The organism is Streptomyces sp. A0642, from assembly GCF_004795105.1.
Taxonomy (GTDB): Bacteria; Actinomycetota; Actinomycetes; order Streptomycetales; family Streptomycetaceae; genus Streptomyces.
Genome location: NZ_SSBL01000026.1, coordinates 1 through 57,671, shown reverse-complemented (window position 1 = coordinate 57,671; position 57,671 = coordinate 1). Strand labels below are relative to the sequence as shown.

Sequence of the window (57,671 nt, the reverse complement as noted above, 5' to 3'; positions counted from 1 at the left end):
TGCGCGTGCGCCTCGCCCAGCGAGCCGCCGAAGACCCTGAAGTCATGCGCGTACGCGAACACCGTACGGCCGTGCACCAGGCCCCACCCGGTGATCACCCCGTCCCCGCCCGGCCGCCGGTGCTCCAGGCCGAATCCCGTGGACCGGTGCCGCCGCAGCGACTCCACCTCCTGGAACGTACCCGCGTCGAAGAGCAGTTCCAGTCGCTCCGGAGCGGTCAACTTCCCACGCGCGTGCTGCTGTTCCGTCGAGCGGGGGCCCATCCCCTCGTGCGCCGCGGCCTTCAGCTCCGCCGCCTGAGCCACCAGCGAGCGCAGATCCGGCCGGGGCTTCGCCGAGTCGTCACCACCGCTGTTCGCCGGGGCGTCCTGAATCACTGTCATGGTCCCACCCATCCAAGGCTCGACGGGGCGCGGTGGCTGCTCGCACCGGCGCCGGAATCCTGACAACCGTCCCTCATTGAAGGCCCGGTGCGATCCCCGTGCCCTCCCCTAAGTTGCCCGGCACCGGCCCTAGGGGGGGTGCCCGCCCCGCGCCCGCGCGCAGGCCGCCGCCCCGGCACCGCCCCCCGGCCTGCCCGCCTCCACCGAGGACCCTTAGGGGCTCCGCACGCCCTCACCCGATGGAAGCGAAGTCCCTTGACGCCGCCCGGCCGACGGGGCGCCGAGCGGCCGTGACAGGGGGGCGTCAATGGAATTGGGACCCGCGAACCTTAGGGGTTTTGGCGGCGGCGGGCAGACCCCAGCCTGGATCCCGACCGGTTCGGACACGAAGCGCCCGACGGGCTGATCGCTCCGGAACGACGTGCTGAAGGGCAGGACACCATGAGACACGACTTCCGCACCGGCGGTGCGCTGGTCTTCCCCGGCATGAGCCCCACGCGCTTCCAGGACTCGGCCAAGTTCATGCTGATCAACCCGGTGGCCCGCCGCCTCGTGGCCGAGGCCGACGACGCGCTCGGCTACTCGCTCGTCGACCGCTACCGCGACACCGAGGGCGACTACAGCGAGTACGCGCAGGTCGCCTTCCTCGTCAACTGCCTGGCCCTCGCCACCTGGGCGCAGGACCGGTTCGACCCGCAGCCCGCCCTCTGCGTCGGACCCAGCTTCGGCGGCAAGACCGCGGCGGCCCACACCGGCGTCCTGGACTTCGCCGACGCGGTCCGCCTGACCGCCGGCTGGGCCAGGCTCCTGGAGTCCTGGTTCGCCGAGAACCACCGCGACGTCGTCACGCACTCCTTCACCCGCGTCCCGCGCCCCGAACTGGACCGGGTGCTCGCCGAACTCGACGAGCGCGGCGAGTGGTACGAGATCGCCTGCCACGTCGACGAGGACTTCTACATGGTGTCGCTGCGCGAGTCCGTGCTGGAGTGGCTCGGCAAGCGGCTGCGTTCGGTCGGCGGACTGCCGCTCTACACGATGCGCCCGCCGATGCACGCGAGCGTCTTCGCCCCTCTGCGGCGGCGGGCCGAGGAGGAACTCTTCGCCCCGCTGACCTTCCACGATCCCCGGATCCCGGTCGTCGCCGACCAGGACGGCACCCTGCTGACCACCGGCGAGCAGGTCCGCACCATGCTGCTGGACGGCTTCGTCCGTCCGGTCCGATGGCCCGCCGTCGTCGACGCGCTGCGCCGCCATGGCGTCGGCAAGCTCTACGTCGCCGGCCCGGACAGCCTCTTCGGCCGGGTTCCGGTCACCACCGGGAACTTCGACGTCGTCGCGGTGGACCCGAGGACGGCGCTCCAGCCCGTCCGCCGGAGCCTCGCCGCCTGAGCGGTGCCCGGCAGACCGGGAACCGGCACACCTCCGGTGGGACGCGCCCAGGCCGGCGCCGCGACCCAGCCACCTCCACCAGGACCGGCCGCGGACTTTTCGAGCGAGAGGTACACCATGACCCTTCTGAACAGGACCGACCTGGGATTCGCCTATCTGCAGCTGACCGGGTCGGCCTGGCAGGAGCCGGTGCGGTACACGCTGGAGGAGCGCCTGGCGGCGCTGGCCGAGAACGACTGCGTCTCGATGGGCATGAGCGTCGAGGAGCTGGAGGCGTTCCTGGCGGACCACTCGGCGGACAAGCTGCGCGGCCTGCTCTCCGAGTACGGCATCCGGCTGCACGAGCTGGAGGTCCTGTTCGGCTGGAACGCCGGACCGGCGGAGAGCGGAGCCGCCCTGGAGTCGGAGACCCGCCTGTTCGAACTCGCCGTCCTGGCCGGCATTCCCACCGTCAAGTCCTGCGCGGTGTACCCGCCCGGCGTCGAGATGCCGCCCACCGAGGTCCTCGTCGAGCGCTTCGGCGCGATGTGCGACCGTGCCGCCGCACGCGGCCTGGGCATCTCGCTGGAGGCCATGGCCGTGATGCCCGGCTTCACCTACCAGGTCGCCTCCGACATCATCGTCGCCGCCGACCGCCCGAACGCCGGTCTGCTCATCGACATGTGGCACCTGTTCCGCGACCCGACGGGCCTCGCCTCGATCGACCAGCTCACGGGCTCGCAGATCGCGGCGGTGGAGTTCGGGGACGCCCCGCGCACCCCGTCCCCCGATGTCATGAACGAGGTCCTCAGCGGCCGGCTGCTGCCCGGCGACGGCGACTGCGACATCACCGGGCTGCTGCGCACCCTGGACGCCAAGGGCGTCGACGTCACCCCGTCCGTGGAGGTCCTCTCCGCCGAGCTGCGGGCCCTGCCGCTCAGCGAGAACATCGCCCGCACCGCCGCCGCCGTGCGCGCCTCCCTCGAGAAGGCCCGTGGCTGAGAGCGCCGCCACCCCCTACCCACCGAGCGCAGAGACCTCTGGAGAAGGAACCATGTCCGATCTCGTCGACGCGTGTCCGCACGCCCAGCCCCGCCCCTTCCCCCTGGAGCGCACCGGCTGCCCCCTCGACCCCGCACCGGAGTACGCGGTACTGCGGGAGACCGAGCCGGTCTCCCGGGTCAAGCTCAAGTTCAACGGCCGCGAGGCCTGGCTCCTCACCCGCTACGAGGACGTCCGGCAGATGCTGGTCGACCCGCGGTTCAGCTCCAACATGGCCGACCCCGGCTACCCCCTCCAGTTCCACTTCCCCATGGAACTGCTCGGCAAGGTCAAGCCCGCTCTGCTCCACATGGATCCGCCGGAACACACCGCGCACCGCATGATGCTGATGCCGGAACTCAGCGTGAAGCGCGTCGAGGCGATGCGGCCGCGCACCCAGGAGATCGTCGACGAGTGCATCGACGCGATGCTGGCCCAGGGCGGCCCGGTGGACCTGGTCACCATGCTGTCCATGCCCGTCCCCTCCATCGGCATGTGTGAGCTGACCGGGGTTCCGCACGAGTCGCGCGACCTGTTCCACCGCTGGGTCACCCTCCTCGTCACCCAGGGCAGCGCCGAGGAGCACGCCTCGGCCAACGCCGAGGTCGAGGTGCTGCTGTACGAGCTGATCGCCGAGCGGCAGAAGAATCCCGGCGACGACCTGATCAGCAGTCTGCTCCAGCGCAACGGGGAGAAGAACGAGCTGGAGCCGGCCGACATCAGCGCCCTCGTACGGGCCATGATCGCGGCCGGTCACGAGAGCACGGTCAACGGCATCTCCATCGGTGCGCTCGTCCTCCTCCAGCACCCCGAGCAGGCCGACTGGCTCCGCGCGCACCCGGAACTCTCGGGTCAGGCCGTCGACGAACTGTCGCGCTACTCCAGCATCTCCGACCACGGCACCGTGCGCGTGGCCCTGGAGGACGCCGAGATCGGCGGCCAGCTGATCCGCAAGGGCGAGGGCGTCATCTGCTCGCTCTCCGCCTCCAACCACGACCCGGCGGTCTTCAAGGACCCCAACACCCTGGACCTGACCCGCCGCGAGGCACGCCACAACGTCGCGTTCGGCTTCGGACGCCACCAGTGCGCGGGTCAGATGCTCGTCCGCATGCAGCTGGAGGTCGTCTTCACGACCCTGCTGCGGCGCATCCCCGGACTGCGTCTCGCCGCGGCCCTGGACGAACTGCCCTTCAAGGCCAACGCCCTCATCGACGGCGTCCACGAGCTTCCGGTGACCTGGTAAAGGAGTTTTCCCATGCGTGTGATCGTCGACAAAGAACGCTGTGTCGCCGCCGGTTCCTGTGTGATCACCTCGCCGGCCGTCTTCGACCAGAACGACGAGGACGGCAAGGTGGTGCTGCTGATCGAGACGCCGGACGAGAAGCTGCGCGACGAAGTCCTGGAGTCCGTCAACGTCTGCCCGGTCGGGGCGCTGAGCGTCGCCGACTGAGGCGTCGGCCGCCTCCCCGGAAGCCGGGGCACGGGCCCGCCCCCTCCGGGCCCGTGCCCCGGCTGTTCCGCCCCCACGACCCTCGAAGAGCCCCGGCCCCCGTCGCGCGACGGCGCGGCCCGCTCGCCACCCACTCCGGAAAGCGACGTTGGAACCGTGGAGAATCCGAACACCACTTACGCGCCGACGGCGCACGGGAGCGGCGGGACGGTCCATTCCCTGCTCGACGACGCGACCGCGGACACCCCGGACGCGCCATGCCTGCACGATGCCGCCGGCGAGGTGACGTACCGGCGGATGGCCGAGCTCAGCCACGGCTTCGCCGCCTGGCTCACCGGGCAGGGCGCGGCGCGCGGTGACCGGCTGGTCGTGCAGCTCCCCAGCCGGCGCGAGCTGGTGGCCATGGTCTACGGGGCCTCGCGCGTCGGCGTGATCCTGGTGCCGCTCAACCCGGCGATGAAGGAGTACCACCTCCGATCCGTCATCGCGGACGCCGAACCCTCGTTGATCATCGGCGACGGCCCCACCACCGACGTCCTCGGCCGGGCGGCCGCCCTCCCCGTGCACGACCTCGCGGCGATCTGGCCCGACGTCGAGGAGGCCGCGGGACGCCCCGCGCCCGCGCCCCTCGACATCAGCACCGACGACATCGCGTTCCTCGTCTACACCTCCGGCAGCACCGCCGCCCCCAAGGCGGTCGTCTGCCCGCACGCGCAGGTCACCTTCGCCTCCCGGGCCATCCAGGAGGTGCTGGGCTACCGGCCGGACGACGTCGTCTTCTGCCGCTTCCCCATCTCCTGGGACTACGGCCTCTACAAGGTGCTGCTCGCCTGCCTGGGACGCTCCCAACTGGTCCTGGACGGCGGCGAGTCCGACCTCGTCCTGCTGCGGCGGATGCGCGAGACCGGGGCCACCGTGGTACCCATCGTGCCCTCGCTGGCCACGATGATCGGCACCCTCGCCCGGCGTGACACCCAGGACCCGCCCCCGGTCAGGATGTTCACCAACACCGGCGCGGCCCTGCCCGATCACGCGGTGACCGCGCTGCGCGAGGCGTTCCCCGGCGTACAGGTGGTCCGCCAGTTCGGTCAGACGGAGTGCAAGCGCGTCTCGATCATGCCGCCGGACCAGGAGTACGAGCGCCCCCGGTCGGTGGGCCTGCCCCTGCCCGGCACCCGTGTCCTGATCCTCGACGCCGAGGGCCGGTCCCTCCCCCCCGGGGAGACCGGCGAGATCGTGGCGGTGGGCCCGCACGTCATGCCCGGCTACTGGCGCCGCCCCGAACTCTCGGCGCGCACCTTCCGTCCCGACCCGGAGACCGGGGCGCTGCGGCTGCACACCGGCGACTACGGCCGGCTCGACGAGGACGGCTACCTCTACTTCGAGGGCCGCCGCGACGACATGTTCAAGCGCAAGGGCATCCGGATGAGCACGGTGGAGATCGAGGCCGCCGCCATGGACATCCCCGGAGTGCGCACCGCCACGGCGCTGCCGCCCACCGACACCCGCGACCTGGTCATCTTCGCCGAGACCGAGCTCGCGCCCCACACCGTCCTGAAGGAACTGGCCGAGCGCCTGGAGTCGGCCAAGGTGCCCGCGCTGTGCCGCGTCCTGGACGAACTGCCGCTGAGCCTGCACGGGAAGAACGCCCGGCAGGTACTGACCGAGATGATCGACGGGGAAGGCCGATGAGCCGCTACCAGGCACTGGCCGAACGCTTCGGCACTCCGCTGTACGTCTACGACCTCGACGAGGTCGACGCGGCGAGGCAGCAGCTGTTCGCCTCACTGCCCGAGGAGTTCACCCTCTTCTACGCCCTCAAGGCCAACCCCCACCCGGACCTGGTCCGGGCGCTGCGCGAGGGCGAAGGCCGTCACTGCCGGCCCGAGATCAGCTCCACCGGCGAGCTGGAGTCGGCCCTGGCCGCCGGCTTCCGCGGCGAGGACTGCCTCTACACCGGCCCGGGCAAGACGCCGGGCGAGCTGGCAGAGGCGATGCGCCTGGGCGTGCGCGTCTTCTCCACCGACTCGGTCTCCGACGTCCGCCACGTGGGCGAGGCCGCCCTGGCCAACGGGGTGACCGCCGACTGCCTGCTGCGCGTCAACAGCGCGACCGCCAGCGCCACCAGCAGCATCCGGATGACGGGCACCCCCTCGCAGTTCGGCTTCGACAGCGAGACCCTGGGCGGTGTCCTCCCCGAGCTGCGCACGGTCGAGGGCGTCCGCATCACCGGGATGCACTTCTTCCCGCTGAGCAACGCCAAGGACGAGGACAGCCTCGTCGGCGAGTTCCGGCACACCATCGAGCTGGCCGCCCGCCTCCAGCACGAACTCGGCCTCCCGCTGCGGTTCCTCGACATCGGCGGCGGGTTCACCGTGCCGTACGCCGTCCCGGGCTCCCGGGGCACGTACCCGAAACTGCGCGGCGAGCTCGCGGCCGCGCTGGACACCCACTTCCCGCGGTGGCGGACCGAGGGCCCCGCGCTCGCCTGCGAGTCGGGCCGCTACCTCGTCGGGGCGAGCGGGGCGCTGGTCGCCTCGGTCAGCAACGTCAAGGTCAGCCGGGGCCGCAAGTTCGTCATCCTCGACGCGGGCATCAACACCTTCGGCGGCATGTCGGGCCTCGGACGGCTGCTGCCCGTGGCCGTCGGGACCGACTCCGGTGAGTGCGTCGAATCCGCCAGCCTGGTCGGCCCGTTGTGCACCCCTGGGGACATACTCGGCCGCGAGATAGACCTTCCCGCGCTGGCCCCGGGCGACCTGGTGACGATCCCCAACGCCGGTGCCTACGGGCCGACCGCCAGCCTGCTGATGTTCCTGGGCCGTCCCGCCCCCACCGAGGTGGTCGTGCGGGGGGACGAGGTGCTGTCCGTCTCCCGGATCGAGCACAGCCGCGCGTACGCGGCGCTGGACGGAACGGCCGCGCACACGGCCGGGGGAGAGGCCGAGTGAGCGCCGGCCTGACGCGCGGCGCCACGAACACCGCCCGCCCGACGGGTGCCCGGCGCGGCACCGTCGTCGTGACGACCGTGGCCTCCGACTCGCACACCTGGAACCTCGTCTACCTCCAGATGCTCATCGAGGAACTGGGTTACGAGGTGATCAACCTCGGCCCGTGCGTCCCGGACCAGGTCCTCGTCGACGCCTGCCGGGAGACCGCCCCCGACCTGGTGGTGATCAGCAGCGTCAACGGGCACGGCCACCAGGACGGGCTGCGCGTCATCGGCGCACTGCGTGCCTGCGGGGAGCTGACCTCGACCCCCGTCGTCATCGGGGGCAAGCTCGGCGTCGCCGGGCAGCAGAGCGAAGCGGCGATCGGCGAGCTGAGGTCCGCCGGCTTCGACGCCGTCTTCGACGACTCCAGCACCACCCCGCGGGAGTTCAGCCGGTTCGTCGGAGCGCTGTCCCCGGCCGCGCGTGCTCTGGAACGAACCGAGGTCGGGGCGTGAGACCGGGCGCGCACCCGCTCCGGCGGGCGGCCGAGGGCGCGCGCCCGGTGGACTTCGGAGCCTTCGTCCGGGCCACGAGCCACGCCGGAGAGCTGGTGGTCCAGCCCCGCATGGGGTTCAGCGACCCCGTCACCATGCGCGCGGGGCTGGCCGCCACCCGCGCGGCCGACGCCACGACGGTCGGCACCGTCACCCTCGACAGCTACACCAGGGTCGGTGAACTGGGCTCCGTGGAGAGTGCGTTGCGGGCCGGGGCCGACCTCAACGGATACCCCATCGTCACCTACGACCGGGCCGTGACCGCACAGGTCCTCGCGGGCATCAGGGACGAGTCGTTCCCGGTCCAGGTCCGGCACGGATCGGCCGTCCCCGGAGACATCTTCGCCGCCCTGCGCCGGACGCTGATCAACGCCACGGAGGGCGGCCCCGTCTCCTACTGCCTCCCCTACGGACGCACCCCGCTGGACGAATCCGTACGGAACTGGGTCCGCTGTACCGAGGATTTCGCACAACTGCGGGAATCGGGAGTGGAACCGCACCTGGAGACGTTCGGCGGCTGCATGCTCGGGCAATTGTGCCCGCCGAGCCAACTGGTGGCGATCAGTGTGCTCGAAGCGCTCTTCTTCTGCCAGCACGGAATACGCAGTGTGTCGCTCAGTTATGCCCAGCAGACCCACCCGGGGCAGGACAGGGAAGCGGTCGCCGCTCTGCGACGGCTGTGCGGGGAATTGCTGCCGACACCCAACTGGCACGTGGTCATCTACGCCTACATGGGCGTCTACCCGACCACGGACGAGGGCGCCTACCTGCTCCTCGACGAGGCCACGCGTCTCGCCGTCGACTCCGGTTCGGAACGGCTCATCGTGAAGACGGTGGCGGAGTCCCGCCGGATCCCGACCGTCGCGGAGAACGTCGCCGCCCTCGAGGCGGCGGCCCTGACCGCGAGGACCGCGCCGCCCGGTGACCCGGCCCCCGCCGCGTCCGACACGCAGACGTACCGGGAGGCCAGAGCCCTGATCGAAGGCGTGCTCGAACTCTCCCCTGACATCGGGCACGCCTTCGAGCTCGCCTTCCGGCAGGGGGCCCTGGACATCCCCTACTGCCTGCACCCGGACAACCACGGCCGGGCCCGCGGCTACATCGACGGCGACGGCCGCCTGCGGTGGGCCGGCATCGGCCGGCTGCCGCTGGCCGGGCTCGTCGGCCCGCCCCGGACCCGGCAGGCCACCTCGTCGCGACTCATCGCCGACCTCTCCTACGTACAAAGGGCGTTCGACCGGCTCGCGATGGAATCCGGCGGTATCCGGAACCCGGAACGCGCGGATATCGCGGCCGCCGAATCCCGTTCCGTCTCCGGTGGCGAATCGCGGGAGCGGCCGAGGACTTAGGGGGGCTCTAGGGGCTGTGCGCGGCCCTTCGCCTTCATAGCGTGACCCGCAGTGGTGCGGTTCCCTGGTGAATTCCGTCCGGTCACGGGCGACAATTGTGTGGAGTGCAGATGACTGAGTCGGAAAACTTCGTCTCTGGCACCGACGGTGTGCCGGACGGGGGCACGGAGCGGCAGGCCGCACTCGTGCGTGAGCTGGAATCCCTCCCCACCTCGGAGCAGACCCGGGTGCTGCTGGACCTGGTACGCGAGAACACCCTGGCCGTACTGCGGCAGACGCGGCCGGACGCGCGGACCGCGGACCCGGCACGCGCCTTCCGCGAGCTGGGACTCGACTCCGTGGCACTCGTGGCCCTGCACGCCCGGCTGATCGCCGCCACCGGCCTCCCGCTGCCCCCTACCGTCGCCTTCGAGCACCCCTCACCGGCCGCTCTCGCCGCCCACCTGCGCACCGAGGCCCTGGGTCTGCCCGACCTGCCCGATCCGGTCGTCGCGCCGGGCGTCGCCACCGACGACCCGATCGCGATCGTCGGCATCGGCTGCCGCTACCCCGGAGACGTGTCGTCCCCCGAGGACCTGTGGCGGCTGGTCGCGGACGGCACCCACGTCCGCGACGAGTTTCCCGGCGACCGCGGCTGGAACCTCGAGCGCCTCTTCGACGACGACCCCACGACCCCCGGCACCACCTACGCCCGCCACGGCGGATTCCTGTCCGGCGCCGCCGAGTTCGACGCCGACTTCTTCTCCATCAGCCCGCGTGAAGCGCTCGCCATGGACCCCCAGCAGCGCCTCGTGCTGGAGACCGTGTGGGAGGCCGTGGAACGGGCCGGGATCGACGCGCGGACCCTGCGCTCCAGCCGGACCGGCGTCTTCGTCGCCGCCGAGCCGCAGGAGTACGCGATGCGCCTGCACGAGGCGCCGGACGGACTGGACGGGTACCTGCTCAGCGGGAACGCGCCCAGCGTGGTCTCCGGGCGGGTCGCCTACACGCTCGGCCTGGAGGGCCCGGCGCTGACCGTCGACACCGCCTGCTCGGGTTCGCTGGTCGGCCTCCACCTCGCCGTCCAGTCGCTCCGGCGCGGCGAGTGCACCCTCGCCCTGGCCGGCGGGGTCGCCGTCATGGGCAGCCCCGGCGTGTTCACCGCGTTCAGCAGGCAGCGCGGTCTCGCGCCCGACGGCACGGTCAAGGCATTCGCCGCCGCGGCCGACGGCACCGCGTTCGCCGAGGGGGCCGGCGTCTTCGTCCTGGAACGCCTGTCCGACGCGCGGGCCAACAACCACCCCGTCCTCGCCGTCGTGCGCGGTACGGCCATCAACCAGGACGGCGCGTCCAACGGTCTGACCGCCCCGAGCGGCCGCGCCCAGCGCCAGGTCATCCGCCAGGCACTCGCCGACGCCCGGCTCACCGCAGGCGAGGTCGACGCCATCGAGGCGCACGGCACCGGCACCACGCTCGGTGACCCCATCGAGGCCCGGGCGCTGCTCGCCACCTACGGGCAGGAGCGCGCCGGGGGACCGGCCTGGCTCGGCTCGGTGAAGTCCAACATCGGCCACACGCAGGCGGCCGCGGGCTCGGCCGGACTCATCAAGATGATCATGGCGATGCGTCACGGTCTGCTGCCCGCGACGCTGCACGTGGACGCCCCCTCGCCCAACGTCGACTGGTCGGCGGGGGACGTACGCCTGCTGACCGAGCCCGTGCCGTGGGCGCCGGGCGAGCGCCCCCGCAGGGCCGCCGTCTCCTCCTTCGGGGTCAGTGGCACCAACGCCCACATCGTCGTGGAGGAACCGCCCGCCGAGACCGCGCGGAGCGAAGCCGGGAGCGACAGTGCCCCGGCCGAGGACGCCCGGCCCCTCCCGGTGACCCTCTCCGCGAAGAGCGGGGCCGCCCTGCGCGACCAGGCCCGACGCCTGCTGGCACACGTCGAGGACACTCCGGACGCCCGGCCGCTCGACCTCGCCCACTCCCTGGCGACCACCCGTGCCCTGCTGCCCCACCGCGCGGTCGTGCTCGCCGACGACCGACCGGGCCTCCTCGACGGGCTGCGCGCCGTGGCCGACGGCCGCGACGCCCCGGCCGTGTTCGGCTCGGTCACCGAAGAGGGCGGCACGGCCTTCCTGTTCACCGGTCAGGGCAGCCAGCGCCTCGCCATGGGACGCAGGCTGTACGACGCCTACCCGGTCTACGCCAAGGCCCTCGACAACGCCATCGGCTACCTCGACCTCCAGCTCGACCGCTCCCTGTGGGAGGTCCTGTTCGCCGACGAGAACAGCCCCGACGCGGCCCTGCTGGACCGCACCATGTACGCGCAGGCGGCGCTGTTCGCCGTCGAGGTCGCCCTGTTCAGGCTCCTGGAGTCCTGGGGCGTCCACCCGGATCACGTGGCCGGGCACTCCATCGGCGAGCTGACCGCCGCACACGTCGCGGGGGTGCTCTCGCTCGACGACGCCGCCACGCTCGTCGCCGCGCGCGGCCGGCTGATGCAGGCCCTGCCCGAGGGCGGCGCCATGATCGCCGTGGAGGCCGACGAGGAGACGCTGCACCCGCTGCTCGCGCACTGCCGCGACACGGTCAGCATCGCCGCCGTCAACGGCCCCCGCTCGCTCGTCCTCTCCGGTGACGAAGCGACGGTCACCGAACTCGCCGGACGGCTGGAGTCCGACGGCCACCGCACCAAACGGCTCCGGGTCAGCCACGCGTTCCACTCACCCCTGATGGCACCCATGATCGAGGAGTTCCGGCAGATCGCCCGGATCCTCACCTACAAGGCGCCGAAGCTCCCCGTCGTCTCCGCCCTCACCGGCAGACCGGCCACCGCCGAGGAACTCACCGACCCCGAGCACTGGGTGCGGCACATCTGCGCGCCCGTGCGCTTCCACGACGCCCTCACCTCCCTCACGGACCGCGGCGTCACCACCTTCCTGGAGCTCGGGCCCGACCCGGTGCTCTGCGCCATGGGCCGCGCGAGCACCGGCCCGTCCGCGGTGTTCGCCCCGGTCATGCGGCGCGGGCAGGACGAGCCGCACCAGTTGCTCGCCGCCCTGGCCGTCGCCCACACGCGCGGCACCCCCGTCGACTGGCACGCCTTCTTCGCCGGCTCCGGCGCGCGACGCGTCGAGCTGCCCACCTATGCCTTCCAGCGCGAGCGGTACTGGCTCAGCGCCCCCGACGCCGCCCAGGACGCCACCGCGCTCGGCCAGATGGCAGCCGACCACCCGCTGCTGGGGGCGGTGGTGGGCCTCGCGGACACCGGCGGGGCCGTCCTCACCGGACGGGTCTCCCTGCGCTCACACCCCTGGCTCGCCGACCACGTGATCGCCGGCCACGTCCTGCTGCCCGGCACGGCGTTCGTGGACCTCGCGGTCCGGGCGGGTGAACAGACCGGCTGCGACCGCCTCGACGAACTGGTCATGGCGGCCCCGCTGACCCTGCCCACCACGGGCGGCGTCGCCCTCCAGATCGTCGTCGACGCCCCCGACGCCACCGGCCGGCGCGCCATCGCCTTCTACTCACGCGACGAGGACGCCCCCGCCGACGCCCCGTGGACCCGGCACGCCACCGGCCGCCTCGCCCCCCGGGACACCTCCGGGCCGCGGACAGCGGACTTCGCGGCGGGCGCCTGGCCGCCTCCGGGCGCCGAGTCCGTCGACCTCACCGGTCTCTACGAAGCCCTGGCCGGACAGGGCTACGGATACGGCCCCGCCTTCCACGGCCTGCGAGCGGTCTGGAAGGCGGGGGAGGGCGAGGTGTTCGCCGAGGTGCGGCTGCCCGCGACAGCGGGCGACCAGCCCTCCGCCTACGGGATCCACCCCGCGCTCCTCGACGCGGTCCTGCACGCCACGGACTTCGCCACCGCGAGCGGCACGGACACCCCGGACGACCGCGTCCTCCTGCCCTTCGCCTGGACCGGCGTCACCCTGCACGCCGCCGGCGCCACCACGCTGCGGGTACGCGTCACCGCCACCGGCACCGACGAGGTCGCCCTCGAACTGGCCGATGCCACCGGAGCCCCGGTGGCCTCCGTCGACTCCTTCCTCGTCCGCCCCCTCGCGACCGGCGGACTCGCCGCCACCGCCCACCCCGACGCCCTCCACCACGTCCGGTGGACACCGCTGCCGGCCCCCGCCGCCGCCCGGCCGAACCCCGACGCCGCCCTCCACACCTGCCCCGTGGCCGCAGGACCCGATGTCGCCGCCGACGTCCGTACCGCCCTCGGCGCCACGCTGACGGCCGTACAGGACTGGCTCGCGGACGAGCGGTCCGCCACCGCCCGGCTGACCGTACTCACCCGGGGCGCGGTCGCCGCCGCCGCGGGGGAGCCGGCCGCGCTCGCCCAGGCGCCCGTCTGGGGCCTCGTGCGCTCGGCCCAGTCCGAACACCCCGGACGCTTCCTCCTCCTCGACACCGACGGTTCCCTCGGCACGGATGAACTGCTGCGCCTCACGTCGGACACGGACGAACCCGAAATCGCCCTCCGCGAAGGCGTCCTGTACGTCCCCCGGCTGACCCGCACCACGCAGACACCGCACACCGCCACCCCCTGGCGCGCCGACGGCACCGTCCTGATCACCGGCGGCACCGGCGGGGTCGGGGCCACCGTCGCCCGGCACCTGGTCACCGCACACGGCGTACGCGGACTGCTGCTCACCGGCCGCCGGGGCGCGGAGGCCCCCGGCGCCGAGGAGCTCCGCGCCGAGCTGACCGCACTCGGCGCCGAGGTCGTGATCGCCGCCTGCGACGCCGCCGACCGCGACGCGATGGCCGAGGCCCTGACCGGGGTACCGGAGGGGCTCCCGCTGAGCGCCGTGGTCCACGCGGCGGGGGTGCTCGACGACGCACTGGTCGACTCCCTCGACGACGCCCGCCTGGACACCGTCCTGCGGCCCAAGGCCGACGGCGCCTGGAACCTGCACGAACTCACCCGCGACATGGACCTCTCGGCGTTCGTCCTCTTCTCGTCCACCGCCACCGTGCTGGACGGTGCGGGACAGGGGAACTACGCCGCCGCCAACGTCTTCCTCGACGCTCTCGCCACTCACCGCGCCGCCCTCGGCCTCCCCGCGACCTCCCTCGCCTGGGGGCTGTGGACCGGAACCGGCGGCATGGGCGGCAGCCTCGACGAAGCCGCGCTGCGGCGCATCGAACGCCTCGGCCTCCAGCCCCTGTCCGTCACGGAGAACCTCGCCCTGCTGGACCGTGCGATCACCACCGAGGGCCACCCCGCCGTCGTCCCCGTGCGACTGAACCTGCGCACGCTCCACACCCGCGGCGGCGATGTCCCGGCCCTCCTGCGCGCCCTGGTCCGACCGCAGCGCCGCGCCGTGGGCGGCGGAGGGGTCAGCGTCGAGCAGTCCCTCGCGCGCAGCCTGGCCGGTCTGACCCGCTCCGAGCGCGGTGAAGCCCTCCTCGACCTCGTCCGTACCCAGGTGGCCGCCGTCCTCGGCCACGACGGCCCCGAACGCGTCGTCACCACAAGGGCGTTCAACGAGATGGGCTTCGACTCCCTGGCAGCCGTCGAACTCCGCAACCGGCTGGGATCCGCCACCGGACTGCCCCTGACGGCCACCCTCGTCTTCGACTACCCGTCGCCCGGAGCCCTCGCCGACCACCTGGCCTCCCGGCTCGGCGGCGACGCGGAACTCCTGGCCGGCCGCCGGGCCGCTCCGACCGCCGGCACGGCGTCGGACGACGACCCCATCGCCATCGTCTCCATGGCCTGCCGCTACCCCGGCGGCGTGACGTCGCCCGAGGATCTGTGGCAGCTCGTCGAGGAGGGGCGCGACGTCGTCTCGGCGTTCCCCACCGACCGCGGCTGGGCCGGCGACATCCACGACACCCAGCCGGGCGCAACGGGCAAGAGCCTCACCGACCAGGGCGGATTCCTCTACGAGGCAGCCGACTTCGACGCCGAGTTCTTCGGAATCAGCCCCCGCGAGGCCCAGGCCATGGACCCCCAGCAGCGGCTGCTGCTGGAGATCGCCTGGGAGACCGTGGAACGCGCGGGCATCGACCCGCACTCCCTGCGCGGCAGCGACACCGGGGTCTTCGCCGGTGTGATGTACCACGACTGGGGTCTGCGGCTCGGCCCGCTGCCCGAGCACGTCGCCGGCTACCACGGCAACGGCAGCCTCGCCAGCGTGGTGTCCGGACGGGTCGCGTACACCCTCGGCATCGAGGGCCCCGCCGTCACCGTCGACACCGCCTGCTCGTCCTCCCTCGTCGCGCTGCACTGGGCCGCCCAGGCCCTGCGCCGCGGCGAGTGCGGCCTCGCCCTCGCGGGCGGCGTCACCGTCATGTCCACCCCCGACACGTTCGTCGACATGAGCAGGCAGCGCGGCCTGGCCACCGACGGGCGGTGCAAGTCGTTCGGCAGCGGTGCCGACGGAACCGGCTGGGGCGAGGGCGTCGGCATGCTCCTGCTGGAGCGGCTCTCCGACGCGGAACGCAACGGTCACCGGGTGCTCGGCATCGTCCGGGGCTCCGCGGTCAACTCCGACGGGGCCTCCAACGGCCTCACGGCGCCCAACGGCCCCGCTCAACAGCGGGTGATACGCAAGGCGTTGAGCGTAGCGGGCCTCAGCCCGGCCGACGTCGACGCCGTCGAGGGCCATGGCACCGGCACCGTACTCGGCGACCCCATCGAGGCCCAGGCGCTGCTGGAGACCTACGGCCAGGAGCGCCCCTCGGACGGCAGCCCGCTGCTGCTCGGCTCCATCAAGTCCAACATGGGTCACACCCAGGCGGCGGCCGGGGTGGCGGGCATCATCAAGATGGTGCAGGCGATGCGCCACGGCACCCTGCCCGCGACCCTGCACGCCGACGAGCCGTCGTCCCAGGTGGACTGGGACTCCGGCGCGGTGGCCCTCCTGACCGGGCCCACCGCCTGGCCGGCGCAGGACCGTCCGCGTCGTGCCGGGGTGTCGTCGTTCGGCATCAGCGGCACCAACGCCCACGTGATCATCGAGGAGCCCCCCGCCCCCGCACCGCAGGACGCGTCCGAGCCGGCCGGTCCGGCCTCCGGCCTGCTCGCCTGGCCGCTCTCCGCGAAGACCCCGGACGCGCTGAGCGCCCAGGCGACGCGTCTCCTCGGCCACCTCGCGACCCTCCCCGACGAGGCCGTCGCCGCGACGGGGCACGCCCTCGCGACGACCCGCGCCGCGTTGGACCACCGGGCTGTGGCGCTCGGTGCCGACCGCACGGAACTCGGCGCGTCCTTGGAGGCGTTGGCCTCCGGTGCGGGGTCGGTACGGGACGCGGTCAGCGACGGCAAGCTCGCTTTCCTCTTCACGGGTCAGGGTGCGCAGCGGCTCGGTATGGGCCGGGAGCTGTATGAGGCGTTCCCGGTGTTCGCCGAAGCCTTTGATGCGGTGCTTGCGGAGCTGGATGGCCGCCTGGGCCGTTCGTTGCGTGAGGTGGTGTGGGGCGAGGACGCCGGTCTGCTGAACGGGACGATGTTCGCTCAGGCCGGGTTGTTCGCGGTGGAGACTGCCCTGTTCCGGTTGGTGGAGTCGTGGGGAGTGCGTCCGGACTTCCTGGTCGGTCATTCCGTGGGTGAGATCGCGGCCGCGCATGTGGCGGGGGTGTTGTCCCTTGCTGATGCTGCTGAGTTGGTGGTGGCGCGTGGTCGGTTGATGCAGGGGTTGCCGGCGGGTGGGTCGATGGTGGCGGTGGAGGCGACGGAGGCCGAGGTCCTTCCGCTGCTGAACGCTGCGGTGGGGATCGCGGCGGTCAACGGTCCGCGGTCGGTCGTGGTCTCGGGTACGGAGTCGGCAGTTCGTGAGCTGGTCGCGGTGTTCGAGGCGCAGGACCGCCGTACGAGTGTGCTCCGGGTGTCGCATGCGTTCCATTCGCCGTTGATGGAGCCGATGTTGGAGGAGTTCGGGGCGGTGGTGGCGGGGTTGTCGTTCGGCTCCCCGTCGATTCCTGTGGTGTCGGGTGTGTCCGGGGATCTGGCCGAGGGCTGGGGTTCGGCGGCGTACTGGGTGCGGCATGTGCGGGAAGCGGTGCGGTTCGCGGACGCGGTCCGGTTCCTGGAGGACCGGGGCGTCACCTCGTACATCGAGATCGGCCCCGACGCCGTGCTCAGCGGCATGGGCCAGGACTGTGTCCGGGAAGCGGACGGGGCGGGGTTCGTCCCGACGCTGCGCCGGGACCGCCCCGAGGCCCGCGAACTCCTGGCTGCCGTCGGCAGGGCCCACGCGCGGGGCGCCACCGTCGCCTGGGACGCCTTCTTCGGTCTCCGAGGCATCGGACGGGGCCCGGACCTGCCCACCTACGCCTTCCAGCACCAGCGCTACTGGCTGGACCTGGCAGCCGCCCCCGGCGACCTCGATGCGGCCGGTCTCGAAGCGGTCGGCCATCCCCTGCTCAGCGCGGCGGTGGCGACACCGGACGACGGCGGGGTCGTCCTCACCGGGCGGCTCGCGATCAGCACCCAGCCCTGGCTCGCGGATCACGGGGTGCTGGGCGGCGTGCTGCTCCCCGGCACCGCGTTCGTCGAGCTGGCGGTCCGGGCCGGCGACCACGTCGGCTGCGGCCGGATCGAGGAACTGCTCCTCGAAGCGCCGCTCACCCTGCCTGCCAGGGGAGGGGTGGCCCTGCGCGTGGTCGTCGGCGCTCCGGACCCCTCCGGCGCCTGCACGGTCGGCATCCACTCGCGCGGATCCTCGGACCCCGACGCCCCATGGACCCGGCATGCCCACGGCACGCTGACCCGCGAAGCACCCGCACCCGCCTTCGACCTCACCCAGTGGCCGCCGCCCGGGGCCGCCCCGGTCGACGTCACGTCCGCCTACGAGCGGCTGCGTGAGCGCGGCTACGCCTACGGCCCGGCCTTCCAGGGCCTGCGTGCGGCATGGCGGCGCGGCGACGACGTGTTCGCCGAGGTCGCCCTCGACGGTCCCGCCCGCGACGAGGCGGCGGCCTTCGGCCTCCACCCCGCACTCCTGGACGCCGCCATGCACGCCGATCTGCTGACGGACGCGGCCGACGACGCGGCCACCCTGCTGCCCTTCTCGTGGAACGGCGTCACCCTGCACGCCGCCGGAACCCCCTCGCTCCGCGTCCACATCCAGCGGGTACGAGGCGACGAGGTGTCCGCCATCATGGTCGCCGACGAGAACGGCGCACCGGTGGCCACCGTGGATTCGCTCGTCTCCCGTCCCGTCACCCCGGAGCAGATCGCGGCGGCCTCCGGCACTCCGTCCGCTTCGCTCCACCGGATCGTCTGGCAGCGGACGGAGCCGGTCAGCGCTGACGCTACCCCCGCATACGACGTCCTGCACTGCCCGGCAGCGCCCGCGGGCCAGGACGTCCCGGAAGCGGTGCGCGCGCTCCTCCACCACGTCCTCGGCGCGGTACGCGACCGGCTCGACGATCCCGAGGCGGGCACCGGCCCCCTCGTCGTGGTCACCCGGCGCGCCGTGCCCGTGCGGGCGGGCGAGGACGTGGACGCGGTCCAGGCCCCCGTGTGGGGGCTGGTCCGTGCCGCGCAGGCGGAGAACCCGGGCCGGTTCCACCTGTTCGACGTCGAGGACGAGTCCGAGGCGACCGACGCCGCACTCTCCGCGGCCGTCCTCTCCGGCGAACCCGAATCCGCCCTGCGCGGCGGTGAGTCGTGGGTACCGCGGCTGGGCCGGGCCACCGCCCCCGAGCCCGCACGGCCTGCCCCCTGGGACACCGAGGGCACGGTGCTGATCACGGGAGGCACCAGCGGACTCGGCGCACTCGTCGCGCGTCACCTCGTCACGGAGCACGGCGTACGGCATCTCCTGCTGGCCGGCCGACGAGGTCCGGACGCACCCGGTGCGGAGGCGCTCGCCGCCGAACTGACGGGCCTCGGCGCCCACGTCCGGATCGCCGCGTGCGATGTGGCCGACCGCGACGCCCTGGCCGCCCTGCTCGCCGGGATCGACGCCGCCCACCCGCTGCGCGCCGTCGTGCACGCGGCGGCCGTCGCCGACGGCGGCCTGGTCGGCAGCCTCACGCCGGAACGGTTCGACGCCGTCCTGCGGCCCAAGGCCGAGGGCGCCTGGCATCTGCACGAACTGACCAGGGACACCGACCTGACGGCATTCGTCATGTTCTCCTCGGCCGGCGGACTCGTCCTCGCCGCCGGACAGGCCGACTACGCGGCGGCCAACGTCTTCCTGGACGCGCTCGCCGCCCACCGCACGGCGGCCGGCCTGCCCGCGACGTCGATCGCGTTCGGCATGTGGGAGGTCAGCACCGGGCTCGGGGGCGACCTCACCGAAGCCGACCTGGAGCGGATGCGCCGTCTCGGCCTGCCCGCTCTCCCCGGCGGCCGCGGCCTGGAGCTCTTCGACGCCGCCCTCCTCACCGACGAGGCCGTCGTCGTCCCCCTCACCATCGACGCCGCGGCGCTCGCCGCCCGCAGCGACGAGGTGCCCGCCCTGCTGCGGGGCAGGGGCCGCGCTCCCGTCCGCCGCACCGTACGGACGACCGCCACCGGCTCCGCCCTGGAACGCCGCCTGGCCGGGGCGGTCCCCGACGAGCGGACCCGCATCCTGCTGGACACGGTCCGCACCCAGGTGGCCTCCGTCCTCGGCCAGCCGTCCCCCGAGGCGATCGGACCCGACACCGCCTTCCGCGACCAGGGGTTCGACTCCCTCGCCGCCGTGGAGCTGCGCAACCTGCTGGTCGGCTCCACCGGGCTCCGACTGCCCGCGACGCTGGTCTTCGACTACCCCAACTCCCGTGCCGTCGCCGGATACCTGGACACCCTGCTCACCGGCACGACGGACACCCCCGCTCCCGCCGCCGCGCCGCTCGCTGCGCTCGACGACGACCCGATCGCGGTGGTGGCCATCAGCTGCCGCTTCCCCGGCGGCGTGCGCTCGGCCGAGGACCTGTGGGACCTCGTCGCCGAGGGTGTCGACGCCATCGGTGACTTCCCCGCCGACCGCGGCTGGGACGCCGACGCCCTGTACGACCCCGAGCCGGGGCTCCCGGGCCGCACCTACGTGCGCGAAGGCGGATTCCTCTACGACGCGGCGGAGTTCGACCCCGGCTTCTTCGGCATCATGCCGCGCGAGGCCCTCGCCATGGACCCGCAGCAAAGGCTGCTGCTCCAGTCGGCCTGGGAGACGTTCGAGCGCGCCGGGATCGACCCGGAGACGCTGCGCGGCAGCCAGACCGGTGTGTACGCCGGTGTGATGTACCACGAGTACGGCAGCCGGGTCACCGACGTCCCCGACGACCTGGCCGGCTACCTCGGCAACGGCAGCGCGGGCAGTATCGCCTCCGGCCGCGTCGCCTACGCACTGGGCCTCGAAGGCCCCGCCGTCACGGTCGACACCGCGTGCTCCTCGTCCCTGGTCAGCCTCCACATGGCCTGCCAGGCGCTGCGGGCCGGCGAGATCGACCTGGCCCTGGCGGGCGGTGTCACCGTCATGCCGACCCCGGAGATCTTCGTCGACTTCAGCCGGCAGCGCGGCCTCGCGGCCGACGGCCGCTCCAAGGCGTTCGCGGGCGCGGCCGACGGGACGAGCTGGGCCGAAGGCGTCGGCCTGCTGCTGGTGGAGCGCCTTTCCGACGCCCGCCGCAACGGGCACCCCGTCCTCGCGGTGGTGCGGGGCAGCGCCATCAACCAGGACGGCGCGTCCAACGGGCTGACCGCCCCCAACGGCCCCTCCCAGCAACGCGTCATCCGCAAGGCCCTGTCGGCGGCGGGTCTCGCCCCGGCCGACGTCGACGCGGTCGAGGGACACGGCACCGGCACCCGGCTGGGCGATCCGATCGAGGCGCAGGCCCTGCTCGCCACGTACGGCCAGGACCGCCCCGCCGACCGGCCGCTGTGGCTCGGCTCGGTCAAGTCGAACATCGGGCACGCCCAGGCCGCCGCCGGTGTCAGCGGGGTCATCAAGATGGTGATGGCCCTGCGCAACGGGCTGCTGCCCAGGACCCTGCACGTCGACGAACCGTCGCCCCAGGTGGACTGGGAGGCCGGCGGCGTACGGCTGCTCACCGAGCCGGTCACCTGGGCGGCCGGTGACAGGCCCCGACGCGCGGGCGTCTCCTCCTTCGGGCTCAGCGGCACGAACGCCCACGTCATCCTCGAGGAGGCACCGGCATCGGAGGCGAGCGAACCGGACGGCACCGCCGCCCCCCTGCCCGTCGTGCCGCTGCCGTTCTCCGCGCGCAGCGCCACGGCCCTCACCGCCCAGGCGGAGCGCCTCCTCGCGCATATGGAGGCGCATCCGGACGAGTCGTTGGTGGACGTCGGTTATTCGCTGGGGACGACGCGTGCGGTGCTGGACCACCGTGCGGTGGTGGTGGCCGCGGACCGAGACGCAGCGGTGCGGGCGCTGTCGGACCTGGCGGCGGGCCGGGAGAGCGCGGAGGCCGTGACGTCGGCGGACTCCCCGTCCACGGAAGGGCTGACGGCGTTCCTGTTCACGGGGCAGGGTGCTCAGCGGCCGGGGATGGGCCGGGAGCTGTACGAGGCGTTCCCGGTGTTCGCGGCGGCGTTCGACGAGGTGGTCGCGGAGTTGGACGCCCGGTTGGGCCGTTCCCTGCGTGAGGTGGTGTGGGGTGAGGACGCCGGTCTGCTGAACGGGACGATGTACGCCCAGGCGGCGTTGTTCGCGGTCGAGACGGCTCTGTTCCGCCTGGCCGAGGCGTGGGGCGTACGGGCCGATGTGGTGGCGGGGCATTCGATCGGAGAGATCACCGCCGCGCACGTGGCGGGTGTGCTGTCGCTGGCGGACGCCGCCGAACTCGTCGTCGCACGCGGCCGGTTGATGCAGGAGCTGCCCTCCGGCGGGGTGATGGTCGCGGTGGCCGCCTCGGAGGCGGAGGTGCTTCCGCTGCTGGGCGAGGGGGTGGGCCTGGCGGCGGTGAACGGTCCCTCGGCCGTGGTGGTGTCCGGAGCGGAGGAGGAGACGCTCGCGGTCGCGGAGCACTTCGCCGGCCTGGGGCGCCGGACGAAGCGGCTGAGCGTGTCGCACGCCTTCCACTCGCCGCTCATGGAACCCATGCTCGACGCCTTCCGGGAGGTCGTCGAGACGCTCTCGTACACGGCTCCCTCGATGCGCGTCGTGTCCCACGTGACCGGAACCGAGGCGACCGCCGAGCAGCTGACCTCGCCCGAGTACTGGGTCCGCCATGTGCGCGAGGCCGTCCGATTCGCCGACGGCATCGCCCACCTCTCGCAGCAGGGCGTCACCCGCTTCGTGGAACTCGGACCCGACGCCGTGCTCACCGCGCTCGCCGAGGCCAGCGCGGACGACTCGCCCGGCACCCTCACCGTGCCCGTGCTGCGCAAGGGCAGGCCCGAGGTGTCCACCCTGCTCGACGCCCTCGCCCGGCTGCACGTCGCCGGGACCGGCGTCCGCTGGGCGGAGGTCCTCGACGGCCGGGGCGGCCACAAGGTCGAGCTCCCCACGTACGCCTTCGACCGGACCACCTACTGGCTGGAGGCCACCGACCCCGTGGGCGGTGACGTGACCGGCCTCGGCCAGACCGCGGCCGCGCACCCGCTGCTCAGCGCCGTGGTCGCCTCCCCGGAGGCCGGCGGCGTGGTGCTCACCGGGCGGCTCTCCGTCCGTACGCATCCCTGGCTCGCCGACCACGACGTCCTCGGGACCGTGCTGCTGCCCGGCACCGGCTACATCGAGCTGGCCATCAGAGCCGGTGAGGAGGTCGGCTGCGAGGTGGTGGAGGAACTCACCATCGAGGCACTGATGCCGCTCCCGCCCCACGGCGGACTCGCCGTCCAGGTCGTCGTCGACGCACCCGACGCGGGCGGGCGCTGCTCGCTCGCCGTCTACTCCCGTGCCGACGACGCCCCGGCCGGCGCACCCTGGAGCAAGCACGCCAGCGGCGTACTCGCCCCGGGCAGCGGCCAGGCGCCGCCCCCCGGCGCCTTCGCCCCCGCCCCGGCCGACTGGCCGCCCACAGGAGCGACCGAGGTCGACATCTCCGGGGTGTACGACTACCTCACCGGCCAGGGCTACGGCTACGGGCCCATGTTCCGGGGCCTGCGCGGCATCTGGTCCCGGGGCAGGGAGACGTTCGCGGAGGTGTCCCTGCCGGAGGACTCCCTGGACGTCGGCAAGGACTTCCGGCTGCACCCCTCGATCCTCGACGCCGCGCTCAGCGCGACCGACTTCATGGACGGGCGCCGGCCCCAGGACGTCGGCGGCACCCAACTGCCGTTCGCCTGGTCCGGCGTCACCCTGCACGCCGCCGGTTCCTCGCGGCTGCGGGTGCGCATCACCGCCGTCGAAGCGCACCGGTCCCAGGGATCGGACGCGGTACGCCTCGAACTCACCGACCCCACGGGCGCGCCGGTCGCCACCATCGACTCCCTGGTGGTCCGCCCCGTCACCGCCGCCAAGGTCAACGCGGCAGCCGCCGCGGGAGGCGGCGGTGAGCACGAGGCCGTGTTCCAGCTGGTCACCCAGCAACTGCCGCTCGGCGCTGCCGTCGCCGCGGCCACGGACCGCTGGGCGGTCCTCGGCTCCGGCCTCGACGGCACTGCCGCGGCCTGGCCCGGTACGCCCTACGCGGACCTTTCCGCCCTCGACGCCGCCGTGACCGGCGGCGCCCCGGTGCCCGACGTCGTCCTCCTGCCCCTGCCGCGCTCCACGGACCACGACGACATCCCGGCGGCCGTCCGCTCCCTGACCGTCCAGGTCCTCGGCACGCTGCAGGCCTGGCTCGCGGACGAGCGCTACGCCCACTCCCGTCTCATCGTGATCACCCGCGAGGCCCTGCCCCTCCAGGAGGGGGAGGAGGCCGCCGGTGTGGACCTCGTCCAGGCACCGGTGTGGGGGCTGCTGCGCTCCGCGCAGGAGGAGTACCCCGGACGGTTCGTCCTCGTCGACTCCGACGGCAGCGACACGGCCCGCGAGTCGCTGCCCGCCGTGGCGGCGTCCGGCGAACCCGAGGCGCTCCTGCGGGGCGCCGAAGTACGGGTGCCCCGGCTGGCCCGGGTGCCCGCGGCGGCCCCCACCGCGGCCCTGCCCTGGGACGCCGAGGGGACCGTGCTGATCACCGGGGGGACCAGCGGCCTGGGCGCCGTCGTCGCCCGCCACCTGGTGGAGCGGCACGGCGTACGCCATCTCCTGCTCGCCGGGCGACGCGGCGAGGACGCGCCCGGCGCCACCGGACTCCGCGACGCACTGCACGGACTCGGCGCCCGCGTCACCCTCGCGGCCTGCGACACGTCCGACCGCGCGGCCGTCGACGCGATGCTGAAGGCCGTACCGGCGGCACACCCCCTGACGGCGGTCGTCCACGCGGCGGCGGTCATGGACAACGCCCTGCTCGCCTCCCTCACCCCCGCACAGGTCGACACGGTGATGCGGCCCAAGGTGGACGCGGCCTGGAACCTGCACGAGGCCACGCGTGGCCTGGACCTGAAGGCGTTCGTCCTCTTCTCCTCCTGTGCCGGCCTGGTCGTCGGCGTCGGACAGGCCAACTACGCCGCCGCCAACCGCTTCCTCGACGCCCTCTCCGCACACCGCCGCGCGGCCGGCCTCCCCGCCACGTCCCTGGCGTTCGGTCTCTGGGAGACGAAAACGGGCCTGGGAGGCGGGGTCACCCACGCCGACCTGCGGCGCATGCGCACCATGGGCATGCCGGCCCTGCCGACCGACGAGGGCCTGACCCTGCTCGACGAGGCCCTGGAACTCGACCGGCCGGTGCTCGTACCGATCCGGGTGGAGCGGGACCAGCACGCCCCGGCCACACCGCCGCACCTGCTGAAGGACGTGCTCGGCGCACCGGAACGGCCCGCCGTCCGCAAGGAGGTGCGAGCCCCCGCCGTCACCGCGGCAGCCGCACCCGCCGCCGAACTCGGCCTGGAGCAGCGGCTGTCCGGCATGAGGCCGGCCGAACGCAAGCGCGCGGTCCTGGAGGTCGTACGCGAACAGGTCGCCGGAGTCAGCCACGGCGTCGCGGCCACCATCGACGTCACCAAGGGCTTCACCGAGCTGGGCCTCGACTCGCTCGCGGCCATCGACCTCCGCAACCGGCTCCAGAAGGCCACGGGCCTCCGGCTTCCGGCGACCCTCATGTTCGACTACCCCAGCCCGGCGGTGCTGGCCGACTTCCTCCTCGACGAACTCCCGCCGGGCATCGAGGAGAACACCCCGGACGTGCCGGCCCCCGCACAGAGCGGCCCGGAGCCGGCGCGGACCGACGCCGACATCCGGCAGACCCTCGCCGGCATCCCCATCGACGCGCTCCGGGAATCCGGGCTGCTGGACGCACTGTTCGAAGTCGCCGCCCGGCCCGCGACACCCGTATCCACCACCGATTCCGGCACGCCCGCCCCGCGGGGCGAGGGGGCGCAGGCCGGCGAAGCCATCAGGACCATGGACGTCGACGACCTGGTGCGCGCCGCACTCGCGGCCGCCGACCCGACCCGGAACCCGAGCGAGGGCTGAGAACATCATGGAAGCATCTGTAGAGCAGCTGGTCGCCGCCCTCCGCACGACGATGGTCGAGAACGAACGCCTGCGCTCGGCCAACGACCGCCTCAACGGTGACGCCACCGAGCCGATTGCGATCGTGGGGATGGCGTGCCGTTATCCGGGTGGGGTGGGTTCTCCGGACGAGTTGTGGGATCTGGTGGTGGAGGGCCGGGACGGTGTGTCGGCGTTTCCGGTGGATCGTGGGTGGGATGTGGAGGGGCTCTACGATCCGGAGCCGGGGAAGCCGGATCGTACGGTGACGCGTGAGGGCGGTTTTCTGTACGATGCGGCGGATTTCGATGCCGGGTTGTTCGGGATCTCGCCGCGTGAGGCGTTGGGGATGGATCCGCAGCAGCGGTTGTTGCTGGAGGCGTCCTGGGAGGCGGTGGAGAGCGCGGGGATCGATCCCCTCTCCCTGAAGGGCAGCCGGACCGGCGTCTACGCCGGCGTCATGTACCACGACTACGGGCCGGGCACGAGCGACGGCAGCCTCGTCACCGGCCGGGTGGCCTTCACTCTCGGCCTCGAAGGCCCCGCCGTCACCATCGACACCGCGTGTTCGTCCTCGCTCGTCGCCCTCCATTGGGCGGGGCAGGCGCTGCGCCGGGGTGACTGCTCGATGGCGCTGGTCGGCGGCGTGACGGTGATGACGACCCCGGACATGTTCCTCTACTTCAGCCACCAGCGGGGCATGGCCAAGGACGGCCGCTGCAAGTCCTTCGCCGCCGAGGCGGACGGGACCGGCTGCTCGGAGGGCGTGGGCGTCCTCATGATCGAACGCCTCTCCGACGCCCGCCGGAACGGACACCCCGTCCTCGCGGTGATCCGCGGGAGCGCCATCAACCAGGACGGCGCGTCGAGCGGGATGACCACCCCCAACGGCCCGTCGCAGCAGCGGGTGATCCGCGCGGCTCTGGAGAACGCGGGGATCACCACCACGGACGTGGATCTGGTGGAGGCGCATGGGACGGGGACCCGGCTGGGTGATCCGATCGAGGCGCAGGCGTTGCTGGCGACGTACGGTCAGGGTCGCCCGGAGGGTGCTCCGTTGTGGCTGGGGTCGCTGAAGTCGAACCTGGGCCACACGCAGGCCGCCGCCGGTGTGGGCGGGGTCATCAAGGCCGTGCAGGCGATTCGGCACGGAGTGCTGCCGAAGTCCCTCCACTCGCAGACGCGTTCACCCCATGTGGACTGGGATGCGGGTGCGGTGGAGTTGTTGACGGAGTCGCGGGCGTGGCCGGTGCGGGATCGTCCGCGTCGGGTGGGGGTGTCGTCGTTCGGTCTGAGTGGGACGAACGCGCATGTGATCGTGGAGCAGGCTCCGGTGGTGGAGGAGCCGGAGACGGCCGGTGCGGTCGAACTGCCCTTGGTGCCGGTGCTGTTGTCGGCGCGGAGTGAGGCGGGTCTGTCCGCTCAGGCCGGGAAGCTGCTGGAGCGGCTGGGAGATGCCGCGTCTGTGTTGGATGTCGGGTTCTCGTCGGTGGTGTCGCGTGCGGTGCTGGAGCATCGTGCGGTGGTCGCGGCAGCCGATCGCGAAGAGCTGGTCCGGGGCCTGACCGCGCTGGTCGAGGGGGAGCTGTCGCCGTCGGTCGTGCAGGGTGTAGCGCAGCCGACGGGCGCCACAGCCTTCTTGTTCACGGGTCAGGGTGCGCAGCGGCTGGGGATGGGCCGGGAGCTGTACGAGGTGTTCCCGGTGTTCGCCGAAGCCTTTGATGCGGTGCTTGCGGAGCTGGATGGCCGCCTGGGTCGCAGTCTGCGTGAGGTGGTGTGGGGTGAGGACTCGGACCTGCTGAACGGGACGATGTTCGCTCAGGCCGGGTTGTTCGCGGTGGAGACGGCGTTGTTCCGGTTGGTGGAATCGTGGGGAGTGCGTCCGGACTTCCTGGTCGGTCATTCCGTGGGTGAGATCGCGGCCGCGCACGTGTCCGGTGCTCTGTCCCTGAGTGATGCTGCTGAGTTGGTGGTGGCGCGTGGTCGGTTGATGCAGGGGTTGCCGGCGGGTGGGTCGATGGTGGCGGTGGAGGCGACGGAGGCCGAGGTCCTTCCGTTGCTGAACGGTGCGGTGGGGATCGCGGCGGTCAACGGTCCGCGGTCCGTCGTGGTCTCGGGTACGGAGTCGGCGGTTCGTGAGCTGGTCGCGGTGTTCGAGGCGCAGGACCGCCGTACGAGTGTGCTCCGGGTGTCGCATGCGTTCCATTCGCCGTTGATGGAGCCGATGTTGGAGGAGTTCGGGGCGGTGGTGGCGGGGTTGTCGTTCGGTGCTCCGTCGATTCCTGTGGTGTCGGGTGTGTCCGGGGATGTGGCTGAGGGCTGGGGTTCGGCGGCGTACTGGGTGCGGCATGTGCGGGAGGCGGTGCGGTTCGCGGACGCGGTGTCGTTCGTCGCGTCGCGGGGTGTGACGTCGTTCGTCGAGCTGGGCCCGGACGGGGTGCTGTGCGGGATGGCGCAGCAGGCGGTGGACGCGGACGCCTCGGTGTTCGTGCCGGTGGTGCGCAAGGGCCGCCCGGAGGTGGTGTCGGCTGTGACGGCGTTGGGCCGGTTGCATGTGGCCGGGGTCGCGGTGGAGTGGTCTCGGTTCTTCGAGGGTTCGGGAGCTCGCCGCGTTGATCTTCCGACGTATGCGTTCCAGCGGGAGCGGTTCTGGTTGGAGTGTGTGGGGGGTGGGGATGCGGGTGGTCTGGGTCAGGTGGTGGTTGATCATCCGGTGTTGGGTGCGTTGGTGGCGTTGCCGGATTCGGGTGGTGTGGTGTTGACGGGGCGGTTGTCGGTGGAGGGGTTGGGGTGGTTGGCGGATCATGTGGTGTTGGGGTCGGTGTTGTTGCCGGGGGCGGCGTTTGTGGAGTTGGTGGTGCGGGCTGGGGATGAGGTGGGTTGTGGGGTGGTGGAGGAGTTGACGTTGCGGGCGCCTTTGGTTGTTCCGGAGCGTGGTGGGGTGGCGTTGCAGGTGGTGGTGGGTGGTGTGGATGAGGTGGGTTGTCGTTCGGTGCGGGTGCATTCGCGTCGGGAGGATGCGGGTGCGGGTGGGGCGTGGGTGTTGCATGCGGAGGGTGTGGTGGGTGGAGGTGCGGAGGGTTCCGTGCCGGCGTTCGACCTCACCGTATGGCCCCCGCCGGGCGCGACCCGCGTACGGACCGACGACGCCTACGAGCTGCTCCACAAGCAGGGGTACGTCTACGGTCCCGTCTTCCGCGGGCTCAAGGCCGTGTGGCGGCGCGGGGATGACGTCTTCGCGGAGGTGGAGCTGCCCGAGCAGGCGCACACGGACGCCGAGAGATTCGGTCTCCACCCTGCCCTCCTCGACGCGACCATGCACGCGTTGGGGGTCGGCGAGGATGTCACGGGCGACGAGCCGACCGAACTCCCCTTCTCCTGGACCGACGTGTCCCTGCACGCCGCCGGTGCCCGCGCGCTTCGGGTCCGGCTGTCGCCCCAAGGCGCAAGCAGCCTGACGCTGCACCTGGCGGACCAGGACGGTGCTCCCGTGGCCACGATCGGCGGACTGACGTTCCGTCCGGTGTCGGTGGAGCAGTTGGCTGGTGTGGGTGGGGGTGGTGGGTTGCATGAGGTGGTGTGGCGGTCGTTGGTGACCGCTGGGGTGGTGGAGGGTCCGGTTGAGGCGGCGGTGTTCGAGGTGCCGGTGCCGGTGGTGGGTGTGGATCCGGTTGATCCGGTGGGGGGTGTGCGGTCGGTGCTGGGTGGGGTGTTGGAGGCGGTTCAGGGCTGGTTGGAGGGTGAGGAGGCGGGTCCGTTGGTGGTGGTGACCCGTGGTGCGGTCGCTACGGGCTCTGATGTGGGTGTGGATGTGTGTCAGGCGCCGGTGTGGGGTTTGGTGCGGGCGGCGCAGGCGGAGAATCCGGGCCGGTTCGTTTTGGTGGATGTGGATCCTGCGGGTGGTGGGTTCGGGGATGTGGCGGGTGTGGTGCTGTCTTCGGGTGAGCCGGAGGTGGCGGTGCGTGGGGGTGAGGTTCTGGTTCCGCGTCTGGTCGAGGTCCCGGCCGGTGAGAGCGGCGCGGACGCGGCGGATGTGGTGGATGTGTCGGGTGGGACGGTGTTGGTGACGGGTGGTACGGGTGGTCTGGGTGGGTTGGTGGCCCGGCATCTGGTGGAGGTGCGTGGGGTGCGGCGTCTGGTGTTGGCGGGGCGTCGGGGTCTGGAGGCTCCGGGGGTTGAGGCGTTGGTGGGTGATCTGCGGGGTTTGGGTGCGGAGGTGTCGGTGGTGGCGTGTGACATGGCGGACCGGTCGGCTGTGGTGGGGTTGGTGGAGGGTGTGGGTGCGGATCTGGTGGGGGTGGTGCATGCGGCGGGTGCGGGGGACAACGGTTTGGTGGGGTCGATGGATGGGGCGCGGTTGGATCGGGTGTTGGGGGCGAAGGCGGATGGTGCGTGGTATTTGCATGAGTTGACGTGTGAGCGGGAGTTGGCGTTTTTCGTGATGTTCTCGTCGGCGGGTGGTTCTGTGCTGGCGGCGGGTCAGGCGAATTATGCGGCGGCGAACGTGTTCCTGGACGCGTTGGCGGTGCGGCGCCGGGCGGAGGGGCTGCCGGCCACCTCCCTGGCGTACGGGCTCTGGGACGTGGCCACCGGCCTGACCGAGGCCATCGACGATGACGCCCGCCTCATGGCGGCGCGCGGTCTTCCGGCCCTCGCCCCCGACGACGCGCTCCGGCTCTTCGACGCGGGAATGGCGTCGGGACGGGCGGCCCTGGTGCCCCTCGCCGTCGACGTGCCCACGCTGAAGGCGAAGCCCGGTGCGCTGCACGCCCATCTACGGGACATGGTCGGCACCGACGCCGGCCCCGTGGTCCGGAGCCGTACGAAGAGCGCCGATCCCGCCGCTCTGACCGCTCGTCTCGCCGGGCTGAGCACCGAGGACCGCGAGCGGGCCCTGCTGGACCTGGTACGCGGTCACGCCTCCGCCGTGCTGGGGCACTCCGGCGCCGAAGCGGTTCCCGCCGAGCGCGGATTCCTCGACATCGGCTTCGACTCGCTGACGGCTCTGGAACTCAGGACCCGCCTGAGTGAGGTGACCGGCTGCCGGCTGGCCCCGACCCTGATCTTCGACTACCCCTCCGCCGCCGAGCTCGCCACGCACCTGCGGCAGGCTCTCTTCGGCGAGGACGCCCCCGCGGACGACCTCAGCGCGGCCACCGCGGACGAGCTGTTCGACATTCTCGACGGCGAGGCGTAGTGCCCGCCGGGCAGGCCCCGCCGGTCGCGGCACCAGACATTCACGTGAGCAGGACCGGAAACGAGGAGCGAGCGTGCTGAACCGGATAGTCGTCGTGGGCGCGGCCGCCGCGGGACTGACCGCGGTGGAGACACTGCGGGCCAGGGGGTACGAGGGAGGGCTCACCCTCGTCGGTGACGAGCGCCATCCCCCCTATGAACGTCCGCCCCTCTCCAAGGAGTTGCTGACCGAGGGCTGGGAACCTCCGAGCACCTGGCTGCGCAAGGCCGACGTGCTGGCCTCCGTCGACGCCGATCTGCGGCTCGGCTGCCGGGCCACTGGCCTCGACCGGGACGCCCGTAGCGTCACCCTCTCCACCGGCGAGGAACTGCCCTACGACGCGGTGGTCATCGCGACGGGGCTTCGGCCGCGCCGGCTGCCGTGCGGGGACGGCCTCCGCGGCGTTCACGTCCTGCGGTCGCTGGACGACGCGGTCCGCCTGCGCGAGGCCCTGGCGGCGGGGCCCAGGGTGGCGGTGATCGGGGCCGGATTCCTCGGGGCGGAGATCGCCGCCACGGCGCGCGGGGCCGGGCTCGACGTGACGCTGATCGACACGAACGCCCAGCCGCTCGCTCGCCAGGTCGGTGCCGAGATCGGCGGGCTCGTGGCCGGCCTCCACCGTGACCACGGGGTACGGCTCGTGCTCGGCGCCGACGTGGCGGGCATGGCCCGGGACGGTGCCGGGGTCCGGGGCGTCGTACTCGCGGACGGCACCACCGTCGACGCCGACCTGGTCGTCGTCGCGATCGGCTCGGTGCCCGCCGTGGACTGGCTCGCCGGTTCCGGAGTGCCCCTGGGGGACGGGGTCATGTGCGACAGCTACTGCCGGGCCGCCCCCGGCGTATGGGCGGCCGGAGACGTCGCCAACTGGCCGCACCCCATGGTGGCCGGGGCCCGCGTGAGACTCGAACAGCGGACCAACGCCGCCCAGCAGGCCATGGCGGTCGTCGCCAACATCCTGGCCGGCGACGAGGGTGCGAAGCCGTACACCCCCGTGCCCTTCGGCTGGACCCATCAGTTCGGGGAGAAGATACAGACCATCGGGTGGTGCCCTCCCGACGCACGGACGGAGATCGTCAGCGGGTCCACCGAGGACCGGGAGTTCGTCGCCGCGTACCACCGCGACGGGGTCCTCGTCGGCGGGCTCGGCTGGAACAGCGCGCGGGGGCTCCGGCAGTGCCGGCAGCTGCTCGGCCGGCCGTCGTCGGAGCTGACCGCCGCCGCGGCAGGCGTCTGAACCCTCACCACCGGGAAGCCGGCGTGGGCCGCCCGGACGTCACCGCGCGCGGTGTCGTACCGTCTCTCCACCTCGGTCTCACACCGGCTCCGCGTACGGCGGACCCCGGGCGTATACGATGCTCTATGCGTGCGTGATACGCATGGAAGGGCTCCTGATGAAGGCAGGCACGACATGACGACTGGCGAAGGAACGAGCACGGAAGGCGTCGGCCTGCCGAACAGCATCGCGGTGCTCTGGGAACTGCGGAACCGGGAACAGCGCACCGCGCGTACCGGCCTGAGCGTCGAGCGCATCGTCACGGCCGCGATCGAGTCGGCCGACGCCGACGGTCTCGCCGGCCTGTCCATGTCCCGTGTCGCCAAGAGCCTCGACTTCGGCACCATGTCGCTGTACCGCCACGTGTCGAGCAAGGACGAGCTGCGGCAGCTGATGCTGGACATGGCCTATGGCACCCCGCCCCGTATCGACACGGCCGACGGCGACTGGCGGGCGGGGCTGGAGCAGTGGGCGCGCGCCTTCCAGGAGGTCTTCCACCGGCATCCCTGGATGCTGCAGATCTCGGTCAGCGGGCCGCCTCTGGAGCCGGGCCAGCTCAGCTGGCTGGAGTGCGGTCTGCGCACCCTGGGCGGCACCACTCTGCGGCCGGACGACAAGCTGTCCGTGATGATGCTGATGATCGGCTACGTGCGCAACAACGTGCAGATGTCGCTCGGTGTCACCCAGGACTTCAGCGAGGCGGACCTGATGGCCAACTACGGTCGCGCGCTGGCCAAGTACGCCGACTCCGCTTCGTTTCCCGCGCTCGCCGAGTTGCTGGAGGCCGGGGCGTTCGACGAGCCGGAGGACGACTTCACCTTCGGGCTCCAGCGGGTCCTGGACGGCATTGAGGTGCTGGTCCGCATCCGTAACGGCGAGAAGCCGCTCACCTGACGCGGCCGCCGCCCGGCGCGGCCGGGCGGACCGCGTGCCGACAGCAGAAGGGGGCTGGTTCCCCACCCGGCCGGGTGGGGAACCAGCCCCCTTCTGCTGCGTGCGGAGCCCCGGCCGGTCAGCCTGCGGTGGGCTGCATGCGCTTGGGCGACGGAACGGTCGCCGGCGCGTCGATGTCGTACGGATCGATCGGCTCGCCCGTCTCGATCGGCACCCTGCGCAGCAGTACGGCGACGATCGTGGCGACCACGACCATGGCGGCGGCCCCGGAGAGCGCCGCCACCTGGAGGCCGTGGGTGAAGGCCTCACGGCTGGTGGCGAGCAGCTCGGCGCCGACCGCGGCCGGCTGCTGGGCGGCGACGGTGGCGGCGCCGCCGATCGTGTTGCGCACCGCCTCCAGGGCCTCACCGCCGAGCCCGGCGGGATTCACCGCGTCCATGTCGTGCCGGTAGATGGCGGAACCGATGCTGCCGATGACGGCGAAGCCGAACGCGCTGCCGAACTCGGTGAAGGTCTCCGAGGTCGCGGTGGACGACCCGGCGTGCTCCTTCGGGGCGGAGGTGACGACGATCTCCGCCGTGAGCGTCTTCGAGGCCGTCATTCCCGCCGCCATCAGCCCCACGCCGACCAGCAGGACGGCGACGCTCGAATCCACCGTGAGGCGGCTCAGCACGCCGAACCCGACGGCCATCACCAGCATGCCGCTGGCGACCAGATAGACCGGCTTGACCTTGCGGGACAGGGCCGAGACGAGGCCGACCGCGATCCCGATCGCCGGCATCACGGCCATGGACCACAGGGCGGCCCGGAAGGGCGTCATGCCCAGCACCATCTGGAGGTACTGGTTGGTGAGGATGCTGACGCCCATGAAGGAGAACATCACCATCAGGTTCGTCAGGATCGCCCCGGTGAAGCCGCCGTAGCGGAACAGCGAGATGTCGATGAGAGGGTGCGACGTCATGCGCTGACGCTGCACGAAGGCGACGAGGAGGACGGCGCCGACACCGGCCCAGATCGCGGACTCACGGGACCAGCCGTCGACGGCCAGCTCCTTGAGTCCGTAGATGAACGGCATGATGCCCGCGATCGACAGGAACGCGCCGAGCACGTCCAGCTTGCCGCGCGAGGGGTCGCGCCGCTCCGGCAGCAGGATCGGGGCCAGGATCAGCACCAGCACCATCACCGGGGTGTTGATCATGAAGACGGAGCCCCACCAGAAGTTGTTCAGCAGCAGGCCGCCCACGACCGGGCCGAGGGCCGCACCGGTGGCCAGGGTGCCGCTCCAGGCGGCGATGGCCGACTTCCGCTGCTTGGAGTCGTGGAACATGTTGCGGATCAGGGCCAGGGAGGTCGGCGTCAGCGTCGCGGCGCCGAGTCCCAGCAGGGCGCGCGAGCCGATGAGCATCTCGGGGGTGTCCGCCGTCGCGGCGAGGGCCGACGCCACACCGAAGACCAGGGCGCCGATGATCAGAAGCTTCCGCCGTCCGAAGCGGTCGCCCACCCAGCCCATCGTGATCAGTGCACCGGCCAGCACGAAGCTGTAGATGTCCATGATCCACAACAGTTGGGTGGCGCTCGGTTTCAGCGACTCGCTGATGGGTGTGATCGCGAAGCCGAGGACCGAGATGTCAATGGCGATCAGCAGGGTGACCAGGACGATCACCACGAGGCCGAGCCATTCCTTGAGCCCCGCCCGGGGCTTGATTTCTGTCATGGCAAACGTCCATGCCTTCCTGCGTCATGACCCTGGGTACGTAACACGCTGAGCGTATCAGGTACGCGTCGGCGTGTCGCGTACCCATTGGAGGCGGACCGAGGCCGGGAGCCTTGCCCCGCCCGGGATTCAGCGAGGCCGGCCGAGCAGTTCGAGCGCGCGGTCCAGCAGGGCGCGGCGGTCGATCTTGCGGTTGGAGTTGAGCGGGAATTCCGTCAGGTGGAAGAAGTGCTGGGGAAGGGCCGCCCGGGGGAGGGTCCGGCTCAGCTCGCGGGCCAGGGCGACGGGCGGCACGCGCTCTCCGGTCTGGAACGCCGCCAGCGTGATGCCCTGCTCGGAGGGCACGGGCACCGCGACGGCGTCGTCCACCCCCGGGCACCGGCGCAGCGCCTCGTCGATCTCCGCCAGCTCGATCCGCACGCCGCGGACCTGGACCTGCTGGTCCAGTCGGCCGAGGTAGAGCAACTGGTCTTCCTCGCCCCGCCGGATCCGGTCGCCCGTCCGGTAGTAACGGACTCCGTCCCGCTCCACGAAGCGGCCCGCGTCATCTGCGGGGTCCAGATATCCGGAGGTGAGCTGCGGCCCGGCCACGCACAACTCGCCTTCCGACGGATCCGGTTCGCCGTCCGTGCCGAGCAGCATCCACGCGTGCCCCGCGTGCACCGGACCGATCGGGACGACACCGGCGACCGAGATCCCGGGTGAGCGCTCGGGAGACCACCGGTGCCGGGTGATGGTGATCGTCAGCTCGGTCGGACCGTAGAGGTTCTCGATGGCCGAGTCCCTCGCCGCACGCTGCCAGTCCGTCACGTCCTGACAGGTCACCGCCTCGCCCGCGAAGAAGCTCCAGCGCAGCGAGGGCAGTGCGCCGCCCGTGAGCCGGCCCGTGCGGCGGATCAGGCCGATCACGCTGGGGGTGGAGAACCAGACCGTGACGCCCTGCTCGGCGACGAAGCCGGGCAGGTCCCGGTAGGCGCCCGCCGGAACGGGCACCAGGGTGGCGCCGGCGCCCCACGCGCAGAACAGGTCGAACATCGCGCAGTCGAAGTTCAGATCGAAGTTCTGGGAGAAAACGTCGTGCGGTCCGAAGTCGTACCGCGCGTCGAGGAGGCCGAAGTAGTGGGCGCCGTTGGCATGGGTGACCGGCACACCCTTGGGCCGCCCCGTGGAACCGGAGGTGAAGAGCACATAGGCGATGTCGTCGGGCGCCACCAGCCGGGGGCGCGCCAGGCGTGAGGCCGGATCGGGTGCGATCACCCCGACGACGTCACCTGCGGCCGCCCCGTCCACCAGTGCGGGAAGTGCGACGCCTTCGGCCCGTAGCTTCTCCAGCGCCGTCACCGCCTCGGCGTCCACGAACAGCGCTTCCACTCCGGCCGCTTCGAGCATCTGGAGGGTGCGGAGCACCGGGAAGGACGGCTGCAGCGGAACCATCGTGATTCCGGTGAACAGGCAGGCGAGGATGTTCGTGTAGGCGTCGAGCCCCTTGCCCGCGAGCACGCCCACCGCGGCCGGGCGCTGCGGCAGTCCGGCCAGCAGCGAGCCCGCCCGGATCAGCGCCCGGTCGTACAGCTCCGTGTACGTCAACGAGGTGGCACCGACACGGACGGCCACCCCCTGCGGGGACCGCGCGAGCCCGCGCAGGAAACGGTCATAGAGGGCGTGGGCCGACGTCTGGTCCATGAGTGGTCCCCGGATGGCGGTGGATGGATGGGGTGGGACGGTGCCCGCTGCTGCCCGCGAGCCGCAGCAGGACCTCGGCGAGATCGGCCCGGGAGCGGGTGGCCGGCGCGTGGTGCAGGGAGACGCGTGGATTCCTCGCCAGCCACTCGCGTACACGCCTGGAGCGAACCGCGCCCGGCCCGTCCAGGAGCACGTGCAGCCGCGGGTAGGGGTGAGCCTGCGCGACCGTGTCCAGGAGGGTCAGGAAGTCGCCCGGTGCGGAGGCGCTGTGGGCCCCCGGTCCGGCCCGGTCGACCAGCAGGGGGCGGAACCGCTCCTCGGCCCGGTGCCCCGCGTGGTCGTCCGCCCGCAGCACCACCGCGTTCCACGACGAGGCGCGGAAGACACCGATCACCCGGCGGTGCGCCCCGGGCGGCAGAGGCGGTACGGAAGGCAGTTGGAAGGTCTCGGGGCGGTGCGGACGCACCCCCCACTTGCGCCACACGCGCGACACCGTGGAGTGCGCGATCCCCAACTCCTCGGCGAGCATGCGCGAGGACCAGTACGGGGCCCGCAGCCGTGCCGGGGGCCTGGCGCCGTCGGCGAGCGTGGCGACGAGCACCGCCACTTCGTCCACCGTCGGCGGACGCCCCGGCCGGGGCAGATCACCCAGCGCCGTGATCCCGGAATCCGCATACCTGGAACGCCACTTGATGACGGTCGGACGGGACACCCGCAACAGGGTCGCGATCTCCGTGTTCGAGAGCCCCGCCGCGGCGAGCAGCACGATCCTGGCCCGTCGGACGAGCCCGGCCGGCGCCGTCGACATGCGGGTCAGGGCCTCCAGCCGGGCCAGGTCGCCCTCCCGGAGACGGAGCGCGGGAACGCTGTGCATGACCCCGGCCCTCAGCGCAGACGTTGCAGTGCGTTCCAGAGCACGTCCGGGGTCTCGAATATCTCCAGGGAGAGCGCCTCGTCGCGGAAGTGCACGTCGTAAGCGGATTCGAGACCGGCGAGCAGCTCGATCATGCCCAGTGAATCGAGACCGAAATCGCGCAGTCGCATGTCCCCCGTGATCGCCTCGTCCGGGGGGAGGAAGGACAACTGCTTCCGAAGGAGAATGTCGAACTGTTCATCCCACATGAGGGCTCCGGTTTCAGGCGCGAAGGGGTGGAGGAATGTTCCGGGATCGCCGGACCGCACCGGGTCCGCGGCTACGGAATCCGACTGCGGGCAGCCGGTCGCCCACGTGCTCGGCAGGAATGGGATACCGGGCCCCGACGCTAGTCCCGGCGGGCCGGAACCAGTACCCCTACTCGCCCCTATGAGGGCGTCGCGCGGAGCGGGCCGGCGGCAGCGGATACCGGGTACGTCCTCCCCGCCCGCACGCTCCCGCGCAGGTGGGGATGGTCGTCCGCACCCCTCTCGCCCGTGCGGCACCTGCGGGGACGGGCCGGCGCCGCCGCCCGGGCTCTGGGGTGACCCGGGCGGGGCAGGGGCCCGATTGTGGGGACCCCGGGCACGACTAAGGGGTGGGCAACAGGTCCACCGGCACCGTAATTTTCCGAGTGGTCCCACACTTCATTCTCTTCATTCCGCTCATTCCGTCATTTGCTCGGGTCCGCGGTCCGCTGAACGTCATGACACAGGAGGGCATGCTCGGTGAGTAACGAGGAAAAACTTCTCGAGTATCTGCGCCGGGCGACAGCCGACTTGCGTGACATGCGCAAAAGGCTTGCTGCCGCAGAACGCAAGTCCAGCGGCGAGCCGATTGCGATCGTGGGGATGGCGTGCCGTTATCCGGGTGGGGTGGGTTCTCCGGACGAGTTGTGGGATCTGGTGGTGGAGGGCCGGGACGGTGTGTCGGCGTTTCCGGTGGATCGTGGGTGGGATGTGGAGGGGCTCTACGATCCGGAGCCGGGGAAGCCGGATCGTACGGTGACGCGTGAGGGCGGTTTTCTGTACGATGCGGCGGATTTCGATGCCGGGTTGTTCGGGATCTCGCCGCGTGAGGCGTTGGGGATGGATCCGCAGCAGCGGTTGTTGCTGGAGGCGTCCTGGGAGGCGGTGGAGAGCGCGGGGATCGATCCCCTCTCCCTGAAGGGCAGCCGGACCGGTGTCTTCGCCGGCCTGATGTACCACGACTACGCGCTGGGCACCGAGGCCGCCGCCACGACCGCCGGCAGCCTCGTCTCCGGCCGCGTCTCCTACACCCTCGGCCTCGAAGGGCCGTCCGTCACCGTGGACACCGCCTGCTCCTCGTCCTTGGTCTCCCTGCACCTGGGCGCCCAGGCACTGCGGTCCGACGAGTGCTCGATGGCGCTGGTCGGTGGCGTGACGGTGATGCCGACGCCGGACATGTTCCTCTACTTCAGCCATCAGCGGGGGCTGGCGGCGGACGGCCGCTGCAAGTCCTTCTCCGCCGACGCGGACGGCACCGGCTGCTCGGAGGGCGTGGGCGTCCTCATGCTGGAGCGGCTTTCGGACGCCCGCCGGAACGGGCACCCGGTCCTCGCGGTGATCCGCGGGAGTGCCATCAACCAGGACGGCGCCTCCAGCAGCATGACGGCACCGAACGGCCCCTCGCAGCAACGGGTGATCCGTGCTGCCCTTGAGGGTGCGGGACTCACCACCGCGGACGTGGATCTGGTGGAGGCGCATGGGACGGGGACCCGGTTGGGTGATCCGATCGAGGCGCAGGCGTTGCTGGCGACGTATGGGCAGGGTCGCCCGGAGGGTGATCCGTTGTGGCTGGGGTCGTTGAAGTCGAACCTGGGGCATGCGCAGGCCGCCGCTGGTGTGGGTGGGGTCATCAAGGCCGTGCAGGCGATTCGGCATGGCGTGCTGCCGAGGACGTTGCATGTGGATGTGCCGACGCCGCAGGTGGACTGGTCGGCGGGTGCGGTGGAGTTGTTGACGGAGTCGCGGGCGTGGCCGGTGCGGGATCGTCCGCGTCGGGTGGGGGTGTCGTCGTTCGGTCTGAGTGGGACGAACGCGCATGTGATCGTGGAGCAGGCTCCGGTGGTGGAGGAGCTGGAGACGGCCGGTGCGGTCGAATTGCCGGTGGTGCCGGTGGTGTTGTCAGCGCGGAGTGAGGCGGGTCTGTCCGCTCAGGCCGGGAAGCTGCTGGAGCGGGTCGGGGCTTCCACGTCTGTGTTGGATGTCGGGTTCTCGTCGGTGGTGTCGCGTGGGGTGCTGGAGCATCGTGCGGTGGTCGCGGCGGCCGATCGTGAGGAGCTGGTGCGGGGTCTGACCGCGCTGGCCGAGGGCGGGGTTGAGGCCTCGGTGGTGCGGGGGACCGCACGCCCGGCGGGCAAGGTCGCCTTCCTCTTCACGGGGCAGGGCGCGCAGCGGCTCGGTATGGGCCGGGAGCTGTATGAGGCGTTCCCGGTGTTCGCCGAAGCCTTTGATGCGGTTGCCGGGGAGTTGGACACGCGCCTGGGTCGTTCGTTGCGTGAGGTGGTGTGGGGCGAGGACGCCGGTCTGCTGAACGGGACGATGTTCGCTCAGGCGGGCCTGTTCGCGGTGGAGACTGCCCTGTTCCGGTTGGTGGAGTCGTGGGGGGTGCGTCCGGACTTCCTGGTCGGTCATTCCGTGGGTGAGATCGCGGCCGCGCACGTGTCCGGTGCTCTGTCCCTGAGTGATGCTGCTGAGTTGGTGGTGGCTCGTGGTCGGTTGATGCAGGGGTTGCCGGCGGGTGGGTCGATGGTGGCGGTGGAGGCGACGGAGGCCGAGGTCCTTCCGTTGTTGAACGGTGAGGTGGGGATCGCGGCGGTCAACGGTCCGCGTTCGGTGGTGGTCTCGGGTACGGAGTCGGCGGTTGCTGACCTGGTGGGGAAGTTCACGGACCGCCGTACGAGTGTGCTTCGGGTGTCGCATGCGTTCCATTCGCCGTTGATGGAGCCGATGTTGGAGGAGTTCGGGGCGGTGGGGGCGGGGTTGTCGTTCGGCTCCCCGTCGATTCCTGTGGTGTCGGGTGTGTCCGGGGATCTGGCCGAGGACTGGGGTTCGGCGGCGTACTGGGTGCGGCATGTGCGGGAGGCGGTGCGGTTCGCGGACGCGGTGTCGTTCGTCGCGTCGCGGGGTGTGACGTCGTTCGTCGAGGTGGGTCCGGACGGGGTGCTGTGTGGGATGGCACAGCAGTCGGTGGACGCGGAGTCGGCGGTGTTCGTGCCGGTGGTGCGCAAGGGCCGCCCGGAGGTGGTGTCGGCTGTGACGGCGTTGGGCCGTCTGCATGTGGCCGGGGTTGCAGTGGAGTGGTCTCGGTTCTTCGAGGGCTCGGGAGCCCGACGCGTCGACCTTCCGACGTACGCCTTCCAGCGTGAGCGCTACTGGATGGAAGCGGAACTCGGCGGCAACGACCCCGCTTCGCTCGGCCTGGGCACGACCGGTCACCCCCTCCTCGGCGCCGCGGTCACTCTCCCCGGGGCGGACGGGCCCGTGCTGACGGGCCGGCTCTCCCTCGACAGCCAGCCCTGGCTTGCCGATCACCGCATGGGCACGTCCGTCCTGTTTCCCGGGGCGGGCCTGGTCGAACTGGCGCTGTGCGCCGGTGCCCAGGTCGGGTGCGACGTGGTCGACGAGCTGACCCTCCAGTCCCCCCTGGTGCTGCCGCCCCGCGGCGGCGTCCAGATCCGGGTCATGGTCGGGCCCGACGACGGCACCGGTGCCCGTAGCGTCACCGTGCACGCGCGGGACGAGGACGACGAAGCGGGCGACGCACCATGGACGCTGCACGCCGACGGTGTTCTCGTCCCGGACGCGGCCGCCCCCGCCTTTGAAGCCGCCATCTGGCCTCCCGAGGGTGCCACGCCCATCGAACTGGGCTCCGTGTACGAGCAGTTGGCCGCCCAGGGCTACGGCTACGGGACCGTGTTCCAGGGGCTCGCCGCGGCCTGGCGGCGCGAGGGCGAGATCTTCGCCGAGGTGGCCCTGCCGGAGGAGGCCGCCGCGGACGCCGAGCACTACGGTCTGCACCCCGCCCTGCTCGACGCCGCGCTGCACGCCTCACTCGTCGACGACTCCGACGCGCTGCCCGGCGACGAGGGAACGGCGCGGCTCCCCTTCGCCTGGAAGGGCGTCCGGCTCCATGCCGTGGGCGCGGCCCGGCTCCGGGTCAGAATCGCACCGGCGGGCGCCGACGGAATCACCGTGGACGGCGCGGACACGGACGGACGCCCCGTGTTCTCCGTGGGCGCCCTCGTCACCCGGCCGGTGGCTCTCGCGGCCACGGCCGGAACGGCGCAGCACGGGGCCCTCTACTCCCTGCGGTGGACGCCGCTCCCGCCGGCTTCCGCCCCCGCCGCCCCCGACGCCGTCGCCGTGGAGTGGGACGACCGGCACAGCGCTTCCGTGCCCGAGGACGCCGTCCTCGTCTGGGAGTGTCCGCCGCCCGTCGGTGACGTGGTGGCGGGTGCCCACGAACTGACCGCCACCGCCCTCGGCGTCGTACAGGAGTGGCTGACGGACGAGCGGTTCGCGTCGAACAAGCTGCTCGTGGTCACCCGGGGAGCGGTCGCGCTTCCGGGGGAGACCCTCGGGCATCCTGCGGCTGCCGCCGTCGCCGGCCTCGTGAGGTCTGCCCAGACGGAGAACCCCGGACGCATCCTGCTCACCGACACCGACGTGGCCGGTTCCCCGGACGTCGCCGCCCTGTCCGCCGCCGGGGAACCCGAGTCGGCGGTCCGGGAGAGTGGTGTGTGGGTGCCCCGGCTGGTGCGTGCTCCGGCGACCCGCGACTCGGCGGACCGCGCCCCGTTCGGAGGGGACGACGCGACCGTGCTGGTCACCGGGGGCACGGGGACCCTCGGCGCCCTCGTGGCCCGGCACCTCGTCACCGCACACGGCGTCCGGCGTCTCGTGCTCACGGGCCGCCGCGGATCCGACGCACCCGGCGCCACCGCGCTGCGCGCCGAACTGGCGGCACTGGGAGCCGAGGTCACGGTCACGGCGTGCGACCTCGCCGACCGGGAGGCCGTCCGCGCCCTGGTGGCCACGCACCCGCCGACTGCGGTCGTCCACTGCGCGGGTGTGCTGGACGACGCCACCCTCGGCTCGCTCACCACCGGACAACTGGCCCGCGTCCTGGCACCGAAGGTCGACGCGGCCTGGAACCTGCACGAACTGACCGCCCCACTGGACCTCTCCGCCTTCGTCCTCTTCTCGTCCGTCGCGGGCGTCCTCGGCAATCCCGGGCAGGCCAACTACGCTGCCGGCAACGCCTTCCTGGACGCCCTCGCCGTCCTGCGGCAGGGGCTCGGCCTGCCGGGTCAGTCCCTCGCGTGGGGTCTGTGGGCCGATGGTGACGGGATGGCGAGCGGCCTGGCCGACACCGACCTGCGGCGGATGAGCCGGTCCGGTGTGGACCCCCTCCCTCCGGCCCGGGCGCTGGCACTGCTGGACGAGGCCGGGCAGTCGGACGACGCACTGCTCCTTCCGGTCCGCCTCGACCTCGGGGCCCTGCGCACGGCCGAGCCGCCGGCGCCCATCCTGTCCGGCCTGGTACGCCGCAAGGCGCGCGCCGCCTCCGCCGCGCCCGTGCAGCAGCCCCGCTCGGGACTGGCCGCCCTGGAGCCGAAGGACCGGCAGCGGGCGCTGCTCGCACTCGTACGGGACCGGGTGGCCTCCGTACTGGGGCACGGCTCGGCTGCCGACGTGGAGCCCGACCGGGCGTTCACCGAGATCGGGTTCGACTCCCTCACCGCGATGGAGCTGCGCAACCAGCTCGCCTCAGGGACCGGGCTCAGGCTGCCCGCCACCCTGGTCTTCGACCACCCCAGCGCCCGTGCCGTCGCCGGGCACCTGGACACGCTGCTCGCGGGCGCCGGGAGCGTCGCCGCGGCCACCGCGGTAGCCGCGCGGCCCGTCGACGACGACCCCGTGGTCATCGTCTCCATGGCCTGCCGCTATCCCGGCGGGGTGCGCTCGCCCGAGGACCTGTGGCGACTCGTCGACGACGGGGTCGACGCCATCACCGAGTTCCCCCGGAACCGGGGCTGGGACCTGGAACGGCTCTACGACCCCGACTCCTCCCGGCCCGGCACCTGCTACGTGCGCCATGGCGGATTCCTGCACGACGCCGCCGACTTCGACCCCGGCTTCTTCGGGATCAGCCCGAACGACGCGCTGACCAGCGACCCGCAGCACCGGCTGATGCTGGAGGTGGCGTGGGAGGCAATGGAGCGGGCGACGATCGATCCCCTCTCGCTCAAGGGCACCGCGACCGGGGTCTTCACCGGCACGATGTACCACGACTACGCGGGCAACAGCGCCGCCGGTTCGCTGGGACCCGGCCGCGTCTCGTACACCTTCGGCCTCGAAGGGCCCTCGCTGGCCGTCGACACCGCGTGCTCGTCGTCCCTGGTCGCCCTGCATCTGGCCGCGCAGGCCGTCCGCTCGGGGGAATGCGGGCTCGCCCTCGTCGGCGGTGTGACCGTCATGTCGACCCCCGAGACGTTCATCGAGTTCGCCCGGCAGCGCGGCCTGTCCCGCGACGGCCGTTGCCGTTCGTTCTCCTCGGCCGCCGACGGTGCGGCCTGGTCCGAGGGCGCGGGGGTGCTCGTGATCGAGCGGCTCTCCGACGCCCGCCGGAACGGCCACCCGGTCCTGGCCGTCCTGCGCGGCAGCGCCGTCAACCAGGACGGGGCCAGCAACGGCCTCATGGCCCCCAACGGCCCGTCCCAGCAACGCGTCATCCGGCAGGCACTCGCGAACGCGGGGCTCGGCGCCGCCGACGTGGACGCGGTCGAGGCCCACGGCACCGGGACCACGCTGGGCGACCCGATCGAGGCGCAGGCCCTGCTCGCCACGTACGGCCAGGGCCGCCCCGACGGCCGGCCCCTGTACCTGGGGTCGATCAAGTCGAACATCGGGCACGCCCAGGCCGCCGCGGGCATCGCCGGCGTCATCAAGATGGTCGAGGCGATGCGGCACGCGACCCTGCCGAGCTCGCTCCACCTGGACGAGCCCTCGGCCCAGGTCGACTGGGAGGCGGGTGACGTCGCCCTGCTGACGGCGGCGCGACCCTGGCCGGAACTAGGCCGTCCGCGCCGCGCCGGAATCTCGTCGTTCGGCATCAGCGGCACCAACGCCCATGTGATCATCGAGTCGCCCGCGGCCGAGCAGACGGAGCAGGCAGCGCAGCCCGCCGGCCCCGGCACCCCCGAGCCGAGTGCTCCCGTGCCGTGGCTCCTGTCGGCCCGGGACCCCGAGGGAACGGCCCGCCAGGCCGGCCGGCTGCTGGCCCATCTGGAGGCCCGGCCCGGCGCCCACGCACTCGACGTCGCCCTTTCCCTCGCCACTACCCGCACCCCCCTGGAACTGCGCGCCGCGCTGCTGGTCACCGACCGGGAACAGGCCATGCGCGACCTGGCCGTCCTCGCGGACGGCGGTACCACCGCCTCACCCGTGGCCGCCCAGGACACCGGCAGCACCGGCGGCGGACCCACCGCGTTCCTCTTCTCCGGCCAGGGCTCCCAGCGCCTCGGCATGGGGGAGCGGCTCCACCGCGCCCACCCCGTCTTCGCACAGGCCTTCGACGAGGCCGTCGCCGCGCTCGACGCCCACCTCGACCGGCCGCTCGCCGCCGTCGTCCGCGACGACGAGGCCGCCCTGAACCGCACCGGATACACGCAGGCCGCTCTGTTCGCCTTCGAGGTGGCTCAGTTCCGGCTCCTGGAGTCCTGGGGCGTCCGCCCCGACTTCCTCGCCGGTCACTCCATCGGCGAACTGGTGGCAGCCCACGTCTGCGGCGCCCTGTCGCTGCCGGACGCCGCACGCCTGGTCGCCGCCCGGGGCCTGCTGATGCAGGCGCTGCCGGAGGGCGGGGCCATGGCCGCACTGCGGGCGAGCGAGGACGAGGTGGCACCGCTCCTCACCGGCGACGTCGCCGTCGCCGCGGTCAACGGCCCCGAATCCGTCGTCGTGTCCGGTACGGCCGCCGCCGTACGGGCCGTGACCGACCACTTCGCGGCGCTGGGCCGCTCGGTCAAACCGTTGCGGGTCTCGCACGCCTTCCACTCGCCGCTGATGGAGCCCATGCTGGCCGACTTCTCGCGCGCGGCCGCCGGGATGACGGTGAGTGAGCCGTCCGTCCCGCTCGTTTCCACCCTCACCGGACGCGTCGTGACGGCCGCCGAACTCGCCGACCCGGCTCACTGGGTGCGGCACGTACGGGAAGCCGTACGGTTCGCCGACGCCGTACGCACCCTCGACGAGGCGGGTGTCACCACCTACCTGGAGATCGGCCCGGACGCGGCGCTGTCCGCCCTCGGTCCCGCCTGCCTGCCCGAGACGACCGCCGCCGCGTTCCTGCCGCTCTCCCGCCGCGACCGCGACGAGGCGACCGAGCTGGTGAGAGCCCTCGCGCTCGCCCACGTGCGTCATGTCCCCGTCGACTGGGCGCAGTTCTTCGCCGGGAGCGGGGCCCGCCGCATCGACCTGCCGACCTACGCGTTCCGCCGCGAACCGTTCTGGGCGCTGCCCGAACGGGCCGGGGCCGACCTCGCCGCCGCCGGACTCGGCGCGACGGACCACCCCCTGCTCGGCGCGGTCGTCGCCCTCCCCGACGGGGGCGCTCTCCTGACCGGCCGGCTGAACCGTGACGAACTGCCCTGGCTCGACGACCACGACCTGCTCGGGACGCCCGTCCTGCCCGCCGCAGCCTTCGCCGATCTCGCCCTGAGCGCCGGGACGGAAACGGGCTGCGCCCGCCTCGACGAGCTGACGGTGACCGCCCAGTTGCCGCTCGCCCCCGGCCCCGGCACCGCCCTCCGGGTCACCGTCGGAGCGCCCTCGGACGACGGCCGCCGTACGGTCGACATCCATTCCAGGACCCAGGGAGCGCGGCCGGAGGACGAGGACGCGGCCTGGGTCCGGCACGCCCGGGGCATCCTCGCCCCGGCCGCCGCCGACCCGGCCGGGAGCACCACGGCCTGGCCCCCGCCCGGCGCGAACCCGGTGGACCCGGACACCCTCTACGACCGGCTGTTCGCCCTCGGCCACGGACACGGCCCGGCCTTCCGCACCATCGCCGCCGCCTGGCGGCTCGGGGACGAACTCCTCGCCGACGCCGTGATCGACGAGGAGACGGCCCGCCGGCAGGGCGCGCCGCACCCGGCCCTGCTCGATGCCGCGGTCCAGCTGGCCCGCTTCGGCGCCCTGCCCGAAGGCGCGCAGCCGGACGACGGCGCGCCGCTGAGCCCCGCCGTCTGGACCGGCGTACAGGTGCACCGCACCGGCGCCACCGCACTGCGGATACGCGTCCGGCCGACCGGCCCGAACCAGGCGTCGTTCGCCCTCGCGGACGGCCGGGGGCGGCCCGTCCTGACCGCCGCGGACGTCGCCTGGAAGCCCGTCACCCGGGCCGAACTGACCACCGGGGCCCCCGTGGGCGCGCTGTACCGGCTGGAGTGGGCGCCCGCGCCCGTCGACATCGCCGACCTCGGCTCCAGGACCGCCGTCCTGGCCGCCGCAGGCCCCCTCGACGACCCGCGGACCGGCCTCCCCTTCCCGGCCTTCGACCCGCGCGACCCCCAGGAGGGGGACGCCCCCGACTTCGTCCTGCTGCCCCTGCCCGCCCCGGCCGGCGACGTGCCGGAAGCCGTGCGTACGTACAGCGCCGCAGTTCTGGCGCACCTGCGGGACTTCCTCCGCCACGCGCCGGAGACGGGAAGGACCAGGCTGGTTTTCGTCACCCGGCACGCCGTCGCGGCAGGGGACGAGGCGCCGGACGTACGGCACGCGGCCGTGTGGGGTCTCGTCCGGGCGGCACAGAGCGAACACCCCGGGCGGTTCGTCCTCGCCGACGTGGACGGGCTGGACGACTCCGCGACCGCACTCCCGGACGCGCTCGCCACCGGGGCCGAAGAACTCGCCGTCCGCGGCGGCACCGTACTCGTCCCGCACCTGGTCCCGGCGGAACCGGCAGCCGAAGCGCTGACCCTCGCGGCCGGGGGCACGATCCTCGTCACCGGCGGGCTCTCCGCGACGGGCGCCGCGCTGATCCGCACGCTCGTCACCGGACACGGCGCGACGCGTGTCCTGATCGCCTGCGGGGAGACCGCACCCGGAGCGGCGGACACGCTCACGGACGGCACCGGTGCGGAACTGGTCATCAGCGACTGCGACCCCGCCGACCGCGCCGCGCTCGCCGCCCTGCTGGCCGGCCTTCCCGAGGGCGCCCCGCTCACCGCCGTCGTCCACACGGGCCCCGCCGGGGGCAGCGCCCCGATCGGCGAACGCACCCCGCACCTCCTCGACGAAGCACTGCGCCGCCACGCCGACGCCGCCTGGAACCTCCACGAACTGACCGCAGACCTCGACCTGCCGGCCTTCGTCCTGCTCACCTCGACCCACGGTCTCGTCCACGGAGCCGGAGAAGCCCACCACGCAGCCGCGCACACGTTCCTGGAGGCCCTCGCCCGGCACCGGCGCACCCTCGGCCTCGCCGCGACGGCGGTCGCCACCGGCCCCGTGGGCGAGACCGTCCCCGGGCTTCTGCCGCTGACCGCCGAGCGCACCGCGGCCCTCCTCGACGACGCGCTGCGCACCGCGACGGCCGCCCCGTTCGCCCTCCACCCCGACCAGGGCGCCCTGCGCAGCCCGGCCCGCCACCTGCCACCCGTCCTCGGGACACTCGTGCGCACCCCCGGCCGCACCGGAAGCCGTCCGGGCGCCGGCCCCTCCGTCGCCGCTGAACTGCACCGGCGCCTCGCCGGCCGGAGTGAGGAGGAAAGGAGCCGCATGCTGCTGGACGTGGTCCGCTCCCACGTGGCCACCCTGCTCGGCCACCCGACTCCCGAAGCGGTCGGCGCCGACCGGGCTTTCCAGGATCTCGGCTTCGACTCCCTGGCAGCCGTGGAGCTGCGCCGCCGGCTCGGCAGCGCCACCGGTCTCAGCCTCCCCGCCAGCCTCGTCTTCGACCATCCGGACTCCCGTGCCGTCGCGGCCCACCTCACCGGCCTGCTGGGCGACGGCTCCGGGGAACAGGACGCCTCCGACGACCTGTTGGGCATGCTCGACCGACTCGACGCGAGCCTCACCGCCGCCCGGCCCGACGCCGGATCCCGCCCGCGCATCACCTCCCGCCTGGAAGCGCTGCTGCGCCGCTGGCAGGACGCCCACGGCGAGGGCGCCGGCGGCACGCGGCCGGAGGACGACGACGCACTCGACTCGGTCACCGACGACGAACTGTTCGACGTCCTGGACCAGGAGATCGGCCTCCTGTAGCGACCACCGACACGGCCGCCGGACCGTGGCCGGCCCCTCCCCGCCACAGGCCCGCCGGACCGACGAGAGCCCTCCGCCCCGTTACACCCCCACCCGTTCGCAAACCCGCCGGTCACGGCACCGGTCCCGCCCGGCACGGCCGACACCCGCACCGAGATTGGTTGAGGTACAGATGGCAACCCAGGACAAGCTTCGCGACTACCTCCAGCGGGCCACCGCCGACCTGCGCCAGGTGAAGCGCCGGCTGCGCGAAGCCGAGGCCCGGGACCACGAGCCGATGGCGATCGTCGGCATGAGCTGCCGCTACCCCGGCGGTGTGACCTCCCCCGACGAGCTGTGGGAACTCGTGGCCGACGGCCGGGACGGCATCTCGGCCTTTCCGGTCAACCGGGGCTGGGACGTGGACGGGCTGTACGACCCCGAACCCGCCACGCCCGGACACACCTACGCCCGCGAGGGCGGCTTCCTCCACGACGCCGACCGGTTCGACGCCGACTTCTTCAAAATGAGCCCCAAGGACGCCCGCGAGACCGACCCCCAGCAGCGCCTGCTGCTGGAGACGTCGTGGGAGGCCCTCGAACACGCCGGAGTGGACCCCCTCTCGCTCAAGGGCTCCCTCACCGGAGTGTTCGCCGGTGTCGTCTACCACGACTACGCCACCGACGGCGGCACCGGCGGCCTGGCCAGCGTCGCCTCCGGCCGTATCTCGTACACCCTCGGACTCCAGGGACCGGCCGTCACCGTCGACACGGCCTGCTCGTCCTCCCTCGTCGCCCTCGACTGGGCGGTCAAGTCGCTGCGCACCGGCGAGTGCGACCTGGCCCTGGTCGGCGGAGTGACGGTGATGGCCACCCCCACCTCCTTCGTGGGCTTCAGCCAGGAACGCGGCCTCGCCCCCGACGGCCGCTGCAAATCCTTCGCCGCGGCCGCCGACGGCACCGGCTGGGGCGAAGGCGTCGGCATGCTCGTCGTCGAACGGCTCAGTGACGCCCGGCGCCGGGGACACCGGGTGCTCGCCGTCGTCCGGGGCAGCGCCGTCAACTCGGACGGGGCCAGCAACGGCCTCACCGCACCCAACGGCCCCGCACAGCAGCGACTGATCCACCAGGCGCTGGCCGCCGCCCAGCTGACCGCCGACCAGGTCGACGCGGTCGAGGCCCACGGCACCGGGACCACGCTGGGCGATCCGATCGAGGCGCAGGCCCTGCTCGCCACATACGGCCAGGGCCGCCCCGCCGACCGGCCGCTGTGGCTCGGCTCGGTCAAGTCGAACATCGGGCACGCCCAGGCCGCCGCAGGCGTCGGCGGAATCATCAAGATGGTGCAGGCCATGCGGCACGGCATCCTGCCCCGCACCCTGCACGTGGACGGTCCGACGCCGAAGGCCGACTGGTCCGCGGGCAACATCTCCCTGCTCACCGAAGCCATGGCCTGGCCCGACCTCGGCCGTCCGCGCCGTGGCGCCGTCTCCGCCTTCGGACTCAGCGGCACGAACGCCCACGTCATCCTCGAAGAGGCGCCCGCGGCCGACGACTCCGGAACACCGGCCCCACCCACCGTGACGGCCGCGCTGATCCCGCTGCCCTTCTCCGGCAAGACCTCCGAAGCCCTCGCCGCGCAGGCGGGCCGCCTCCTCGCGCATATGGAGGCGCATCCGGAGGAGTCGTTGGTGGATGTCGGATATTCGCTGGGGACGACGCGTGCGGTGCTCGACCACCGTGCGGTGGTGGTGGCCGCGGACCGTGAGGTGGCGGTGCGGGCGCTGTCGGACCTGGCGGCGGGACGGGAGTGCGGGGAGGCCGCGACGGCGGCGGGCTCTTCCACGGAGGGCCTGACGGCGTTCCTCTTCACGGGGCAGGGTGCGCAGCGACTGGGGATGGGCCGCGGACTGTACGAGGCGTTCCCGGTGTTCGCGGAGGCCTTTGACGCGGTGGTGGGTGAGCTGGACGCCCGCCTGGGCCGGAGTCTGCGTGAGGTGGTGTGGGGCGAGGACTCGGAGCTGCTGAACGGGACGATGTTCGCTCAGGCCGGGTTGTTCGCGGTGGAGACGGCGTTGTTCCGGTTGGTGGAGTCGTGGGGTGTGCGGCCCGATGTGGTGGCCGGGCATTCGATCGGTGAGGTGACGGCCGCGTACGTGGCCGGTGTGCTGTCGCTGGCCGATGCCGCCGAACTCGTCGTCGCGCGTGGCCGGTTGATGCAGGCCTTGCCGGCCGGCGGGGCGATGGTGGCGGTGGCCGCCTCGGAGGCGGAGGTGCTTCCGCTGCTGGGCGACGGGGTGGGGCTGGCGGCGGTGAACGGTCCGTCGGCGGTGGTGGTGTCGGGGGAGGAGAAGGAGACGCTGGCGCTCGCGGAGCACTTCGCGGGTCTGGGGCGCCGGACGAAGCGGCTGAGCGTGTCGCACGCCTTCCACTCGCCGCTCATGGAACCCATGCTCGACGCCTTCCGGGACGTCGCCGCCCGGATGACGTACCACGCGCCTCGGCTGCCCGTCGTCTCCAACGTGACCGGCCGGCTCGCCGGACCCGATGAGCTCACCTCGGCCGACTACTGGGTCCGCCACGTCCGCGAAGCGGTCCGTTTCCACGACGGCGTACGCGCCCTGCACGCCGAAGGGGCCCGTGTCCTCATCGAGATCGGTCCCGACGCGGCACTCACCCCCATGGCGGCGGACTGCCTGGCGACCGACGACGGCGCCCTGTGCGTCCCCGCCCTGCGCCGCGCCCGCGACGAGGAACGCACGCTGGTCACCGCCGTGGCCCAGGCCCACGCGCACGGCACTCCGGTCGACTGGGACGGCTTCTTCGCGGGCCGGGGCGCCCACCGGGTCACGCTGCCCACCTACCCCTTCCAGCGCCAGGGCTACTGGCTGGAGCGCCCCGGGACCCAGGAGGCCCCCGACAGCGCGGCGGACCCCGCCGGAGCCGCCTTCTGGGAGGCCGTCGAACGCGAGGACGTCACCGCCCTCGCCGACCGGCTCTCCGTCGCCGAGGGCGCACTCGGCGAGGTCCTGCCGGCGATGGCACGCTGGCGCCGGCTCCACCAGGAGAGGTCGGCTCTCGACAACCTCCGCTACCGCGTCATCTGGCAGCCCGTCACCGCACCGGCCGCCACCGGCCCGGTACTTGACGCCCCCTGGCTCGTCGCCGTCGCCGAAGGCCAGGCCGAGACCGCCACGGTCACCGCGATCCTGGCCGCACTCATCGAACGCGGCGCATCCCCCCACGTCATCGAGACGGTCCCCGGCCAGAGCCGGGCCGACCTGGCCGCCCGGCTCGCCGCACAGCCCGCGGCCGGCGTCCTGTCCCTGCTCGCGTTCGACGACCGCTCCGAGCCCGCGCATCCCCACCTCACCCGGGGCCTCACGGCCACCGTCACCCTCGTGCAGGCGCTCGCCGGCATCCCGGACGCCCCGAGGCTGTGGTGCGTCACGCAGTCCGCCGTCGCCGCCTCCCGCTCCACGGAGCTGACCGCCCCGGAACAGAGCCCGTTCTGGGGCCTCGGCGGCGGCCTCGCCCTCGACCACCCCGACACCTGGGGCGGTATCGCCGACCTCCCGGCCGAGCCGGGCCCGGACGATCTGCACCGCCTCTGCGACCTGCTCTCGGGCGCCACCGGCGAGGACGCGGCGGCCCTGCGTTCCGGCGGGATCCTCGCCCGTCGGCTGGTCCGGGCCCCGCTGGGCGACCGCACTCCGGTCCGGGCCAGCCCGTCGCACGGCACCGCGCTGATCACGGGCGGCACCGGCGGCCTCGGCGCGCACGTCGCCCGCATGCTCGCCGCCGACGGCATCGCGCACCTGCTGCTCCTCAGCCGGCACGGAGCCGCGGCCGAAGGGGCCCGCGCCCTGGCAGCCGAACTGGAGGCGTCCGGCACCCGGGTGACCCTCGCGGCCTGCGACGTCACCGACCGTGCCGCACTGGCCCGGGTCCTCGACGCCGTACCCGAGGACCTGCCGCTGACCACCGTCGTGCACGCGGCCGGTGCCATGCAGCGCATGGCACCGCTCACCGAACTGACCGAGGACGAGTTCGCCGCCGTCGGCCATGCGAAGGTCACCGGGGCGCGGCACCTCGACGACCTCCTGGGCGACCGCCCCCTCGACGCGTTCGTGCTCTTCTCCTCGGGAGCCGCTGTCTGGGGCAGCTCCGGGCAGGCCGCCTACGCGGCCGCCAACGCCCACCTCGACGCCCTCGCGCACCACCGCCGCGCCCGCGGACTCACCGCCACCTCCGTGGCCTGGAGTTCCTGGCAGGGCGGCATGGTCGACGCCGAACTCGCCGCCGTGATGGAACGCATCGGCGCCCCCGCGATGGACCCCCGCCTCGCCATCGGCGCGCTGAAGCAGGCGCTGGAGCACGACGAGAGCCACCTCGTCGTCGCGGAGTTCGACTGGTCCCGCTTCGCCCCCACGTACACGCTCGCCCGATCCCGCCCGCTGCTCGACGCGCTCGACGACGTGCGGCAGGTCCTCACCGCGTCGCCCGACGCCGCCGCCTCCGACGCGGACGATCTGATGAAACGGCTCGCCGGCCTGTCCGCCGCCGAACGCGGGCGCGCCCTGCTCGACCTCGTCCGCACCCGCGTCGCGACGCTGCTCGGTTACGACGCCCCCGCCCACCTCGACCCGCAACGCGCCTTCGAGGACCTCGGGTTCGACTCCGTCGCCGCCGTGGAACTGCGCCAGGCCCTGACCGCCGCCACGGGCGCCCAACTGCCCGCGACACTGGTCTTCGACTACGCGACCCCCACCGCGCTCGCCGACCACCTGCACACCCGGCTCTTCCCCGACAGCGACGACACCGCGACGCCGGTCCTCGCGGAGGTCGACCGGTTCGAGGAACTGGTCGGGTCGCTGGACCTCGAGGAGATCCGGAGCAGCCGCATCACCTCGCGGCTCCAGACCCTCCTCGACACGCTGAACACCCTTCAGAGCGGCGAAACGGGGGTGGCCGCCGTGCGGGACTCGCTCGACGAGGCGTCCGCCGAGGACGTCCTCGCCTTCATCGACCAGGAACTCGGCCTCGCCTGACATGGGCACGCTGCCGTCATCTGACCCCAAAGGACTCGGTGAGACCGATATGGCCAACGACGAGAAGATCCTCGACTACCTCAAAAAGGTGACCGCCGACCTGCACCGCACCCGGCGCCGCCTGCAGGACACCGAGGCCGCCGCGCAGGAGCCCATCGCCATCGTGGCCATGGCCTGCCGCTTCCCCGGCGGGGTGACCACGCCCGAGGAGCTGTGGCAGTTGGTGGCCGAGGGCCGCGACGCGGTATCGGGCATGCCGGACGACCGGGGCTGGGACCTCGATCAGCTCATGGGTGAGGACGCCTCGCAGCCGGGCACCAGCTACGTGCACCAGGGCGGGTTCCTCGAGGGCGCGGGCGACTTCGACGCCGGGTTCTTCGGCATCAGCCCCATGGAGGCGGAGGCCACCGACCCGCAGCAGCGTCTCAGTCTCGAAGTGGCCTGGGAGGCCTTCGAACGGGCCGGAATCGACCCGGAGACCGTGCGCGGAGGCCGCGTCGGCGTCTACATGGGATCCGGCATCCAGGACTACGGCGACTTCCCCGAAGGCGTACCGGAGGCCGTCGAGGCCTACATGGCCACCGCACGGGCCGCATCCGTCATCTCCGGCCGCATCTCGTACACCTTCGGCCTCGAAGGCCCCTCCTTCACCGTCGACACCGCCTGCTCGTCGTCGCTCGTCGCCCTGCACCTCGCCGCCCAGGCCCTGCGCCAGGACGAGTGCAGCCTCGCCCTCGCCGGCGGCGTCATGGTCATGTCCACGGCCGCCCCCTTCGTCGCCTTCAGCAAGCAGCGCGGCCTCGCACCCGACGGGCGGTGCAAGGCCTTCTCCGACAGCGCCGACGGCACCGGCTGGTCGGAGGGCGCGGGCATCGTTCTGCTGGAGCGCCTGTCCGACGCCCGCCGCAACGGGCACCCCGTCCTCGCCGTCCTCCGCGGATCGGCCATCAACTCCGACGGAGCCTCCAACGGCCTCACCGCCCCCAGCGGCCCGTCGCAGCAGCGCGTCATCCGCCAGGCCCTCGCCAACGCACGCGTGCCCGGCGCCCACGTCGACGTCGTCGAGGCCCACGGCACCGGCACCACACTCGGCGACCCGATCGAGGCGCAGGCCCTGCTCGCCACGTACGGCCAGGACCGCACCGCCGAACAGCCGCTCAAACTCGGCTCGTTCAAGGCCAACATCGGTCACGCCCAGGCCGCCGCCGGTGTCGGCGGAGTCATCAAGATGGTCATGGCGCTGCGCAACGGCCTGCTGCCCAGGACCCTGCACGTCGAGCAGCCCTCCACCCACGTCGACTGGACCGCCGGCCACGTCAGTCTGCTCACCGAGGCCGAGCCGTGGACGCGCCAGGGCCACCCGCGCACCGCGGGCGTCTCGGCGTTCGGACTCAGCGGCACCAACGTCCACCTGATCCTCCAGGAGGCACCGGACCCGGAACCCGCGGACGCATCCGGCGGCACGGGCGCGGTCACAGGCGCCGGTGCGGTCACGGACCTGACCGGGGGAGAGGGAGCCGCGGCCACGGACGGCCGGACGCTCCCCTTCGCCGCACCCGCCGCCCCCGTCACGCCGTACCTCCTGTCCGGACGCAGCGCCGCGGGGCTGCGCGCCCAGGCGGAGCGGCTGGCCTCCTTCGTACGGGACGGAGCCGGCGCCACCGCCCGCCCCCAGGACCTCTCCCACGCCCTGATCGCCACCCGCACCGCGCTCGAGCACCGCGCCGTCGTCCTCGAAACCGGAACCCCCTCGGGTGCCGACGCCGAAGCCTACGAGCCCACCCCCCTGCTCACCGGCCTCGACGCCGTCGCGGCCGGAGGCAAGGCGCCGCACGTGGTCCGGGGCACCGCCACCGGCCCCGCCCAGGTCGCGTTCGTCTTCCCGGGCCAGGGCTCCCAGTGGGTCGGCATGGCCGTCGAACTCCTGGCGGACTCGCCGGTGTTCGCCGAGCGGATGCGCGAGTGCGCCGACGCGCTCGCCCCCTTCACGGACTGGGACCTGCTCGACGTGGTCCACCAGCGCCCGGGAGCGCCCACCTTCGACGAGGTCGACGTCGTCCAGCCGGTCCTGTGGGCCGTCATGGTCTCCCTCGCGGGCCTCTGGCGCGCCTGCGGTGTGGAGCCGGCGGCCGTCGTCGGCCACTCCCAGGGCGAGATCGCCGCTGCCTGCGTCGCCGGGGCCCTCTCCCTGGAGGACGGCGCTCGCGTCGTCGCCCTCCGCAGCAGGATCATCCGCCAGGACCTCGCCGGACGCGGCGGCATGATGTCGGTCGCGCTGCCCTCCGCGGAGGCCGAGACGATCATGCGCGGCTGGGGCGACCGGCTCCAGATCGCCGTGGTCAACAGCCCCGCCTCCACCGTCGTGTGCGGTGAGACGGAAGCCCTCGACGAGCTGTACACCCACCTGGAGGCCCAGGGCGTGCAGGCCCGCCGGATTCCGGTGGACTACGCCTCCCACTCGGTGTTCGTCGAGGAGATCCGCGACCGCCTCCTGGCCGAGATAGCCGACGTGAAACCGCGCCCGTCCGCCACGACCTTCTACTCCCCGGTGACCGGAGGCCCGCTCGACACGACCGCCCTCGACGCCGGCTACTGGTACGAGAACCTGCGCCGCACCGTGCGCTTCGAGGACACCACCCGAGCCATGCTCGACGACGGTTTCACCCTCTTCGTGGAAGCCAGCCCCCACCCGGGTCTCTTCATCGCCCTCGGCGAGACGATCGCCACGACACCGGCAGCCGCCACCGCCGTCGGATCGCTGCGCCGTCACAGCGGCGACCCGGCCCGGTTCGCGCTGTCGCTGGCCGAGGCCTACGTCCACGGCGCCCCGGTCGACTGGAGCCTCTTCCACGCCACCGCCCCCACGACCCGCGTGGAGCTTCCGACCTACGCCTTCCAGCGCGAGCGCTACTGGGTCACCGCCCCCACCGGCGCGGGCGACGTGCTCACCGCAGGACTCGAACCGGCCGGCCACCCCCTGCTCGGCGCACGGGTCCCGGCTCCGGACACGGACGCGCTCAGCCTGACGGGCCGCCTGTCCCTCGCCACCCACCCGTGGCTCGGTGACCACCGCGTCGGCGACTCCGTGTTCTTCCCAGGCACCGGCCACGTGGAGCTGGCCGGCTACGCGGGTGATCAGGCCGGCTGCCCGGTCCTCGACGAGCTGACCCTGGAGGCCCCTCTGACCGTCCCCGAGCGGGGCGGAACGGCGGTACGCGTCACGGTCGGCACGGCAGGCCCCGACGGCCGGCGCCCGGTCACCGTGCACGCCCGTCCGGAGGACGGCGACCAGCCGTGGACCCGGCACGCGACCGGCGTCCTCGCGCCCGAGACCACGACCCGGGGCGCCAGTGGTCCCGAGGACACCGCCTGGGCTTCCGGGGCATGGCCGCCGGCCGGTGCGGAGCCGGTGGACCTGGAGGGGTTCTACGAGGGCATGGCCGAGGAGGGGCTGCGGTACGGGCCCGCCTTCCGCGGTCTGAGCGCGGCCTGGCGCTCCGACGGCGACCTCTACGCCGAGGCCGTCCTGCCCCCCGCGACGCCCGCGACCGACTTCCGGCTCCACCCGGCGCTGTTCGATGCGGCGTTGCACGGGGTGGCGTTGTCGGGTGCGGTGGGTGAGGGTGCCGCGTTGCCGTTCGCGTGGTCGGGTGTGTCGTTGGGTGCGGTGGGTGCGTCGGTGGTGCGGGTCCGGGTGTCGGTGGTGGGTGAGGGCCGGGTGTCGGTGGCCCTGGCCGACGCGGGCGGCGCGACGGTGGCGACGGTGGATTCGCTCGTGCTGCGCTCCCTGGGCGGAGAGCGGCGGGCGGTGGCCGCGTCGGGTGTGGCGGGTTCCCTGTTCGGGGTGGACTGGCCCGAGGTCGTGCTGCCGGAGGCCGGAGCCGTCGACGGTGTCGCGGTGGGGCGTTGGAGCGATGTGACGGCGACTTCGGGCGAGGTGCCGGATGTGGTGGTGTTCGAGTCGTTGAGGGGTGGGGGTGGGGTGGGTTCTGCTGGTGGTGTGCGGGATGCGGTGTGTGAGGTGTTGGGGGTGGTGCAGGAGTGGTTGGGCGATGAGCGGTTCGCTGGTGCGCGGTTGGTGGTGCGGACGTCGGGTGCGGTGGCGTTGCCGGGTGAGGGTT

General features: G+C 72.8%; 20 protein-coding genes (1 of these 20 running past the window's edge). 15 read left to right on the top strand and 5 right to left on the bottom strand.

Annotated features, from left to right (window positions below; genetic code table 11):
• Positions 1 to 383, bottom strand: partial view of an acyl-CoA carboxylase subunit beta gene (locus tag E6R60_RS30515; protein WP_136329940.1) — the 5' portion only. The gene continues 1,228 nt to the left of window position 1, outside the view; only the first 383 of its 1,611 coding nucleotides appear in the window; its start codon is at positions 381 to 383; the stop codon falls past the left edge of the window.
• Positions 384 to 905: 522 nt separating this feature from the next.
• Between E6R60_RS30515 and E6R60_RS30510 the strand changes: the two genes are divergently transcribed.
• From E6R60_RS30510 to E6R60_RS30455, 12 genes are all read left to right on the top strand, one after another.
• Positions 906 to 1,772, top strand: a complete 867-nt coding sequence (locus E6R60_RS30510) for an ACP S-malonyltransferase (RefSeq protein WP_136329959.1) — start codon at positions 906 to 908, stop codon at positions 1,770 to 1,772.
• Positions 1,773 to 1,889: 117 nt separating this feature from the next.
• Positions 1,890 to 2,753, top strand: a complete 864-nt coding sequence (locus E6R60_RS30505; protein WP_136329939.1) for a sugar phosphate isomerase/epimerase — start codon at positions 1,890 to 1,892, stop codon at positions 2,751 to 2,753.
• A 52-nt stretch (positions 2,754 to 2,805) separates the two neighbouring features.
• Positions 2,806 to 4,035: a cytochrome P450 gene (locus E6R60_RS30500; protein ID WP_136329938.1), complete on the top strand. Its 1,230-nt coding sequence runs from the start codon at positions 2,806 to 2,808 to the stop codon at positions 4,033 to 4,035.
• A gap of 12 nt (positions 4,036 to 4,047) precedes the next feature.
• On the top strand, positions 4,048 to 4,242 hold the full coding sequence (locus tag E6R60_RS30495; RefSeq protein WP_136329937.1) for a ferredoxin: 195 nt from the start codon (positions 4,048 to 4,050) through the stop codon (positions 4,240 to 4,242).
• 156 nt (positions 4,243 to 4,398) lie between these two features.
• A complete protein-coding gene (locus tag E6R60_RS30490) occupies positions 4,399 to 5,934 on the top strand; it encodes an AMP-binding protein (RefSeq protein WP_136329936.1) in 1,536 nt (511 codons plus the stop codon).
• The gene (locus tag E6R60_RS30485; protein ID WP_136329935.1) at positions 5,931 to 7,193 is read left to right on the top strand and encodes a type III PLP-dependent enzyme; all 1,263 of its coding nucleotides are present in this window, start codon (positions 5,931 to 5,933) and stop codon (positions 7,191 to 7,193) included. The genes E6R60_RS30490 and E6R60_RS30485 overlap by 4 nt, the downstream gene beginning before the upstream one ends.
• On the top strand, positions 7,190 to 7,690 hold the full coding sequence (locus E6R60_RS30480) for a cobalamin-dependent protein (protein WP_136329934.1): 501 nt from the start codon (positions 7,190 to 7,192) through the stop codon (positions 7,688 to 7,690). The genes E6R60_RS30485 and E6R60_RS30480 overlap by 4 nt, the downstream gene beginning before the upstream one ends.
• Positions 7,687 to 9,078: a methylaspartate mutase gene (locus E6R60_RS30475; protein ID WP_136329933.1), complete on the top strand. Its 1,392-nt coding sequence runs from the start codon at positions 7,687 to 7,689 to the stop codon at positions 9,076 to 9,078. The genes E6R60_RS30480 and E6R60_RS30475 overlap by 4 nt, the downstream gene beginning before the upstream one ends.
• A gap of 110 nt (positions 9,079 to 9,188) precedes the next feature.
• On the top strand, positions 9,189 to 25,493 hold the full coding sequence (locus E6R60_RS30470; protein WP_136329932.1) for a type I polyketide synthase: 16,305 nt from the start codon (positions 9,189 to 9,191) through the stop codon (positions 25,491 to 25,493).
• A gap of 7 nt (positions 25,494 to 25,500) precedes the next feature.
• Positions 25,501 to 30,708 (top strand): type I polyketide synthase, encoded by a 5,208-nt coding sequence (locus E6R60_RS37870; protein WP_136329931.1) that lies wholly within the window; start codon positions 25,501 to 25,503, stop codon positions 30,706 to 30,708.
• 73 nt (positions 30,709 to 30,781) lie between these two features.
• Positions 30,782 to 31,984 (top strand): FAD-dependent oxidoreductase, encoded by a 1,203-nt coding sequence (locus tag E6R60_RS30460; protein ID WP_136329930.1) that lies wholly within the window; start codon positions 30,782 to 30,784, stop codon positions 31,982 to 31,984.
• 174 nt (positions 31,985 to 32,158) lie between these two features.
• Positions 32,159 to 32,917 (top strand): TetR/AcrR family transcriptional regulator, encoded by a 759-nt coding sequence (locus E6R60_RS30455; protein WP_240802737.1) that lies wholly within the window; start codon positions 32,159 to 32,161, stop codon positions 32,915 to 32,917.
• A 118-nt stretch (positions 32,918 to 33,035) separates the two neighbouring features.
• Here E6R60_RS30455 and E6R60_RS30450 read toward each other — a convergent pair whose 3' ends face one another.
• From E6R60_RS30450 to E6R60_RS30435, 4 genes are all read right to left on the bottom strand, one after another.
• Positions 33,036 to 34,631, bottom strand: a complete 1,596-nt coding sequence (locus tag E6R60_RS30450; protein WP_136329929.1) for an MFS transporter — start codon at positions 34,629 to 34,631, stop codon at positions 33,036 to 33,038.
• A 129-nt stretch (positions 34,632 to 34,760) separates the two neighbouring features.
• Complete coding sequence (locus E6R60_RS30445; RefSeq protein WP_136329928.1) at positions 34,761 to 36,314, bottom strand: AMP-binding protein; 1,554 nt, start codon at positions 36,312 to 36,314, stop codon at positions 34,761 to 34,763.
• Entirely contained in the window at positions 36,283 to 37,188 is a 906-nt protein-coding gene (locus tag E6R60_RS30440; RefSeq protein WP_136329927.1) for a helix-turn-helix domain-containing protein, read from the bottom strand. Before E6R60_RS30440 ends, E6R60_RS30445 begins: the two co-directional genes overlap by 32 nt.
• 11 nt (positions 37,189 to 37,199) lie before the next feature.
• Positions 37,200 to 37,436, bottom strand: a complete 237-nt coding sequence (locus E6R60_RS30435) for a phosphopantetheine-binding protein (RefSeq protein WP_136329926.1) — start codon at positions 37,434 to 37,436, stop codon at positions 37,200 to 37,202.
• 519 nt (positions 37,437 to 37,955) lie between these two features.
• On the opposite strand from E6R60_RS30435, the gene E6R60_RS30430 reads away from it, so the two are divergent.
• The 3 genes from E6R60_RS30430 to E6R60_RS30420 form a co-directional block, all read left to right on the top strand.
• The gene (locus tag E6R60_RS30430) at positions 37,956 to 48,521 is read left to right on the top strand and encodes a type I polyketide synthase (RefSeq protein WP_136329925.1); all 10,566 of its coding nucleotides are present in this window, start codon (positions 37,956 to 37,958) and stop codon (positions 48,519 to 48,521) included.
• A gap of 172 nt (positions 48,522 to 48,693) precedes the next feature.
• Complete coding sequence (locus E6R60_RS30425) at positions 48,694 to 53,550, top strand: type I polyketide synthase (RefSeq protein ID WP_136329924.1); 4,857 nt, start codon at positions 48,694 to 48,696, stop codon at positions 53,548 to 53,550.
• Between the two features lie 49 nt (positions 53,551 to 53,599).
• On the top strand, positions 53,600 to 57,671 hold a 4,072-nt coding region (locus tag E6R60_RS30420), incomplete at its 3' end, for a type I polyketide synthase (protein WP_136329923.1).

Bases quoted from the DNA above. Each gene is read 5' to 3' on its own strand.
- E6R60_RS30510 (WP_136329959.1), top strand. From the start codon at position 906: ATGCTGATCAACCCGGTGGCCCGCCGCCTCGTGGCCGAGGCCGACGAC.
- E6R60_RS30505 (WP_136329939.1), top strand. From the start codon at position 1,890: ATGACCCTTCTGAACAGGACCGACCTGGGATTCGCCTATCTGCAGCTG.
- E6R60_RS30500 (WP_136329938.1), top strand. From the start codon at position 2,806: ATGTCCGATCTCGTCGACGCGTGTCCGCACGCCCAGCCCCGCCCCTTC.
- E6R60_RS30495 (WP_136329937.1), top strand. From the start codon at position 4,048: ATGCGTGTGATCGTCGACAAAGAACGCTGTGTCGCCGCCGGTTCCTGT.
- E6R60_RS30485 (WP_136329935.1), top strand. From the start codon at position 5,931: ATGAGCCGCTACCAGGCACTGGCCGAACGCTTCGGCACTCCGCTGTAC.
- E6R60_RS30470 (WP_136329932.1), top strand. From the start codon at position 9,189: ATGACTGAGTCGGAAAACTTCGTCTCTGGCACCGACGGTGTGCCGGAC.
- E6R60_RS37870 (WP_136329931.1), top strand. From the start codon at position 25,501: ATGGAAGCATCTGTAGAGCAGCTGGTCGCCGCCCTCCGCACGACGATG.
- E6R60_RS30455 (WP_240802737.1), top strand. From the start codon at position 32,159: ATGACGACTGGCGAAGGAACGAGCACGGAAGGCGTCGGCCTGCCGAAC.
- E6R60_RS30450 (WP_136329929.1), bottom strand. From the start codon at position 34,631: ATGACAGAAATCAAGCCCCGGGCGGGGCTCAAGGAATGGCTCGGCCTC.
- E6R60_RS30445 (WP_136329928.1), bottom strand. From the start codon at position 36,314: ATGGACCAGACGTCGGCCCACGCCCTCTATGACCGTTTCCTGCGCGGG.
- E6R60_RS30440 (WP_136329927.1), bottom strand. From the start codon at position 37,188: ATGCACAGCGTTCCCGCGCTCCGTCTCCGGGAGGGCGACCTGGCCCGG.
- E6R60_RS30435 (WP_136329926.1), bottom strand. From the start codon at position 37,436: ATGTGGGATGAACAGTTCGACATTCTCCTTCGGAAGCAGTTGTCCTTC.
- E6R60_RS30425 (WP_136329924.1), top strand. From the start codon at position 48,694: ATGGCAACCCAGGACAAGCTTCGCGACTACCTCCAGCGGGCCACCGCC.